Here is a 57671-nt window from a genome sequence, read left to right as displayed (position 1 = left end):
GCTCAAGCAAGCTCGTTACAATATTCCTTCTCCGGAACTGGAGTAAATATTGCTTCTGCTCTATCTCGGTTCGGTCATTCCAGTTATCTCGTCTCTACGTTGCCCAACAATTCTATAGGCGAAGCTGCCACAGCTTACTTGCGTAAGCTTGGCATCCAGACATCATTTCTCAGCAGAGCTGGTAAATACGTGGGCATGTATTTTCTAGAGAATGGGTTCGGCATTCGTCCGAGTAGAGTGACTTATTCGGATAGACTTGGAAGTAGCTTCAACACCTCAGCACCGGACACCTATGATTTCAGCAAGATTGCCCAGGAAATTGATATTGTCCATTTCTGTGGTATTACATTGGCTATGAACGATTCGGTGCGCGATCAGATGAAGGAGTTTGCTAGTGAAGTAAAGAAGAGTAGCGGAACGGTCGTGTTTGATTGCAACTTCCGTCCATCCCTCTGGGGTACGGATGGGTACACCTTAGCAAAGCCGCACTACGAGGAAATGCTAGGTTTTGCCGACATTGTGATGATGAATGAGAAAGATGCGATATTCACCCTCGGAATGGAGACGCAGGAAGTGGAGTCATTGGCGCAACTGAAGGATCTTATACCGAAGGTGGCAGAGAAGTATGGTATTTCCGTGATAGCGGGTACGCACCGCTTAGTTAACCGTGATAATACGCATTCACTCAGAGGTTATATATATAAAGAAGGCGCATTTGAATTTTCTGAAATGCTAACGTTTTCTGTATATGACCGCATTGGAGCGGGGGATGCTTACGCAAGTGGCATCATTCACGGAGAATTGAGCGGGTTTACGACAGAGCGTACGATTGCTTATGCATCAGCGGCAGCCATGCTGGCTCATACAGTAGTTGGTGATACGCCGACTTCGACCGAAGCCGAGGTACTCCAGGCGATGACGGACAAAGCGTTTGATGTAGAAAGGTAGTGACGACGCATGTCCATTACACGCAAAAAAGGGCCTTTATATCTCCAAATAAAGAAGATTATTAAAGATCGGATTTTACAAGGTGTATATCCACTCGGCACGATTATACCTTCAGAACCACAATTAGAGAACGAATTCAATGTTAGTAAGATGACGGTTCGCAATGCGATTCAAAAGCTTGTTCAAGAGGGATATGTGGACAAGCGTAGCGGGATAGGCACAAAGGTCATTAGCAACACATCGTTTACTAAATGGTCAAAAGGAAAGAACTTTACAGAAATTTTGGTCGGCGAAGGCCATAAAATTGAGAAAAGACTTTTGGGATCAGAGATCGTTCGCAATGATGAAGATACGGAGTTATTCGAAATGTTCGGAGAGCAATGTGTACGAGTTGAACGTCTTTATATTTTGGACGGGAAGCCGTACATCCATTATGTGCACTTTCTCACTTCTGACATCCCAAATGTAGAGTTGGAAGGGTTAGATATCCAGTCTTTGTACGATCTCATCGAAGAACACAATATTGAACTCGAGAACTTTCGGGACCGCTTTACTGTTGCGGTTGCATCGGTTGAATCGGAGAACCTGCTCGGAATTCCGGCAGGAACGCCTCTACTAAAGAGGCTCCGTTACTCTTACGATTCCGAAGGAAGAGTCATTGAATACAGCATTGGACATTATAATACGGAATTGCAGCATTACCTTGTCAGCTACGACGTGTAAGTGATAGCAAGGATGATTGATTTATGCGTGCTCCTTTTCATAAGTTTAATGAAACCGTACGACAACAATTTGTTGAAGTGATTAACCAAGCCGTGGTTATGAGGTTACCTTTTACCAATGTATGTACAGCAAGAGCAACAGTATCAGCAGAGCGGCGCATATGATTATGATTAGGATTAAGGGGGTCAATTAGATGCTGTTAGAGGTTATTGCTACCACAGTCGGGGATGCCATTATGGCGGAACGCGGAGGTGCTGATCGGATTGAACTAATTACGGCTATACGTGAAGGTGGCTTGACACCGAGTATTGGCCTAATAGAGTGCGTTAGGGAGGCAGTGTCTATCCCCGTACGGGTTATGGTGCGACCGCATGCTCGTTCATTTTATTATGATAAAGAAGATATCGAAACGATGAGACGTGATATAGAACGGATTGGTGCGGTCGGAGGGCTAGGCATTGTCATAGGGATGCTTCGACCAGATGGAACGGTAGATGAAGAGAATCTAAAGATTCTTTTGGATGCTGCAAACGGTATGGAGGTTACCTTCCACAGAGCATTTGATGAGGTTCGGGATCAATCAGAGGCATTAGATGTTCTTCTACATTATCCTGAGATTACAGATATACTAACATCTGGAGGATTTGATGCTGCACCGGAAGGTGCTGATCAGCTTGCAAAGCTTACAAGTCTAACGGAAGGTAAGTCCATTTCGATTATGGCGGGTGCAGGTTTAACTGGACAAGGCCTAGAATCATTTCTTCAGCAATCGGGTGTAAGCCGTGTGCATTTCGGTTCAGCCGTAAGACAAGGTGGCGACCCGATGAAACCTTTTGATGCGGAGCGTCTGCAATATATCCGTACAATTATTAATCAATGGAAAAGGTAAATTAATCAGTCCTAACCAAGTGAAAAAGCCTTCAATACCAATGTAAACGTGGTAATGAGGCTTCTTTATTGTTGTTTTTCTAATTATTATGGGCTCAGCTCATTAGCTATGTTAATACCGAAATTATTCGGTCAATCTTTAAGTGTATTGAAAAAGAAATACTCCGATAGTTTAGAATTTTTAACGATTAAAGGGCATTTCTATACTCTTTATAACATAGCTAGTACTTCTCAGGATGATTGTATAGAAGAGGAAATAGATGGGAAAGTTATGGATGAGTGTCTGAAATAGGAAAGGAGTGAAACCTAATGGATGTTACGCTGGGGGCCGATGAGGTTATTGAGCGCATCAGGAAGCTTCAATCCAATGGAGAAACAGTAGGTAAGAAACAAGTGAAGCAAAGTGATCCTGAGTTAATGCGGAACGCATTGTTTTATTTCCCGAGTTGGGATCATGCATTAAAGAATGCAGAGACATACTAATTGCACATGAGTGCAAAAGAGAGAGCCGAGCAATCCAGGTATTCACGTCACGCCTGAGATCCTCGGCTCTATTCCTTGTTCGTTTGAGATATCATTATTGTTTCATACGATCTTTGCAAATAGTATGATCAACGCAATCGTTCTTTGAGTTCGAAGCTCATGCAAGGTCTCCCAGAAGAAGAGAGAACAGCGGTGCTTGGCATGGTTTTTGTTTTGAAACCGAAAGCTTTACATCCTTTAGGTAGTTGTGGATCCCAGGTGACATAATAATAGGAACATTTCGTACAATCAATACGCTGTGACTCAGACATGTAGTACCCCTTTAATCGAATAAGATAAATTCATTATACTGACTCTCACAAAGTAAGTGTTAGATAAATTTGAATGCAAAAAAGAACGATTTCCTATAATGAGTTTAATGAATATTTCGTATATTCATTAAACTCATTAATGGAGGTCGTTCATGACACATCATGAATAACAAATTCAAAAAAAGACGTATCTGAAAACAAGTTATTGCCCATGGATGGAATAGAGAATAAATACACTATAAAATACAGCATAAAATACACCGATACCTACGAAGATAAGAAATATTTGACTATCTCGTTTACTTTTAGGGGATACCATACCACATCAGCTCCTTAATTGTTTATAAGACAATTGTGAAAGTTTTGTGTCTTTTGTTAATTATTGAACATTCTGTGACAGAAAACAAATACGCATTTTAGATGAATAGAAAGCGCATTCAATATATGACAAGAGTAGCCGAGGTATTAGCCTATGATCTCGACAGCTTGAGTATGATGTGATTACAATTTTTAGAGAATTAGTTGGCGTGTGATTTCCCTTTGTGTGTGTGCTGTTCATTTATAATAAATCTAAAAAATGATGAAAATGGATAGGGTGAAATGACCCACGCGATTCTCCCTTGCTTAGCATTACTTATAAGCAGGAGGTGAGATGATGAAAAAAGTATTAGTACTGAAGAAAACAAATGCAAGGATTAAAAAAGTTAGAGTCATCGCGAATAGAGCTAAGCCAACACAGAATCTTGGGGATGGTTTTTTCCGGTTCGTATATTCTAGAACGATTGGGCCTAACACGTATTTCACATTTACTTTTAATGGAGGTACTCTGAAGCCTGTGAGTGGTGGATGGTGGATTGAAAGAAATAACTCATTACCTGCCTATGCTACGGCTAACTACTCATTAAATGACAATCAATGGGTCGTAGTCGTCTATAACCCAACTAACATTTCAAGACAAATCGCATTTACGTTTATAGCTAAAACATAGAACTGTCTATTATATCTCATGACACGTAAAGTAGTTTCCTCGTACGGGGGAAGCTACTTTTTTATCTATATAAAATTGTCCAATTTTAAATGTTTGAAACGCCTATAAACAATTGCCTCATCTGGAATACAATAACGTATCAAAATGGAAAAGGTGATGAATATTGGCAACTTTTTTTGCGGCACATGCGATGAAAGAACGTATGTCTCGTGCGATGTTAGCAAGATCTGAAGTACATGGTATTGGTGTTGGTTATCATGATCCCAGAAATCCTAAGAAAGGCGCAGCTGTCATTATCTATACCAATACGCTGTCTCCCACAATGCTCAGACTTTCATCCACTCTGACCATGACGACAAAAGGAAAAGTGGTAACTGTGCCTGTTAGGTTCGTGAAATCAGGAAAGATACAAGCTTATGTTGATTATAAAAAGAGAATACGCCCCATTCCAGCTGGTTATAGTATTGGAACTATTGGTGGTTCTGGTAGCGTAGGTCTGATCGTCACCAATGTACCCAATGCTAGTCAACGTTTTATATTTAGCAATAATCATGTCTTGAATCCCAGTAATTCCAGTGCGATGACAGAAACATTACAGCCTGGGGGGGCCGATAATGGACAATTAGGAAGAGATACTGTCGGTAGATTATATCGATATGTAAAGTTACAGAAAAACAAAAGTAACTGGGTGGATATAGCCTTATCTATCCCACGAACCAACCGTTTGTTAAGTCCCCGATATGCAACGGTTGGTGTTCTCCCCGGGTATGTAACGACATATCGAGTAGGCGAGAGGTTTAAGAAAGTAGGTCGTACAACGGGGTTGGTAAGCGGTGTTGTGGATTCTATAAATACAGATTTTCAAATTGATTATGGTGACAGTCTAGGGACTCTTAACTTTAAGAGTCAGACGGTAGTTAGAGGGAGGAACCCGGTATCCTTGCCAGGAGACTCAGGATCTGTGTGGCTAAGAGAGCGTGATAATTATGCTGCGGCTGTGAACTTTGCAGGTAGTAACGATGGGCGTGTATCTGTAGCCTTCCCGGTCAATTGGGCGATGAAGATATTCAAGACTCGAATAGCACGTCCCGATGGAGCAGGATACGTCAAAAGAGTGAAGAAGGATAAGTCACCACGTTCTTATGCCCGTCAACTTACAGCAAGAGAACTTGCATCATTGAAGGTACTACGGGCTAGAAGCAAGAAACGGAAAAGAACCTAACTCAACAATGGGCTAGGTTCTTTTCCTAACTATAAGCGTATTTGATTTTAGATAGTAAACATGGACAGTGATGAAGCGGGAATCTATACTAAACAGATTGAACAGAAGTTGGTTGTAAAGAAATCAAAGATATTCAAAGGGAGCTTAGAAATGAAAAATCTCCTCGTTACAGGTTATCGGGCACATGAACTGAATATTCATGATCAAAAACACAAAGGCATTCCTTATATAAAGAAAGCCATCATTCGAAAACTGATTCCTCTCATTGAGGAGGGTCTTGAATGGGTAATTACGCCGGGTCAATACGGAGTGGATTTATGGGCATGTGAGGCAGTTATAGAACTTAAACAACAATATCCTCAGTTGAAATTATCCATAATCACTGCATTCTTGAATCAAGAAGAGAAATGGAAGGACACCAAAAAAGATTATTATAATGGAATCTTACATCGTGTAGATTATTATGCTGCGGTGAGTAAGCAACCTTACGACGGAATTTGGCAGTTCACAGCGAGGGATGATTTATTGTTTAGAAAAACAGACGGAATTTTGCTTCTATATGATGAAGACGCAGGTGAAGGAAGTCCAAAATTTTTTAAAGAGAAGGCCTTAAAGAAGCAAGACAATGAGGGATATCAATATATGAATATCAGTTCGGAGGATATTCAAAGCATTGCGGATGAAGAAAACTTAAGTATGGATTATAATTAGTGATTTATTTTGAAAGAAATGACAAATACTATACGTATAGACTCCAATGTGTGTTTCGGTCGTTCAATTTAGATCATATTATGGTATGATGAGGTATTGTTCCCCTCTTTAGGGATCTGAAAGGATGAAGATATGTTAACGATTACGAATCATACTGTGAAATTGATTAAGGACCCGTTCAAGATTTTGACCGGTGAACGCTACGAATTCATTCTCGAGCTTGATGTTCCTGAGGATGATGAACTATATTTTGAGAACGGATTGAATGTAAGAGTGATCTACACGGTAGAAGAGACTCGGACAGGCATCGTGAAATATGAACTCTTAGAAAGAACTTCAGAGAAATATGTTGAGTTCGATTTGGAAGACGATGAGCTTGAATTGGTTGATACTTTTTGCAAAGAGCACTTATCTTAAAAGTCACACTCCGCTAACAATCTCGCTATAGGAGGGAAAGGCATGAATCGGAACGTTCAATCCGTACCATTTGGTTATGAACCGCCGCAGGAGAAGCAAAAGGGCACATTAATTTACTATGATACTTTTGAAGACACGACGGATATTGAATTAGATCTTGCAGTTGATAGTATAGAGCGATATTCATTTGATAAGCTTGTGCTATATCCTCTACATGAGGAAACGGTAAGGCGGATGCGAAAAGAACCGGTAAGTGCTTTTCACAAGCGAGAGAAAAGGTTACACGAATGGAAAAAAGGTCGAGACTACTCGAAAGTAGTGATTGATGGTTGGGAAGGAAAGCGGAAGAAATATACACCTATGGATTCTGCTCTTCGGCTTCTAACAGAGAAATATAAGGCACCATATTTTCTATACATAACACCAGAGACAGCGAATCTATTCGCAACATTTGCGTCCTTTGAGGAATGGATTGTTAAGATTCGACTTCTGTTAACGACGGAGCCCCGTGATATCCATCCGAAACTTGCGGAATATGAACATCGATGGAGTGTTATTGTGTCCTCATAAGGCTCAATATACGATAAAAGTGTGTAGTTGTTAATATGATTGTTAATAACTAGGATAATTATGTGGATAAACCAGGTATATAATGTTAATAAGTAGATATAATTGTTGATAATATATTCCAAATTGTGCATAACTATGTGGGTGAGTCTTTTCTTGAAGTGAATTGAAAAAAGTTGTTCAGAATATTTGTTCTGGACAACTTTTTTTTGTTTCGGAATTATATAGTTGATTTGCGCAGTAACAAATACGATAGAATAGCACAACAGATGGTGAGGGGAATCATCCAGAGGGCTATATCAAAGGCAGAGACATGGTTCAACCAACGAATGAGAGTATCCACCCATTGATACTGATAGAACGAAAATCCGCCTGTACCGAATAATAATGCTACCAATACGACTAAGATTAACATGCCCAATCCACCGTATCGGCGATGCACACTAGATATTGATAAGCCCACGAAATACATAAACATCATGATAATGAAGTAGATGCATAATTGTTCAACTAACGTCCCGTCGTTTAAGTATGGAATGTTAAAGAAATGCAAGAATCCACCCCAATGATTTGTCAGTCGTTCAATTAGCGAAGCTATACACAAAAGGCAAGCCATTATAGCACTTACGAGAGTGATCATTGTCGTAGTACCTAAGAAGTAATTCTTTCTAGTAATACTTAATCCAAGTGCGAAAGGAAAGGTCTGTGACAAGGTGATCGTACCCATAACAAATATATAAATGTAAATCGGTATAACCCCACCAGTATAAATCTGAGTTGAATTGCTTGGAATGAAGCTTACGATTAGATTAATAACGAAGTTGAATAATAAGATGGATAGAGGGATGTAAAACCACGTCACCTTATCTCGGGCATGCATTTTTAATACACTCATCGTTCTATTCATTCGTGGATCGCCACCTTTCCTTCTATCCTACCGTTTGTCATATGAATGATGAGCTGTTGCAAAGAGATAGAGCTCAGTTCTAGCCCAAGAGTATTCGCTTGTTGTTGATCTCTGACACTGAGTCTTGTCATGATGGTAGCCGACATTAACCCACCAAGGGGTTTGCGATCAATGACATTTCTTCCAACTACAAAGGATTCTACAGATGTTGTAGAACCAACAACTGTAAACGCCAATCCGCGAAGTTCGTCGGCATCCTCGTCAATAATCAACTTGCCATTGTCAATAACCATCACGTGTTCTAACATTTGGCTTACCTCATCAATCAGATGGGTGGACAAGATAATGGTTCTTGGGTATTTACCGTAATCCTCTAACAATTGTTCGTAGAACAAGCCTCTAGAAACGGCATCAAGTCCTAAATAGGGTTCGTCAAACATGGTGAGTGGGGCACGACTTGCTAGACCGACAACAATACCGACGGATGACAGCATCCCTCTAGATAATTTCTTTATCTTCTGTGTTAGAGGAAGTCTGAATAGCTCGATTAAGGAGTAGGCATAGTCACGATCCCAATTCGGGAAAAAGGATGAAGAGATTTCAAGTAGATCGATAATACGATAGCTGTCTGGATACTTCTGGCTCTCTTTGATGAAGCAACATTGGCTGAGAACCCGGTTATTCTCATAGGGATGCTCTCCAAAAACCTGTAAATCTCCACTCGAAGCAAATTGTTGTGCTGTGATTAAATGCATAAGGGTTGTTTTACCGGCCCCGTTTCTACCGAGAAGCCCGTATATTTTGTTCGATTCTATGGAGAAGCTGACATCCTGAACTGCAGCTACTTTCCCATAGGTTTTCGTAAGCCCTTTGACTTCAATTACGGTACTCATTATGATTTATCCCCTCTCCGAATCATATCCGTCAATTCCTCTGCTGTAATTCCCAACTTCTCAGCCTCTCGAACCATGGTCACGATATACTGTTCGAAAAATTGTTCTCTACGTTTCTCCATTAATTTCATACGTGATCCGGACGCTACAAACATGCCAATTCCCCGTTTCTTATACAGAATTTCTTGGTCTACTAACAGATTTACACCTTTTGCAGCTGTCGCGGGATTGATGAGATAGAAAGACGCGAATTGATTGGTTGAGGGGACTTGTGATTCTTCAGGTAATTGCCCTTGAATGATGTCATTTTCAATTCGTTCGGCAATCTGCATATAAATAGGTCTGCTGTCATCTATTGAGAATCCCATTGCATCACAACCTCCATTTTGATCACTCCTGATAACAGGTTAGTTACTTATGTAATTAACCATATAAGTAAATAACGCGATTGTCAATAGTTACCTTTTATATAAAACCAGACCAATATAACGGACTAACTGCATCTTCAGTAATGGATAGGGTGACTTATTATTTTATTTTGGTGCTTATATAATGACATAATTCTTCCGATATCTATTAAAGCGTGATAGTTATCATATCTATTATTTATCAAATCACAGCAGAGGGGTAATGTCAGATGAAGAAATTTAGTGAATGGAATCAGAGAATGAAGAATGTATCGTTAAGAATAAAGCTTCCTTTGTATGTTATTATGCTTGTTCTTATTGTACTAGTTGGAACTAGTTCTCTGTTATATTTGGCGGGGTCAAATTTACTTCTTAATAAAAGTAAAGATGAAATGAATGCGAATGCGGATCGTATTGGGGAGAGTTTATTTTCAACGGTTAAATTAGAGAAACAGTCAACATACTTACTATCTATTCATAATTCTTTTAAAGATTTATTGAAAGATAGAGCTGAAAGTAAACTACCTGACAAGGAATTCCTATCTGCTCAAAACGAACTATTTACGAAATCTAATAAAATTCTAACGGAAAGTATAAAAGGAACTCAGGGTATTCAAGCTTTTATGGTGTTGGATAAAGAAGGTATAGTCGTTGCAAGTAATAGTCCGAAGCCGATTGGGATTAACAACTCAGACCGGGAGTACTTTCAGAAAGCGATCAAGGGGGAATCCTTTGTTAGTGATGCACTTATATCTAAGTCGACTAATAGTTTAATCGTTGTGTTTGCGCAACCTATTAAAGATGATGATGGTTCAACATTAGGGATATTAATTAGTAATATAGACGCATCCCTTTTCGTTAGTGAGCTCGAAGGCATTAGTATCAACGAAGAAGGAATTATATATATCTTAAGTCGCGAAGGAACTGTGGTATATCATTCCAAAGATGAAGCAGCTGTAAGTAAGAAAGTGGAAGCGACTGAAATAGTAGCGTTAATGAAAGAAAAGGCAACAGATACCATTCTACGAGATAATATTGAGTACCCAGATAAATATATGCGTTACTCTAAGATTCCGATTGCGGATTGGACTGTTGTCGTCGAGGATAGTTATAAGGATATTGAAAATCCACTGCAACAATTGTTCCGACAGATTACGGTAGTCACTATATTTGCCCTTATACTTGCTTGTATAGTTGGAGTTCTCATATCTAGGATCATTACAAAACCGATCGCGAGACTTACGAACTTATTCAAAAAATTAGCTTCTGGAGATTTAACGGTTTCAGCAGAGGGAAGGTACAACAGTGAGTTCAAGGAGTTAGCTGATAGTTTTAATGTGATGGTGAATATGAATAGACAGCTCATTTCTAACATGAACAGTACCATTGATGTTCTAAATATGAGCACGCAAGAGTTGGAGAGAGCGTCTAAGCAAACTGCGAATTCCATTGAAGAGACAGCTACAACTACGATGGAGATTGCCAAAGCTACGGAATCTCAATCCAATGACACAGAGCAAATCGTAGATAGATTTAATGAAATAGGTGACAAAATTAACAATATCAATACGAGATCGCAGTCTGTTAAAGACAGCGCAGAGGATATTATTGAGGTCTTCGACCGTAATAAAGAGGTTATCGGTCATTTGATTCAGAACAATCAGAAGAATGATGAAGAAGTACGTAAGATTTCTTCCATCACTTCCAAACTTGAAGAAAGTTCAAGGAACATCAATGACATCACAGGAGCGATAAAGAATATCGCAGCACAGACCAATTTACTCGCACTAAATGCTTCGATTGAAGCGGCAAGAGCAGGGGAGTACGGAAGAGGGTTTGCAGTAGTTGCTACAGAAATTCGTAAGCTGGCGGAACAAAGCTCGAAGCAGTCGGGTGAAATTAATGCTATTATTGAACAAACACTTCAGTACGTTGTAGAGAATAACCAGAGTGTGATAGAAATTAGAGATATCTCAACTAAGCAGAATGAATTTGTTAGTCAAACGGAAACGGCATTTGATACGATATGGCACAACGTTATTGAGATTACGGATCAGATAAGACCGATGGCTGATGAAATGAGTGATATTGAGAATAATAAGAACACGGTGTTAGAATCTGCACAAAGTCTATCAGCTTCGGGAGAAGAAGTATCTGCATCCGTTGAAGAAGTAACAGCGACCATCAAGGATCAATCAGCCATGGTAAACAGTTTATCTGACATGGTCGAAACCATTGATAACTTGAGCAAAGAATTGATGGAAGCAGCATCTCGCTTTAAAATAAAGTAATTTCTAAGACAAGTGTAAATGTAAAAAGGTTTACAAAATTATAAGATTTCTTTATAATTAAATTATAAGTTTTAATTATATGTTTGTGTTTATTTATGGAGGAGCCTGTCACCAAGGGCTCCTCCTGTTTATTTTTGGGGAGCCTGAATTTTAGGGCTCCTCTTTTTTTGTTGTAGGCTTCCTTATAAGAACTAATCATTGAGGGCATTTTAGATACAGAGAGGGAGATGGAGTATGGAGTTTGTTTTTTATCTTGTACTTATTTTATTGTTTACGAAAGTGGCGGGAGATCTATCTGTTCGATTAGGTCAGCCTGCTGTATTGGGTAAATTAATCATTGGTGTTGTCTTGGGGCCGGCGGTATTAGGTTGGATTCCAAACGATAGCAGCTTTATTCATTACATGTCGGAAATCGGTGTGTTGTTGCTTATGTTCATAGCGGGCCTAGAAACAGATGTGGATCAGCTTCAACGGGATTGGAAGTCAGCGCTTGCTGTTGCCGTAGGGGGGATATTCCTTCCCTTTGTTGGAGGGTTTGCAGTCGCGCAAATTTTCGGATTCCCCAACAGCTATGCTCTTTTTATGGGAGTGATATTCAGTGCTACTTCCGTAAGTATTTCTGCTCAAGTACTCAAAGACATGAACAAACTGAATTCGCGTGAAGGCACGACCATTCTGGGAGCTGCAGTGGTAGATGATGTTCTTGTCGTTATTTTATTAGCTGTAATGATGAGTTTACTGGGCACAGGTACGGACGTGAACCTCGGTTTGCTTATCGGTAAGAAAGTATTGTTCTTTGTCGTTATTATTGTCGTAGGAGCATTCATTGTACCTAAACTAATGAAGTTGCTCTCCAAACTGAAAGTAACGGAAGCAACCGTTACAGCTGCCTTGGTTATTTGCTTTGGTTTTGCTTATTTCGCAGATATCATGGGTATGGCTGGAATCATTGGTTCCTTTGCAGCAGGTATAGCGATTTCACAAACATCATTTAAACATACTGTGGAACATAAAATAGAACCTATTGCGTATGCCATATTTGTCCCTGTCTTTTTTGTCAGTGTTGGACTTAATGTATCCTTTGTAGGTGTTGGACAACAAATTGGATTTCTAATTCTTCTCTCATTGGTTGCTATTATGACCAAATGGGTAGGTGGAGGACTTGGAGCACGTTTCACTGGTTTTAGTAGACAGTCGTCGATTGCCATCGGAGCGGGAATGATATCAAGAGGTGAAGTAGCTTTAATCATAGCGGCAACAGGTTTGGAAGCCGGTTTACTTCAACCGGAATATTTCACTTCAGTTATTATTATGGTTATTCTCACCACGTTGGTTACACCTCCTTTATTGAAATATATGTTTCGTGAACCGGTAAGCGTAAAGGGAAAGTAAACATCCCATAGCTCTTCAAAATTTCCATAAAGATTCTCCATCTGATAAAGAATGGAGGATCTTTTTTGTTGTTGTTGATTCTTTAAATCCCAACCCTATCATCATGTCAATTTTTACATTCTAATGATGTATTTCACCACAATAGAAACTATAATATTAACGAAGGTAATTTACGATATGGGGGTACGGAGGATGAAGAAGAAGGTAATCAACTATGCGCATCGAGGCGCGTCAGCAGTGTGCCCTGAGAATACGATGGCGGCATTTATTAAGGGTCTTGAACTTGGAGCAACGGGAATCGAAACGGACGTTCAAATGACCAAAGACGGACATTTGGTGCTGATCCATGATGAAACTATCAATCGCACTACAAATGGGTCGGGTTATGTAAAAGACATGACACTTGAACAGCTATCCGTGTTAGATGCGGGCTCTTGGTTCGGAGAGTCTTTCGAGGGTGAACATATTCCCACACTAGAAGATTTACTAAAGCTTCTTCATCAACGTGACACAATATTAAATATTGAATTGAAAAACGGTATATTCATGTACCCAGGTATGGAGGAGAAGGTAATCAACCTTGTGCGGCAATATGAAATGTCCGATAGGGTTGTATTCTCAAGCTTTAATCATTACTCTTTAGCATTTTGCAAAAGTATTGCACCAGAAATTCGGACCGGAATTCTGTATATGGAAGGTTTATATCGTCCGTGGGAATATGCTTCAACATTAGGTGCAGATGCCCTTCATGCCTATCATTATGCTGTGCTGCCTGAGTTTATTGTGGGAGCTACTCAACATGGTAAGGAGTATTGTCCTTTTACTGTCAATGAACCCGAGCGGATGAGATCTCTGATTGAAGCGGGTGTTGCTGGTATCATAACAGACTATCCAGAGCGACTAGCTGAATTATTATCCAATAGAGGAGAGTGACGTGTGAAGAGAACATGGCTGCTGGGTTTTGGGTTCTTTAGTATTAGTATTACATGGGCATTGTATAACGCCTTTGTTCCTTTTTTTCTTGAAAACTATGTACAAAGTGTAGCAGTCGTCGGATTCTTAATGACCATTGATAATTATTTTGCTCTATTTCTACAGCCATGGATAGGCAACAGAAGTGATCATACGACAACCCGATACGGTAGAAGAATACCTTATTTGCTAATAGGAATGCCCTTAGCTGCCATCTTTACGGCTATTATTCCCTTTCACACGGGACTTTTCACCCTCTTGCTATTTATGATACTAATGAATCTTGCTATGAGTTTGTATCGTTCACCAACGGTGGCACTGATGCCAGATACTACTTTAGAGAATAAACGTACGAAAGCTAATGGAATTATCAATTTCATGGGTGGGGTTGGTTCTGTTATTGCGTTTGGTGTGGGGTCCATGTTGTATGACTACCATAAGTCGTTACCTTTTATTGCAGCCGGATTATTGACTCTTATTTGTCTCTTAGTTGTCTCACGTACGATACGGGAATCCAGAGATTCTGTGAACACACCTTCGGTTACACTCGTGCCGGGAAAGAAACCACGTATCTCTTTGAAAGGACAGCTCGACCGTACTACGGTATTTTTACTAGCGGCTATATTCTTCTGGTTCGTCGCCTATCAAGGCGTTGAGACGTTATTTACACTCTACGGCAAAAATTATTTAGGACTAAGTGAGAAAGCCTCGTCTTTTTCCCTGACCTTTTTCTCATTAGCATTTGTAATATTCGCTATACCGAGTGGCTTTTTGGGTAATCGATTTGGTAAAATAAAAATGATAATTACGGGGATATGTGGCCTATTTGTTGTCTTTGCTCTTGTGATCTTGGTGAAAGATTTACTGATACTTCGTCTTCTATTAGTTCTTGGAGGTATGTTCTGGGCATGCATTAATATCAATTCGTATCCTTTCATCATTTCAACTGGAAAAGAAGAGAGTATTGGTACGCGAACGGGGTTGTATTACTTGGTATCCTCTTTAGCTGCTATATCATCTCCACCGTTGCTAGGTATGATGATCGATAGTTTCGGGTACTCCATACTATTCTATTGTGCATCGGCAAGTATGCTGGTGGCGTTAGGATTTATACTTATGGTTAGACATCAAAAAGAATCTTTGAATGTGCCAAACAATGGGCTACCAACAAAGACTTTTTAACTATTTTTAATTATTCACTGTAAAGGAATTGGATTAAGAAGGATTTGAAGTTATACTTAATAACAGGACAATCATTCTTGCATTTTTCTTATATTGACCACGAGAAGGAGAGAATAATTATTATGACGAAGGTTCTTATTTTTGGACACAAAAATCCAGACACAGATACGATCTGCTCTGCTATTGCCTATGCTGAACTAAAGAATGCACTAGGTGTAGATGCAGAACCTGTACGATTGGGTACAATTAGTGGGGAAACACAATATGCATTGAATCATTTCAATGTGAAAGAACCCCGCCTTGTTGAGACGGTATCAAATGAAGTAGAAGAAGTTATTCTAGTAGATCATAATGAACGTCAGCAAAGTGTTAGTGATATTGATCAGGTTCGTGTGATCGAGGTTATCGATCATCATCGTATTGCGAACTTTGAGACGAGTCATCCTTTGTATTACCGCGCAGAGCCAGTGGGTTGTACAGCAACTATTTTAAATAAAATGTACAAGGAAAAGGGAGTAGCTATCCGTAAGGAAATCGCAGGGTTAATGTTATCTGCTATTATTTCAGATTCCCTTCTCTTGAAATCCCCAACTTGTACCGACGAAGATGTGGCTGCAGCGAAGGAATTAGCTGAAATTGCTGGTGTGAACTTAGAAAGTTATGGTCTGGAAATGCTTAAAGCGGGTGCTGATCTTAGTGATAAGACGATCCAACAATTAATCTCACTTGATGCTAAAGAATTTCAAATGGGCAACTACAAAGTGGAGATTGCTCAAGTGAATGCGGTAGATACCAATGATGTATTGGTTCGTCAAGCTGAATTAGAAGCTGCACTATCTAGTGTAGTGTCTGAGAAAGGCTTGGATCTATTCGTATTCGTCGTTACCGATATCCTAAATAACGATTCTGTAGCATTAGCAATCGGAAATGTAACACATGCGGTTGAACAGGCATATGATGTCCAATTGGTTGATAACAAAGCGCTACTTAAAGGTGTAGTATCACGTAAATTGCAAATTGTGCCTGTATTAACAGAGACATTAAATAAACTGTAAGGTTTAGAAGAAAAAGCGTAAGTCATTGCCGATATTCGGCGTGATTACGCTTTTTTTGTGCTGTGAAATGAGTAAAGATCTAAAGAAGTGGGGTTTGGATTGATCCTTATGGAGCATACTGAGTTTGCAAAAGGAAAAATAATCGTTATTATAGAAATAAGTGTTGACGAATGTGAAATTTGTCATTGCAATTTAAAATGATGATCCTAGAGAAATGGGATCGTACATAGGGGGAGCAACAAGATGGAAAGAATCCAAACAGAGGAACAGTACCGTCAATTGACGCAGGGCGATGAATGGACTGTCATTAAATACGATGCAACTTGGTGCCCAGATTGTAAAACGTTAGACAAATTTATGGGCGGAATTATTGATAACAATCCCGATAAAAGGTTCTATGCATTGGATGTTGAACAATTCCCTAATATTTCTGAGGAGAATGATGTTCGTGGAATTCCAAGTCTGCTAGTGTACCGTAATGGAGAAAAGAAAGCGCACCTACATAGTAAATTTGCTAAAACCCCGACTCAGATTACTGAATATTTAGATTCAATCAAGTAAACAACGTAAATAAACAATACCCCTATCCTATGGATAGAGGGTATTTGTGTAATTTTTGTGTTTTGTAAAGATTGATACCTAATATAAGGAGTATTTAAGGGCAAGAATGAATGTATAACGATAGGAGGAATTATTTATGAATGAACAATCAATTACAAGAATGATCGACCATACGTTATTAAAGCCTGATGCGAAGAAGGAAGATATTCAAAAGTTAGCTGAAGAGGCCAAAATTCATGGATTTGCTTCGGTGTGTGTGAACCCGACGTGGGTTGCTGTAGCTCATGCGATATTGAAAGACACTCCTGAAGTCAAAGTGTGTACCGTCATTGGTTTTCCGCTAGGGGCTTCAACACCAGAGGTTAAGGCGTTTGAAACGTCAAATGCGATTGCAAATGGCGCAGGTGAAGTGGATATGGTCATTAATATCGGAGCTTTAAAAAGTCACGATGATGCATTAGTAGCTCGAGATATTGCTGCTGTTGTTCAAGCGGCAAATGGAAAAGCACTGACAAAGGTCATTATTGAGACATGTTTGCTTTCTGATGAAGAGAAAGTACGTGCCTGTGAGTTAGCTGTAAAAGCGGGTGCTGATTTTGTCAAAACATCTACAGGATTTTCTACTGGTGGAGCCACGAAAGAAGATATCGCATTAATGCGTGCTACGGTAGGCCCAGATATCGGTGTTAAGGCTTCAGGTGGAGTGCGGAGTGCTGAAGATGCACAAATCATGATCCTTGCAGGTGCAACCCGAATTGGGACAAGCGGAGGCGTCGCTATTGCGAATGGAGAACAATCTCAAGGAAGTTATTAATAGATCACTCAATCTATCTAGATTGAACTAAAGACGAACCCTCATATTCATGATTCTCTTTAGAAATGATTGAACTTGTGAGCGCTAACTTTAGTTCAATCCATCTATCTAGATAAGTAATGTTAAAGGTGAACTGGTATTCCAATCTCTTAGGGGAAGGATGCCAGTTTTTTTATATAAAGGGTTTAGGGATGTTTATCAAGATTAAGAGGGATTGTTTTGTACTTTTCTGATGTGTTTAGTATGGAATATGCTTTTCAAATCCATTTATTTATGAGAAAATGTGGAAGTGATTAAATGTGTATTATAACATCAAATCTTTCATTGAAAAGGGAGGATTCACCATGTCCGAAGAAAACCGTTTATCGTTAGAAACCTTGGCTGTTCATGCAGGTCAGCAGATTGACCCAACTACGTTATCTCGTGCAGTTCCTTTGTACCAGACGACATCTTATGGATTTCATGATAGTGAGCATGCTGCAAATTTGTTCGCACTTAAGGAGTTCGGTAATATCTATACTCGGATAATGAACCCTACTACGGACGTGTTCGAGCAACGTATTGCTGCTCTAGAAGGCGGCGCAGGTGCTTTGGCAACGGCGTCAGGTCAAGCGGCTATTACATTCTCGATTCTTAATATTGCAGGTGCTGGAGATGAGATTGTTTCTTCATCCAGTCTATATGGTGGTACTTATAACCTGTTCGCTAATACATTGGCGAAACTGGGGATCAAAGTTCATTTCGTAGATTCTAATGATCCAGAGAATTTCCGTGCAGCGATTACGGATAAGACGAAGGCTCTTTATGCGGAAACGGTTGGTAATCCTCAAGGAAATATCCTTGATGTAGAAGCGGTAGCGAATATAGCTCATGAGCATGGTCTTCCTCTTATTGTAGATAATACATTCCCAAGTCCGTACTTGCTCCGCCCGATCGAACATGGCGCTGATGTTGTCGTTCATTCGGCAACGAAGTTTATTGGCGGTCATGGAACATCTATCGGTGGTGTCATTGTTGACGCTGGCAAATTCGATTGGAAAGCTAGTGGTAAATTCCCTGGTCTTACTGAACCAGACCCAAGCTACAATGGCGTAGTCTATACTGATGCTGTGGGTCCAATAGCGTATATTATCAAAGCTCGCGTTCAATTATTAAGAGACATGGGTTCTTCGATATCCCCATTCAACTCTTGGATGCTTGTACAGGGTCTGGAGACGCTTCATTTACGTATGGAGCGCCATAGTGAGAATGCGCTTAAAGTAGCACAATATTTGGAGAATCATGCGGATATAGAGTGGGTAAGTTATTCAGGACTCCCAAGTCATCCTTCGTATGAACTTTCCAAGAAATACTTGCCTAGTGGACAAGGAGCAATCCTAACATTTGGTATTAAGGGTGGTACGGAAGCAGGTCGGAAATTGATCGAGAATGTACAACTATTCTCACATCTGGCGAATGTCGGAGATTCGAAGTCATTGATCATTCACCCTGCTAGCACAACACACCAACAATTGTCGGAACAACAGCAAGTCGCAGCGGGTGTTAAACCGGAAATGATTCGATTATCCGTTGGGACGGAAAATGTTAAGGATATTATCAATGATTTGGAACAAGCCATTCAAGCTAGTCAGAAATAAGTGATAGTATTGTGGCACGTACTCTTAAGATCATTCATTTAATATAGCTAGGATTATTTATACAGTAGGTGCTTTTTCTTTCCGAAAGGAGGGGAGCACCTTTTTTTATGTATAAATAGGTAATGGCTGTATATTTTTTATAATGATTTAATACGCTTTATGTATGTTCGTTATTTCGATGAGGAAAGAGGGTGGACAGCGACAATGAACCGTAAAGAGGGTCACTATTCTTGCAGCAGTGGAACAACAGGATGTTCAAATATCGGCAATATGAAAGCGTTATACTCCTTGAGTGCTCAGGAGCAAGCTGTAGCTGAGAATGAACAGGGTTGGGTGCAAGACGATTATTTGTTCCGAAGTGAAGGGAACCTTTACAGTACACAGGCTGATCATCTACCTGTCAAAGCAAGTTCATTATCGGAATTGCTCTCACTTGTTGAGCTCGTTGAGCTAGGAACGTTATCACGTGAAGAAGCATTAATGTGCATAGATGTTGAGTGTATTCGTAAGATTGAAGGAGATATCGTATATACTCATCGGGGTCATCATGAAATCCTTCAGAAGTTACTCTTATGGAGTGATCAGGTAAGAACTTTGAAGGTAATGACGGGGGGATTAACTCCTGAGGAACTGTGGATAGGAAAGTCCATGGGAGTAGCTAATGTTGGATTAGTACGTTGTGAAGAATTGTTAAAGCTAGAACCCTTAAATAGTATTGTTCCCACTGGATGGATGATGGATGAGGAGATTGCTGTACCCCTGCAACGACGATTATTATGTCTGCTTCAAGAACAGTGGGAATCGTTATTTTATGCGCTTCAGGGTGTGCCTGCGACAATTAGCTTGATACAAGCATCGAATTTCGGAACCTCTTCTTATTCCATGCTTGGAATTCAAGATATTCAGATTGAAGCTTTATTTCGGGCAATGCGAACGTGTGAACAACAGGGAATAGATTGTATGGTGGATATATTAGTCACTCATCCAGCGAGTGCTGAACAATTTGCAGATGGAATTCATTTCGTCGACCAGGTTGCAGAACAGACACTTGGACATATACGCCGTTCTATTAAATATCGAGTGGGAGCCTTAATTCCTTGGAATATCCGATCATCCGTTGCGGCAGATCTTGCCCGCGCTACGAACTTACTGGTGGTGGAATGGGAAGAAAGAAATGTGATGTCCCCGGATGATTCAATGAACATGGGAATCTTTCATCATATTCGGCAGATCCATCCGCGTATTCATATTAGAGCCGTAGGGCATTTAACGAGTGCAGATCTTCCTGCCATCTTTGCATTCGGGATCGATGAAATGAGTTGTGATCCTCGGGAGGCAACGGTTATTCGTATAGCTGCGGCACAATTGGAATTGATGGAGAAAGTGATCGGATTTCATTTATAGCTCTTATAAACAAGGAACCTGAAAGTAAGTGTGTCGTCTGATGACACGTTGGATATCCATCCTTAAGGGCGGGTGTAGCCGTTTCTTCTTGTGTGTATGGAATCTTCCTATTTACTTGGCATCTACAAAGGAATATAATACAATTATAAAGTTTCCTTAGGGAAAAATAATTGTATAAGTACAAGAAATGATTTTCATTCTCATTTGCCTTACATGCTGCTCCGGATACCCGGAGCAGCATGTGTCATTTTTAGGAAGATAATAATGCAATTCATTCTCAAGTGGAAGGTGATTAACAATGGAAAATACTCAAAAAGCTTTATCAAGGATAGGATGGTCTTCCGTCCGAAAACAGGCTAATCAGCCTAACCCTCATAAAAGGGGAAGATTTGATCTACGTAGTATGCTTCGCAATAAGGAGATGCTTGCTGCATTAGGAAGCGGATTGCTTACATTAATAGCATGGTCAGTCGGACATTGGGCGCCTTACCTATCGATTCTGTTGTATATCACAGCCTATACAATAGGGGGATGGGCTACAGCACGAGAAGCTGTATATACGCTGGTTAAAGAACGAGAACTCGATGTTAATCTGCTTATGATTGCCGCAGCTATGGGTGCAGCTACAATCGGTTACTGGAATGAGGGTGCTCTGCTAATTTTTATATTTGCTTTAAGTGGTGCATTAGAGAGTTACACCATGGAACGGAGCAAGAAAGATATCTCTTCGTTAATGGCTCTGAAACCAGAGACTGCTCTGCGGATTGAGAATGGCGAGATGGTAAAGATCAATATTGACCAACTCCAAATAGGAGATCTGTTTCTAGTTAAGCCAGGTGAATTGATCCCAGCTGATGGTCGTGTGGAGCGTGGTTACTCATCGGTTAATCAAGCATCGATAACAGGTGAAGCTATTCCTGTAGATCGAACAACAGGGGATATCGTCTTTGCCGGTACGATTAATGGGGAAGGTGTATTATATGTCGAAGTAACTCAATCGGCTGAATCTACTGTATTTGCCAAAATCATAAGACTTGTCGAGGAAGCGGAAAGTGAATTGCCTCAATCTCAGCGTTTCATTAAACGATTTGAATCGGTCTATGCGCGTATTGTAGTTACGATAACGATAGCAGTCATGCTTCTATTACCTCTTCTCCTTGGATGGACTTGGGGAACGGCGTTCTATAAAGCGATGGTGTTCCTTGTCGTTGCCTCTCCATGCGCATTAGTCTCATCGATTATGCCAGTTATGCTGTCGGCGATCTCGAATCGTGCACGTAAAGGGATTCTCTTTAAAGGTGGTGCTCATGTGGAGAACATGGCGCTGACATCTGTAGTAGCTTTTGACAAGACTGGAACACTTACGTTGGGAACGCCACAGGTGACAGATTTTATTGTAGATGAGCGTTATGAACGTGATGAATTACTTACTATATGTGCCTCTATAGAGCAGTTATCTGAACATCCACTAGCTAAGGCAATTTTGCGAAAAGCAGAGGAAGAGGAACTTCCATTGAAATCTGTTGATCATGCAGAGTCTTTAACGGGTTGGGGAATGACTGCTGAGGTCGAAGGTACCCTATGGAGAATAGGCAAGAGTGATATTCTCGATGGCTCGACAGATGGATCTAAGGCGGTCTGGATGGAACGCAGAAGACGCTTAATTTCACAGGGAAAGACCGTATCCATTATAATGGAGGGGGAAGAAGTGGCGGGGCTTATCGCATTACAGGATACGATCCGACCACAGGCAGTACGTGCTGTGCGGTCGTTACAAGCTTTAGGGATCCGCGTTGCAATGCTTACAGGAGATCATCGAGATACGGCACAGGTCATTGGTGAACAGATTGGTGTCGATTGGATCTATGCAGATCTCCGTCCAGAAGAAAAGGTTGCTCATGTTAAAGAATTAAGGGAGAAGTATGGCCATGTGGTTATGGTAGGTGACGGAGTTAATGATGCTCCTGCACTGGCAACAGCAACAGTTGGTATCGGCATGGGAATGAACGGAAGTGGAACAGCTTTAGAAGTGGCAGATGTGGTTCTCATGAATGACAATATTGAGGAGATTGCTAGTACCATCAAGCTTTCACAACGAGCCCAAAGAGTGATTAAACAAAATATGACCTTCTCAATCAGCATCATTCTAATTCTAATTCTTAGCAACTTCATAGGAGATATTGCTCTTCCATTAGGCGTAATTGGACATGAGGGAAGCACCATATTAGTTATTCTGAATGGGTTACGGCTGCTCAGGTGATCTGTAACAAATATGTTGACATATTGGTGATTTTGAAACATAATAGTTACTAGATAATAATTATTATAATTAACAATTTGAAATATATCTTTATACACTATCATTTTATTAGGGGGAACCTATATGTACAAATCTATTATTGTTGGAACTGGTCCTGCAGGATTAACAGCTGCTATTTATTTGGCTCGTGCCAATATGAAGCCACTCGTTATCGAAGGACCACAACCGGGTGGACAATTAACTACAACGACTGAAATTGAGAATTTCCCAGGATTCCCTGATGGCATTATGGGTCCTGAATTGATGGATAACATGCGTAAACAAGCTGAACGCTTCGGTGCAGAGTTCAGAACGGGATGGGTCAATAGCGTAGAACTAGAAAGCCGCCCATTTAAGTTGAATGTGGAAGGTATCGGAGAATTGGTTACTGAAACGCTAATTCTTTCGACTGGAGCGACAGCTAAATATTTAGGAATTCCTGGTGAGCAGGATAATATCGGACGTGGTGTAAGTACATGTGCTACTTGCGACGGATTCTTTTTCCGAGGTAAAGAGATTGTAGTTATAGGTGGCGGTGATTCCGCGCTTGAGGAAGCTAACTTCCTAACTAGATTCGCTTCAAAAGTAACACTTGTTAACCGCCGTGAAGAATTACGTGCCTCGAAGATTATGCAGGATCGTGTTCGCGCCAACGATAAAGTACAGTGGTCCCTTAATCGTACTCCTATTGAGGTATCTGCTAATGAGAAAGGCGTTAATGGCCTTAAAGTGTTAAACAATCAGACAGGCCAGGAAGAATTGATTGAGGCAAGTGGTGTGTTTGTAGCGATAGGTCACCATCCGAACACTGCATTTCTAGGTGGGAAAATCACAACAGATGCGAATGGATATATTGTTGTGACACCAGGAACATCTGAGACGAATATCCCTGGTGTATTTGCTTGTGGCGATGTTCAGGATACCAAATACAGACAAGCGATTACGGCTGCTGGTAGTGGCTGTATGGCGGCGATGGACTGTGAGAAGTATATTGAAAGCCTTGAATATAGTGAGGTTAAGATTTAATATAGCGAATGAGATTACTAAGAATGCATTAAGAACAGCATAAATAAAGGAGGAATTAACATGGAAAATGTTATCGTGTATACAAGTTCGAATTGCCCTCATTGCCGTCAGGTGAAAGGATATTTGGCTGACAAAGGGATTCAATATGAAGAACGTAATATTGAGACAAATGATGATTTTGCTCAACAAGTATGGGATATGGGACTCAGAGCGGTACCTGTCACTGTCATTGGTGAACACAAGATCGTGGGAATGAATACAACACAGTTCAACAGAGCGTTGAATCCAGAAGCTTAAATCTGTATCATGCGAAAGGCTTCACCTTCCAAGTAAGAGGAGGGCGAAGCCTTTTTGGTGTACAAAAATTAGAATGTTCAGATTCAGACGCCATATGTTACTTATACTTATGGCACAAATAGGTGCAGTGCACAAAGTTAAAGTTAGACGATGATATCACGAGTTGAGAAAGCTTGAATTTTAAGAATACAGACAATCGAGTTCCACTTGTAGTGTCGCGTCAAAAAAATATCAACATGCTGAGCTGGAACACTACATAAGCAAGTACGCCTGCAAGGATGAGCATAAATCCAGATTTCCGCTTGGCCTGGAAGAATCGCAAGATGGCGAGGCTGAACAATGGAGCAATCACGACCAAAAATAATAATACAGTGATGAACATTTGTGCCGAGATATTAGAAGTATCAACGTAGGTCAAGGAACCTCTCTCCATTTCATAAATGATATGACTAAAATCACAATCGTTAATCCTATTATAACGAAATTTTTTCGTAGTGACGCTATAAAAGAAGGCGAAAATGCGAATTAATGTTATATCATTCCTGTAAATCGGAAGTGATCGAGGAATAGGAAACGTTGGGTAAAGCTGTAAAGGGCATTTTCATATATTCTAAGCATATATTTGAATATTGGAGATAGTGAATTCTGGCGTGGAAGGAGAGACTACAACGAATGGCATCTTACATATTGCACTTGCACAATAAGGATGTGTTACAATATTTATGTGAATTAAGTAGAGAAAGGCAGGGTATTCATGACAAAAGGCCGCGATCGACTTGTAAAAGTACTGCTAATCGGAATGCTTATGGCGGTTGCAGTTCCACCGACTGTGGACTTTGAGCAGGTTTATGCTGCATCCAAATCTACTGTAGTGAGATCTGTTAGTGACATTCAAGAACTACTACTGTCAGCTATGAATAACACCCAAGTGAATGTTACTTTTGAATATAAAGGCAAGACTAAATCGCTCAAAACGCAATTGAAACAAGCATTGGACCAAGCGATGGAGAGCGATCCATATATTAATTATACCATTGCAAGTTATGGCTATTCATATCGGGGTAGTCCTAGCGCGGCAGATGTAACGGTCAAACTCAGTTATCGTGAGACTGCCCAAGAAACGGCATATGTAGAGAAGCGAGTAAAGAGTGTACTGAAGGAAATCATTGTTCCAGGTATGAATGATCACGAGAAGGTCAAAGCGATTCATGACTGGATCGTTATCCATTTGCAATATGATAAGACGTTGCAGAAATATACAGCTTATGAGGGGCTCAGTACGGGAAGCGCCGTTTGTCAAGGATATTCCCTTTTGACATACAAAATGCTGAAAGAATCAGGCATACAAAATAAAATCGTAGAGGGTACTGCCACGCCGAAGGGTAGTGGAATAAGTCAGCTTCACGCATGGAATTTGGTTCTTATATCGGGTAGTTGGTATCACTTAGATACAACATGGGATGATCCGGTTCCTGATCAGAAGAATGTTGTGAGTATCGAATATTATCTGCGGAATGATAAACAGATGCGCAAAGACCATACGTGGACTAAGCCGTATCCAAAAGCTACGACATTGTATCGTAACACGCTATCGACACTTGTTCAACAGGGAGGGAATAAAACATCCTTCTTTAAGAAGTTGGTGAAGGACCTTCAATATAACCTTTATGAGAAGAGTGAGATTGTATCTTCGTCTACCCAATTGAAAGCAAAAGCGAAGGCGAGCATTCAGCAAGGTGACAAGTCGATTGTATTTCGTTTTCATGGAAATGAAGCTTCATTGATGGAGGCTCTCCAACAGTTATATACGTTAAATATCAAGGGGATATCCTATAACCATAGCCCTTTCGAAGAGACAGGGGACTTGAAAGTAGTTGTTACTTGGAAATAGATGGAAGTAATAAGTAAACACAAAAAGAGAAGGGCATAGGTTCTGCCTTTCTCTTTTTGTGTCTTAAAAATTGCTGTATCGATTATTTGCTCTTCTTAATCCAAGCTGCGATGTCGTCAATAATAATCGGAGCTACGTTAGAAGGTAGGTTATATTCTTGACCAGTAGAAACACGAATGGGTCCATTCAAAATTACCCGTTCTTAATCATTTGACGAAGAACCGTTTGTAGAATTCCACCGTTATGGTAGTAGTCTACATCTACCGTACTATCGAGGCGGGCTGTAGCTGTGAAGTCAAACTTCGTACCATCTTCGCGAGTTGCAGTGACAGTGACATCTTGGTTAGGTTTAATATCATTATTAACGCCAAGAATATCGAAGGTTTCACGACCATTTAGACCAAGGCTAATCCAACTGGAACCTTCTTGGAATTGCAATGGTAGAACGCCCATGCCCACAAGGTTACTGCGGTGAATACGTTCATAGCTCTCAGCGATGACAGCTTTGACGCCAAGTAGAGTAGTTCCTTTAGCAGCCCAGTCACGTGAGCTTCCTGTTCCATACTCTTTACCAGCGATGACGATCAGATTTTGTTTATGGTCCTGATAATCCATGGAGGCATCATAGATAGACATAACTTCGTCATTCAATAGATTCGTTGTTACGCCGCCTTCTGTTCCTGGAGCGACTTGGTTACGAATACGAATGTTAGCGAATGTTCCTCTCATCATCACTTCATGGTTACCACGACGAGAACCGTATGAGTTGAAATCTTTGCGATCCACGCCATGTTCTTTCAAATAAAGACCGGCAGGACTGGATGGTGAAATATTACCCGCTGGTGAGATGTGATCTGTTGTGACCGAATCACCTAGAAGTGCTAACACGCGAGCGGAGCGAATATCTTGGATATCCGTTAGATCAGTACCAAGATTCTCAAAGAATGGTGGATTCTGAATGTACGTGGAGTTATCATCCCATTCATACAGTTCACCCTCAGGTACAGGAATGTTGTTCCAACGCTCATTCGCTGTAAATACATTCGCGTATTTCTGGCGGAACATCTCTGGAGTAACAGCCATTGCGATAGCTTCCTTAATCTCAGCAGAAGTTGGCCAGATATCTTTCAAATAGACAGGCTCATTATTCTGATCGTAACCAATAGGATCATTTTGTAGGTCAATGTTAACTGTACCTGCAAGAGCATAAGCCACAACCAATGGTGGAGATGCTAGGTAATTCGCTTTAACTTGAGCATGAACACGACCCTCAAAGTTACGGTTACCTGATAATACAGCAGCCACAGTCAGATCGTTATCTGAAATAGCTTGGCTTACTTCATCCGGTAGTGGACCTGAGTTACCGATACATGTTGCACATCCGTATCCCGCAAGATAGAAACCAAGAGCTTCGAGTGATTCAAGTAGTCCTGCTTTCTTCAAGTACTCGGTTACAACGAGTGAACCCGGCGTTAAGCTGCTCTTCACATAACCTGGTTTCTTCAAACCTCGTTCTACAGCTTTCTTAGCCAGTAGACCGGCACCTAACATAACGCTTGGATTAGAAGTGTTCGTACAGCTTGTAATTGCAGCAATAACGACTGCACCCGTTCCAAGTTGGCTAACTGAACCATCTGTATGTTGAATACTTACGGACTGCTCAATTTTACTATCACTTAGGCCATATCCACCTTTATCAACAGGTGTCCGCATGATGTCATTAAAGGAATCCTTCATGTGCGTCAATTCAATACGGTCCTGAGGACGTTTCGGTCCAGCTAAGCTAGGTACGATAGATGCCAAATCTAGTTCAATAATTTCTGTGAACTCAGGATCTACGGTATCTACCGTGCGGAACATATCTTGTGCTTTATAATAAGCTTCAACGAGCTCAACTTGTTCATCAGAACGTCCTGTATTTCTTAGGTATGCCAACGTTTCATCGTCTACGGGGAAGTATCCAATGGTAGCGCCATATTCTGGTGCCATATTAGCAACTGTGGCACGGTCAGCTAGGCTAATGTTAACTAAGCCTGGGCCAAAGAACTCAACGAATTTACCAACAACGCCTTTTTTACGTAAAATTTGAGTTACAGTAAGAGCTAGATCTGTCGCTGTAGCACCTTCGGTTAGGCTACCTGTGAGCTTGAATCCGACAACCTCAGGCATGATGAAATATAGTGGTTGTCCAAGCATTCCTGCTTCCGCTTCAATTCCACCTACGCCCCATCCAACAACGCCGAGGCCATTAATCATCGTTGTGTGGGAATCCGTTCCTACAAGGGAATCAGGATAGACAACAGTCTCACCATCAATCGTCTTCGTTGCAGCTACAGAGGCTAGGTATTCTAGATTGACTTGATGAACAATTCCAGTTGCTGGAGGTACAGCGCGGAAGTTATTGAACGCAGTCTGAGCCCAACGTAGGAAACGATAACGTTCCTCATTGCGTTCAAATTCCACTTCCATATTATATTCTAGTGCGTCCGGTGTTCCGAATGCATCAACCATAACGGAGTGGTCAATGACGAGGTCTACAGGTACAAGTGGGTTAATCTTCTTAGGATCACCGCCAGCTTTCTTCACGGTGTCCCGCATTGCAGCAAGATCGACTACGACAGGTACCCCTGTGAAATCCTGAAGTACAATCCGTGCTGGAATAAACGGAATCTCTTTGTTCTCGTCACGGCCCTTATTCCACTCTGCAAGTTGCTTGATATGTTCTTCAGTAATTGCTCGTCCATCGAATTGGCGAACAGCAGCCTCTAGTAATACTTTAATGGAGTAAGGAAGTGTTGAAATGCTACCTATTCCTTGCTTTTCTAAAGATTGTAGGCTGTAGTAACGATAGTCCTTGCCACCAACCGTAAGATTACTTGCGGTAGAGAAATGATCTTTTCCTGACATACACATGTTCCTCCTTGTTTGTATAAAATACCTCTTGTTTCACTAGATGAAACGCAATTTCATAATTTATATTTGATTTAAGTATACCGTTTACATAGAAGCTAGTAAAGAGGTTTTTGACTCTATTCCGAGTTCTATTCTCAAAAATATAAGAGGAGTGAGTTCCAAGTTTCACTACCTTTCTATTATGTTATTAATGAAATGAGATCGGAATTCCAATAGAGTGCAAAGTGTTTCTGTTCCATGAGAATAAATGGATAGTGTAAGGATTTCGCTCATATATTGAAATATAAATGGGTGTGTACAATTTCTAAGTAAGGGGAGAAATGATCTTATGGAGCAGGAATGGAAGCAAGTCCTTTTTACTTTCGTTAATCAATATAATCAATTTCAGATCGATGAACGGGCTGAGACGAGGTACCAAGTAGTAACGGATCTAAATTATTTAATGGAAAGATCAGAAAGATCGAAAAGGCTTGGCGATTGGTATAAATTCCGAGATGCTAAGCCGTTACGAAGTGAGACAAGGGCTACGCTGTTGCGAACGATGAATGAAACCCCACAAGAAGTGGTCGTGGACATACAACTTCATGCGCATCTTTTTTATTCTAAGGGCGGGATGACTCATCGAGAAGATACGATACAACAGCAACGGCTTAAATTCATAAGGGATGGAGAGGAATGGGTTATTGTTTCGGTAGAACAATTGACTACTGAACGTCATCCCCTCTTACAGAACGTATTATCTTCTAATGGTACTGGAGACATGTATGGTGGAGCCTCAGGACCTTATTTAAATGCAAATATATTGGGAGGCGGAGCAGGACGCCGTTCGACGAAGTATCGTCGAGAAGATGCTGTAGCTTATGCTGATCGCTGGTGGGATTCTGAGAATCCCGAATTCACAGCTTTTGCAGTCAATTGTACGAATTATATCTCGCAATGTCTCTTTGCAGGGGGGGCTCCAATCCACTATACTGGTAACAGAGCTACAGGATGGTGGTACAAAGGATATCTTAGTGGCAAGGAATGGTGGAGTTATAGCTGGGCCGTATCAAATGGCTTAGAACAGATGTTAAGAACGAGTACTTGGGGCTTGAGGGCAGAAGTCGTTGATCGGGCGGAACAACTCATGCTTGGTGATGTGATTGTCTATGATTGGGATGGCAATGGCAATTATGAGCATAGCACCATTGTGACGGCCTATGACGCGGGTGGAATGCCTCTAGTAAATGCTAATACCGTAAGTAGTCGGCACCGCTACTGGGATTATAAAGATTCTTATGCGTGGCAGGAGAATACGAGGTATCAGTTCTTGCATATTCCAGATGTGTTCTAAGTATATAGATTGAACGAAAGTGTGCGCTCACATGTTCAATCATTTCTAAAGGGAATCATGAATATGGGGGTTCGTCATTAGTTCAATCTATATAGATGAGACGAATTAAATTATATATAGAAGAAAGAGGTTAGGCATGAGTAAATCTACAGTAGGTCTTGTATATGGCGGTAAATCGGGAGAACATGAGGTTTCATTACAAACAGCTTTCGCGGTGATGAACGCCTTTGATTACAATAAATATGAGATTGTTCCATTCTATATTACGAAGCAAGGAGATTGGCGCAAAGGGGAGCTACGACAATCTCCTTTTGAGCGAATTGAAGAGCTTAAGCTTGAGAATAATTCAGAGGGAACACAGGCTGCATTAAGTGTATTATTCAGTCGCTTATATGGTGGCGGTGAATCCTCCACTAAAGTAGATCTTATGTTCCCACTCCTTCACGGAACCTTTGGTGAAGATGGTACGATTCAAGGATTATTCGAAATGGCTAATATGCCTTATGTTGGTGCGGGAGTATTGGCTTCAGCTGCAGGGATGGATAAGGTAGTTATGAAGAAGTTATTTGCGCAAGTGGGATTGCCACAATGTGAGTATCGTTATTTCACACGTAGCCAATGGAAGCGCGATAGCTTTGAACTAATCATAGGTGTGGAAGATCATTTAGGATATCCTTGTTTTGTTAAGCCTGCCAATTTAGGATCTAGCGTTGGGATTTCTAAGGCGAAGGATCGTGAAGAGCTTACCAAAGCTGTGGAATTCGCATTCCGTTACGACATCAAGGTTATTGTTGAAGAATTTGTGGATGCTAGAGAAGTTGAGGTTAGTGTTCTAGGGAATGATGAACCTATGGCTTCGGTTCCTGGAGAGATCGTATCGACTAGTGAGTATTATGACTATGCTGCTAAATATACGGATGGTCAATCTCAAATGCTGATTCCAGCACCAGTAGATTCTGAAATGGCCGATCGTATTAGAGAAGCTGCTATTGTGGCTTTTCAAGCAATCGAAGGCAGTGGTATTAGCCGAGCAGACTTTTTCGTTCGTAAATCGGATGACGCTATCTTCATCAACGAATTGAATACGATGCCTGGATTTACACCTTACAGCATGTATCCTCTATTGTGGCGGGAGACAGGATTGAGTTATGCTGCTTTGCTAGATCGAATGATTGAATTAGCATTAGAACGTTACGCCAGCAAGCAGGCACTGGATTACAATAACTAATCTGTAGTCCAGACCCTTTATCTTGAGAATAGAAAAGAGGAATCTGGTATGGGTTTTCAGACGGAATTCAATTCAGTATGTAAGTTTAAGAGTGAGCAAGAACTCTATGAATTATTGGAATATGGACGCGGTAAAATGGTAAAGAAGGGCTTTCGCGTCTATCCGACTGGACAGAAAGTGATTGCTTATACGCCAGAAAATGTAGCAATAGCAATCGTTAAGATTGTCGGATGTATCGCTGAAATTAACTTTCAGGGGGAAGAAGTCACGGAAGTGGAGATGGAATTCATTCGTAAATTGAATCCGGAAGAATCCCGCATTCAGACTGATCTGGCGTATGAGATGTTCTTCAGCGAACAAAAAGCATGATTGTCCGTTTCGGATTTGTAGCTATGTCTATGATTGTGCAGAATTCATCTCCTTCTAAGACGATGACAATGGCGAGTTTTAATAAGATAGCTGATCGAGACGCAGCGCTTCGGAAGCTGGAACGAATTGGTCTTGAGAACTTACACAATACGTTACGGATTCTTAAACACTGTATTGCACACGAGATTAAGGTATATCGATTCTCATCCAAGTTAGTTCCATTAGCAACTCATCCAGACCTTACGGATTGGAATCCTATGGCTGTATTACAAGATTCATTTGCTGAAATAGGAGACTATGTCAACAAACATGGCATGAGGGTTTCATTTCATCCGGATCATTTCACCGTTCTAAGCACGCCTCGTTCAGAGGTATTGATTAACTCTGTTCGTGATCTGCATCATCATGTAACCATGCTTACAGCTATGGGACTTACTGCAACCGCTAAGAATAATATTCATATTGGTGGGGCGTATGGGGACAAGCTCTCCGCGGCAGCACGATTTGAAGAACACTTCTCACAATTGGATGTAGGTGTTAAGGAACGCTTAACGTTGGAGAATGATGATAAGACCTTCAATGCGCTTGAGACGTTGAGGGTATGTCAGAAGACAGGGTTACCTATGGTTATAGACATTCATCATCAATGGGTAAACAATGAAGGAGAGACACCTTGGGAGCTATGGCCAGATATTCTTAAGACTTGGCAGAGTACACTAGCACAAGCAGATGCGTTACCAGGTGTACCACTTGCGCCCAAAATTCATGTATCCAGTCCAAGAAGTACTACGGATATTAGGAGCCATGCTGACGGTATAGAGATTGGTTCTCTGCTTGATTTCTTGCGACATATCTCACGAGATACGGGGCATTTGGATGTTATGATTGAGGCGAAAAATAAAGATGTTGCGTTGTTTGAGTTGATGAAGGATATGGGGCAGTTCGCTTCTGAAGGAGTAACTATTCGGGATGGGGCAAGCATCGAGATACTTCCTTAACATGAATAATAAATTAACACTTGAAACAATAAGTGAAATAGAGTATTTTTAAATATGATTATAAATACAAATATTGGAAATTATGATTACTTTGGGGTTCTTGAAGGGAGATAACGATGGATGAGTAAATTATTAGAAGGAAAAAATGTGGTTGTGATGGGTGTTGCTAATGATCGAAGCATCGCTTGGGGAATTGCTCAGAGCTTAGCAGCCGAAGGGGCGCGGCTTGCATTTACATATGAAAGTGAACGGGTAGAAGGACGTGTACGTAAATTAGCGGATACGATACCGAATTCGCTAGTTCTTCCTTGTGACGTCACAAACGATTCGGATATCGATCAACTTGCTGAGACGCTTAAAGGGGAATTTGGTGTTATTCATGGTATTGCGCATTGTATTGCTTTTGCCAAAGGTGAAGACTTGGCAGGTCAATTCTATGATACTTCTCGTGATGGTTTTGCTCTGGCTCAGGACGTTAGCGTGTATTCGCTCGTGGCTGTAGTACAACGGCTACAACCTCTTATGACAGAGGGAGGTAGTGTTGTGACACTTACTTACATGGGCTCTGTACGTGTGATGCGTAATTACAACGTAATGGGCGTGGCTAAGGCAGCTTTAGAATCTTCCGTTATGTATTTGGCGAATGATCTTGGAGAACGTAATATCCGTGTCAATGCGATTTCAGCAGGTCCTATCCGTACTTTAGCAGCTAAGGGTATTGGAGACTTTAACGCCATTCTGAAGGTTGTTGAGGAGAAAGCACCTCTGCGTCGTGGAACAGATACGGCAGAAGTAGGAGATACAGCGATGTTCTTAATGAGTCATTTATCCCGTGGTATAACGGGTGAGGTTATATATGTTGATAGTGGATTCCACATTACTGGGGTATAGACCTTCAACTAAATCGATGATGATTACGTAAGTGCTTAAGTGTGACAATATCAAAGTTCGTTCTTGATCCAAGCCCAAGATAAGGCGCGGCTAAGGACGAACTTTTTATTTGAATGCTAGAACTGATTTAGAAAAGGGCTATAATGACATCATTTAGGCGAAACTTTGAACAAGGAATGGAGTATACTTGTAAAAAGAAGATATGAATTGCTAGATTTAATATAGAAAGTAGATGATTGCTTTGAACCAAGAGGATAAAGTACCTTATGTCGTGACAAGCAAGGGCTATACTGCAGTTGCTATTAATGCAGCAGCAAAAGTTGGGGAATGGATCAAGAGTAGATTGGGTACGGTGAAAGAGTTGGACATCAAATTTACTCCTCAAGATTTAGTGACAGAAGTAGATAAAGGTGCAGAACAAATGATTCGTAAGCTAATTCTTACTCATTTCCCGGATCATGCCATTCTTGGCGAAGAGGGAGTAGAACCAGGACCGGAAGCCTCTGCTCAAGCGTTGAAGGAGTCTTTAAATGAAGAATACTTATGGATTGTAGATCCTTTAGATGGCACAACGAACTATGTGCATGGTTATCCCTTCTATGCAGTTTCGATTGCTCTTGCTCATAAAGGAGAAGTCATTGTTGGCGTCATTTATGATCCTACCAAGGATGAATTGTTTGTGGCTGAGAAAGGTAAGGGAGCTTATGTACATGGTAAAACCACAAGTGTATCAACAGAAGACACACTCGCAACAAGTCTTCTAGCAACAGGGTTTCCTGCGGATCAGAATTTTGCATTACCCATCAATATGGTAGGTCTTCAGCATATTGCTCCGAAAGTTCGTAATATCCGTTCGAATGGTTCAGCGGCTTTACACATGGCTTATGTAGCAACAGGCAGAATCAGTGGATTTTGGGAAATTGGACTGAATTCATGGGATTTAGCAGCAGGTGTTCTATTGGTTAAGGAGTCTGGAGGAACAGTGACGGATACGCTTGGTCGTCCATATGACTTAAGTGTAAGACATGTTGTGGCTAGTAATGGACATATTCATGATGAGTTGGTTGGATCTCTGAAGGAAGCGGGAGCTACCGGATTGTAGAGTAGAATCATGAATTTGTGAATGAAAACTTTAGTTCAATCTATATAGATAACGATATTTCGAATAGGATAAAGAGCAATTCTCGTAAATTTGGGGAATGCTCTTTTTTGTGTGTGATAGCAATGATAAGATGAATGAACCGAGACCTATTGGATAATAAAGGTGCCGAGTTATACAAAAGGAGTTGAAGAAATGTCTCAATTGAAAAAGTGTATTTCGGCCGCGACCGGAATAGTATTGCTATCTGCCTTATTGATCGGTTCTGTAAGTGCGTCTACAGTTGTACAGGGGCAGGAGGCTCAGGCGAAATCCTATCGGATTGTGGCACTGGGTGACTCTCTTACGGTTGGATATGAACCTAAAATGGATGTGAACAGCAAGCCTTATGGTTTCGTGGAACGATTATATGAACAAGGGCTATTTCATGGAAGAACAACCATATCCAATTATGGCATATTAGGTTTGAAGGGAGCGGGGCTAGAGCATTTCGTTGAAGCAGCGGAGAAGGGGCAACCTATTTCGGCAGATGCAATTCAGGTAGGGCTTCCTGATCCTAGAGCTGGAGAGATTGGAGCTTCCGCAGTTCAACTGAATGCCGATATTGCCTCAGCTGACCTCATTACGATTACGATTGGGGGCAATGATTTCAGACCTATTATTGAAGGTGCGCTAACCCCGGGAAGTGGCGATTTCAATTCTAGCATGGAGAACTTATTCACTTCATATATCACTTCGATGACTTCTATTATTGGTAATTTGCATGAATTGAACTCTGATGCTCTTATTGTAGTTGCAGATCAATACCAACCGATACCAGCCATTGCTAATCAGGCTACATATCCCAAGTTGATTGCAGCTTCCGAAACATTCTCAGGCGTTGTAGATAAAATGGCAGCAGGCTATCAGACTCAAGGGGTCAATGTAAAGGTCGCTCATATAGCCAAAGAATTTGTTGGTGGGGAGGGAACCATGACCCATATCATTGCAGACAGGGATATTCATCCTAATCAATATGGTTATGAGACAATAGCTAAAGTGTTCGCAGGGACGATCTGGGAGGAATATCGTAAGCCAACCACTGTTGATAATACGCTACCTATGACGATTGTCGTGAAAGGACAAGAGTTGAAGACACCGTATCAGCCTGTTCTGCGAAATGGCCAGAATTACGTTGCGATCCAGGATATTGTTAACGCTGTGGGTGCCACTTCTAAATGGGATAGTCGAACTTCCAGCGCTACAATTAGCTATGGCACACAAACGGTCATCATTAAGATAGGTTCCACAAGCGTAATGGTTAATGGTCAATCCGTGACTGTAGATACGCCAGCATTTTTAAACAAGGTAGGCAAAGAGGATAAAACGTATGTTCCTTTGGCTGTATTAGCAACAGGACTAGGATTAGATGTGGAATTTAGTCCTAAATTAAGAACAGCTTTTATTAATCCATAAGGATGAATTTTTAAAAAAACAGTAGATATCAAGGTGAAATTATCCTTGGTCTACTGTTTTTTTATTTGCTGATTCCTTTTTTAGCGGATAATAAGCGCAAGCTTATTTTTTCTGCAGGACTGCTTCAGTACTCACCGTCTGTTTTGCAGTATCCAAAGAGCTACGCTTGTTCCCCAGGAAGTTAGTGCCGAGCACACCTAGAATAATCATAATCGCTCCGATAATATGATAGTACCGTAATTGCTCGTTCAGGAATATTGCACCTGCTGCCATTGAGACAAGTGTAGAGAAATTACTGAACACGCTCATTTTGGAAGCTTCAATTCGCGATAGTGCGAAGCTTGAGAGTAATGTGGTAACCATCGTTGAGAGAATACTGAGATAAAGTAATGCACCAATATAACTGATGTCTGTTAGTGGCTGAAAGAATTCATTCAAAGTTCCATCAAAGCTATGTCTTCCTACAGCTATAATATTAAATATGATGAAGCCAACTCCGAGCGTGATGTAGGTCAGTTCCATCGGTTTAAAAGTACGAGTTAATGGTTTTGCAAGTACACTGTATCCAGCGAACGATAGTGCTGAGAGGAGTAGCAAGGACACACCTTGGAAGTTACCCGAACCTAACAGAGAACCGCCTTTCATGGCGAAGATGAAGATGACACCAGCTACGGAGACGAGTAAAGAAACTTTTTGTAGACCACTGCTCCGTTCTTTTAGGAAGTATGAAGCAAGTAATAATGTGAAGACAGGCACGGACGCCTGAATAATGCCAGCCTCAGATGAGGAGGCATTCATAAGCCCGAAAGCTTGGAAGGCGAAGAATAAGACTGGAGACAACAAAGCAAGTCGTAAAATAGGCCATAGGTCTTTCAGTTTAATTCGTACAGGCAACCAGCCGAAGATTACAGGAATACTGGCAGCAAAGAATGAAAGTGCGAATCGATGCGCAAGCACATCTAAAGGATGGGCTGCTGAGATCGTCATTTTAACAAACAAAAAAGAGAGTCCAATAATGATGGCATATAGAAATGCAGCCAGATAGGCTAGGCCATTCTCACGTGTGGTATTCATTCGTATTCCTCCAGTGTGTTGTATAAGTGAGTAACTAGTGTATTCAATATACAGGAACACTGGAATGCGCTACAATAACAACTATACCTAAGTGTACCGGTACAGAATGGGGGTGGGGGGTAACAATGAAGAAATACTCACAATTGATTCTAGCGCTTGAAGAACGGATTCAAGAGGGCGAATTCTCTCAAGGAAACAAATTGCCTTCGATTAGAAATCTGGCAGAGAGATATGGCTGTAACAAAAGCACTGTTATTCGTGCATATGAGGAGATGGAGAAGCGTCATCTCATATATTCTATCCCCCAGAGTGGATATTATGTAGTACAAAAGCAGAGTGAGTACAAAGTTAGCTCGGTTGAAGATAGTCAAAAAATGATATTGGATTTTGCATCATCTGCACCAGATAAACATGTGTTCCCGTATGTGGATTTTCAACATTGCATTAATAAAGCTATCGATGCTTATCAGGATGATTTGTTCACCTATGGGACACTTAAGGGGCTCCCCTCTCTGATCCAAGTTCTACAGAAACACTTGGACGGATATCAGGTGTTTGCCAAAAGGGATCAAATTGTAGTGACATCGGGTGTTCAGCAAGCGCTAGCTATTCTTGTCTCGATGCCTTTTCCGAGTGGTCGGGACACGATTTTAATTGAACAACCGGGTTATTTTTTGCTCATTGAAATGTTAACAACCATGAAAATCCCGGTAATAGGGATACCTAGAAATGAAGAGGGGATAGATCTGGAGAAGTTGGAGGGGATATTTGCTTCAGGAAAGATAAAGTTTTTCTATACCATGCCTCGTTTTCATAACCCTCTTGGAACATCCTTGACGATGAAGCAGAAGCAGGAAGTCGCAAGACTGGCTCATAAATATGACGTATATATTGTTGAAGATGATTATCTAGCAGATTTAGAGAGCGATTCAAAGGCAGATCCTATTTACGCTTACGCTTCTTCACCTCATGTGATTTATCTCAAAAGTTACTCTAAAATTCTCTTTCCAGGCCTGCGGGTAGGTGTTGCTGTACTACCCCCGTTATTGATCGACACATTCAGCCGATTCAAAGTGATTTTGGACATCGATACTTCAACGTTATCTCAAGCAGCACTTGAAATATATATGAAAAGCGGCATGTTCGAACGCCACCGTGAACGAATTAAGGCGTCATATAATAAAAAAATTGAGCAGCTGAACGAAGCTCTAACTATGAATTCTGATCATGAGTTATTCGCAGCTGCGCCTCAAAATCGGTGTGTCCATACCGTTATGCCCCTTCCTAGAAATCTCCCGTTTGAAACGCTGAGACATGCATTAAAGAAGCGGAACGTTATCGTGGATAGTACCGAATCGTATTATCTACCTGGAGAATATACTGAGAAAATGCTACGATTGAACGTATCTAATGTTCCAAATACCAGTATAGCTACAGGAATTGAAATCATCCGTCAGGAGATCGATCGGTTGAACATCTCACGCTGATCAAGGGGTATTGAATCCCATATATACGAAATAGCAGGTCAAGGATAAACACCTTGGCCTGCCATTTTGGTAACTCAGTCTCTTTTACAAAAGAGAGAGCCTCTTCTCAGAAGATGATACTAAAGAGCCATTTCTCGAAGTGATTCATCAGCCGCTTGAAGAGTCTGATCGATATCTTCGTCTGTATGAGCTGTTGTGAGGAACCAAGCTTCATATTTGGACGGAGCAAGATTAATTCCGCGATTCAACATATGGCGGAAGAATGAAGCAAATGCTTCACCATCGGTGTCCTGCGCTTCTTCATAGTTCGTAACAGGATGATCACAGAAATGGGTAGAGAACGAACCCCGAATTTGATTAATCGTTAGTGGAATTCCATGACGATCTGAGGACGCTTGAAGACCATCTGTAAGTTTCACGGCAAGGCGATTCATCTCTTCATATACACCTTCGCCTTGTAATACTTCCAAACATGCAATACCTGAAAGAATAGAGGCTGGGTTACCAGCCATCGTTCCAGCTTGATAAGCTGGTCCTAAAGGGGCTACTTGTTCCATAACATGCTTTCTACCCCCATAGGCACCAATGGGTAATCCTCCACCAATGATTTTACCTAGAGCTGTAAGGTCAGGTACGATAGCATCATGATTCTGTAAACCAGCAAACGTTTGAGCTGATCCATAATGGAAACGGAAAGCCGTGATCACTTCGTCATAGATAACAAGAGAGCCATTATCATGTGTCATCTTGCATAGACCCTCTAGAAATCCATCTTCGGGCATAACCATTCCAAAGTTACCAACGATAGGTTCGACCATAACTGCTGCAACATCATCACCCCAACGTTCGAGTGCAGCTTTAAGTGCTTCTAAATTATTAAAAGGTACTGTAATGACTTCTTGAGCGATACTTGCTGGGACACCGGCACTATCAGGAATACCTAGTGTTGAAGGGCCTGATCCAGCGGCTACAAGGACTAAATCTGAATGCCCATGGTAACAGCCCGCAAATTTAATAATTTTGCTGCGTTTTGTATATGCTCGAGCAACCCGAATGGTTGTCATGACAGCTTCAGTTCCCGAATTTACAAATCTGACCTTATCCATGGAAGGGATAGCATCTTTTAGCATTTTAGCTAATCGAATTTCCCATTCGGTTGGTGCTCCATACAACACACCATTCTCAGCTGCTTTAGTTATAGCCGCTGTAATATGGGGATGGGCATGTCCTGTAATGATAGGACCGTATGCCGCAAGATAGTCAATATATTGGTTATCATCGGCATCGAAGAAGTGCGCGCCTTTGGCCCGCTTCATAAAGACGGGCGCCCCGCCACCTACCGCTTTGAATGAGCGGGAAGGGCTGTTGACGCCACCAACAATATGTTGCAATGCTTCTTGGTATAAAAGTTCGGATTGAGTACGTTTCATGATCTGTTTAAACTTCCTTTCGCTATTTCGTAGGGAGCAGGAGTACACAAGTATGAATTGACCACTACCGCCGCCTACAAGTAAGATGATACGCATTATTACTCTTTCGCTGGACCGACGTTTCCTTGGTCAACTGTAGGTGTCTTAAATACATTCTGCACATACTCGTGTAATTTATCTAAGTCCTTCACTGTGATAACGGATGCTCCACCGACGTTTTCCTCTCCGAGAAGACTCATTGGAGGAACCTGCTCACTACCTGCCATCGTACTTTGATACCCGATATTAGCGAGTTTCCACATATCATTTGTAGTGAGATTAGTATCAACAAACTCACTAACGCTTTCTAAGATGGAAGGAAGCTTCATAATACTGGTTGTAGACTTCATTTTATCTGCAACTGTTTTTAGAAAGGCTCTTTGCCTCTCGGTTCGAGTGAAGTCAGATAGAGCATCATGTCGAAATCGAACATATTGTAATGCCTTATCGCCATCGAGATGTTGTTGTCCCTTTTTAAGATCAATATCATATTCGTGCTTGTCTGCTTTACTGCTATACTTCATGTCTTTTTCAACATAGAAATCAACACCACCCAAGGCGTCTACAAGTTTAATGAATCCTTGAAAGTCTGTGTATACATAATATTGAACGGGGATTCCCAGAAGATCGCCAATAGCTTTCATAGCTGTATTAGGTCCATGTGTGATAGCTGAATTGATACGGTCCTTCCTGAATTCAGGAATGCTGACATAAGTATCTCTTAGAATGGAGAAAAGATGAATTTTCTTCTGAATGGGATCTAATGTTACTACCATCATACTGTCAGAGCGAGGAATCTCCCCTTTGGTTAAACCACGACCATCTACACCCATGATGACAATACTGACTAGCTCAGTTCCTTCCCATTTGGGAGGTTCAGGTACGGCTGCTTCAACCTGTTCTAAATGACTGAATGGAGATGCGTCACCTTCTTTGTGCAATCCTTCTAGACCATTATAAATAGATGTGAAATAATATACTGCGTAACCAATCACTGCAAGTATGAGTACAGCAAGAACCCACCAGATGGTTCTTTTCGTCTTTCTCGTCATTCAAGCTTCTTCCTTTCACAACTCCGGAAATAGGTACATTTTTCGACATTGAAGGATGAGGATACATTACATTATAATTTTTTTTGCAGATACAATCAATTTAATAAGTAGAATATTGACATATAAAGGAGAAGATTGATCATGGAATCATCACAAATAGGTCAGAGTGCGCCAGCATTCACACTTATGGCTTCAAATGGAGAAATGGTATCACTAAGTGATTATCTTGGTCGTAAGGTTGTACTGTATTTCTATCCAAAGAATATGACCCCAGGCTGTACAACGGAAGCTTGTAATTTCCGAGATGCTAATTCAGATATTGAGAATCTAGGTGCAGTTATTCTCGGGATTAGTCCAGATGAGGTGAAATCGCACGGTAAATTTATTGAGCGTAATGATCTTCCGTTTCTTCTTTTATCAGATGCTGATCACCTGGTAAGTGAAATGTACGGTGTGTGGCAGCTTAAAAAAATGTATGGAAGAGAATACTTAGGTATTGTAAGATCTACGTTTCTTATTGATGAAGCGGGAGTACTAGTGAAAGAATGGCGTAAAATTAAAGTTGCTGGACACGCAGAAGATGTGTTGACGACGTTACAATTAGCAGGACAATAACTTATACAAATGTATGATGGTATATCGACTGACATGCCTATAAGGGTCAGTTGATGTGCTGCTTTATGACGTCCATTTATGAAAACGTTTTGAAAATAGCATATGTAAATTATATCTTATGTTTATATTGACATGATAATATAGTAAGGATTACAATGATTCGTATGCGAACTAATATGGATCATCATACGGAGAAAAGCGTTGAAGATATAGATATTGATTCTAAGGAACAGATTCGGGAATTGTTGCAATCCTTTAATCAAGTGAAATATTCGCTTTTTAATTTGTTACGGAAGAATGCAGATGCTTTGGGTACCACATTTATGCAATATCATGTATTACGAACACTTCATAATCATCCTGATATTAGGTTATCCGAACTGGCTGATTTAATCCTTCTTGGGAATAGTACGACAAGCGGAGTAGTAGATCGTTTGGTGAAGTCAGGTTTAGTGATTCGTAAGCGGCTAGAGAGTGATCGGAGATCAGTCACACTTCGAATAACAGATGAAGGAGATGCATTACAAGATCGAATGGAACGAGCGTATATGCAGTCGTTGTCTCCTCTGAATCAGTTATCTGATAAGGATAGACAAGATTTATTGCGGATTCAGCAGCAGGTGAATGAGATACTACAACAACAAGGAGAGATATCGTAAATTATGAATTTAGATCATATAAAAAGAGGTCCTATTATAGCTGCACTCATGATCGGGGCATTTGTAGCGTTTCTAAATCAAACGTTATTGAATGTTGCTTTACCGAGCATCATGGGTGATTTGAAGATTGATCCTTCTATAGGACAATGGTTAACGACAGGATACATGTTGGTGAACGGTGTTCTGATTCCGATCACCGCGTATCTTATATCTCGATTTACAACGAGACAGTTATTTATTTCAGCGATGGGTTTATTTACGATAGGAACATTAATTTGTGGATTGTCACCTAACTTTGGAATCTTAATGGTAGGTAGAGTAGTTCAAGCAGCTGGCGCAGGTATTATTATGCCTTTGATGACAGTCGTGTTCTTGAATATCTTCCCGATTGAGAAGCGTGGCGCAGCCATGGGTTTGATGGGAATGGCTATGATTTTAGCTCCAGCGATTGGACCGACGCTTTCAGGTTGGGTTGTAGAGAATTATGATTGGCGCGTCCTTTTCTATATTATTCTTCCGTTCTCTGCCATCTCTACTTTAATCGGTGTATTCTTCTTGAAGAATGTTACAAAAGTAACGAAACCTGCATTTGATATGTTATCTGTTGTGTTATCTACCGTTGGATTTGGTGGACTTCTATACGGATTTAGTGATGCGGGTACAGACGGTTGGGGAAGTGCAACGGTTCTTTCTTGCCTAGTGTTGGGTACACTATCATTGATCATTTTCGTATGGCGCCAAATGACTTCGAGAAGTCCGATGCTTGAGTTCAGAATCTTTAAATATAATATGTTCACTTTGACAACAATTATTAATGTGCTGATTACGATTTCCATGTTTGCAGGGATGATATTACTTCCGATCTTCCTTCAAAATATCAGACAGTTTACACCAATGGAATCAGGGTTGATGATGCTTCCAGGTGCGATTGTCATGGGGATTATGTCTCCGATTACCGGAAGAATATTCGATAAGGTAGGAGCGAGATGGTTATCGGTGATTGGTTTGCTAATTACCGTTATTACAACTTTTGAGTTTACCCGTTTATCGGATGCAACGACGTATACTCATATGATCCTTATCTATACAGTACGTATGTTTGGTATGTCCTTGATGATGATGCCTATACAGACGGCAGGGCTTAACCAATTACCACAAAGTATGAATGCTCATGGTACAGCGATGTCGAATACCCTTCGTACCATTGCTGGATCGATTGGAACGGCGGTTCTTGTTACTGTGATGACAACACAAACAAAGAGCCGTGCAGCAGAATTAGCTGTCGCGGGTGGTGTTTCTCCAACAGATAAAGAAGCGATGGCTCATATCGTTGCAGAGTCCACCATTCATGGTATTAATCAAGCATTTGTCATTGCTACAGCTTTAGCAGTTGTTGCTCTAGTATTAGCGTTTTTCATCAAAAAAACGAAACCAGCATTAGAAGTTTCACCGGATGAAGTGAAACAAATGAAGGGTGAGCTTAAGCAAGCTCACTAAATGGTGAAGAGTGAAGCCAGAAATAGCTAAATGAATAGGAACCCGAAAGATGAACACTTTTATTTTTTTGAAAAGGTGCCTATCTTTCGGGTTTTTTTGCGAAAAAAATCCAACATCTTAGAAATATAAGAAGTTGGATTGTTGATCATTTACATTACAGGGGTGAACACACGACTTCATCCACAATCCCATAGGACTTGGCTTCTTCAGCTGATAAGAAGTAGTCTCTTTCCATGTCCATGGTGACCTTCTCTAAGGACTGACCGGTTTTTTCAGCAAATAAACGATTTAGTTGGTCCTTTATTTTCAGAATACGACGTGCGGATATTTCAATGTCTGTCGCTTGGCCTTGTGCTCCACCCAAAGGTTGATGAATCATAATTTCACTGTGTTGTAGTGCAAGACGTTTACCTTTATGACCAGCCAACAGTAGTAGTGAAGCGGCTGAAGCAGCAAGCCCTGTGCAAATGGTTCTGACATTCGGTTTGATAAATTGCATCGTATCATACACTGCAAAAGCAGCAGTAACAGATCCTCCAGGGCTATTAATATACAGAGAAATATCTTTGTCCGGATCATCTGCTGCTAGAAAAAGAAGCTGTGCGACTATGTTGTTAGCCGTAGCATCGTTAATCTCCGATCCTAGAAATACGATGCGATCTTTCAGCAAACGGGAATAAATATCATAAGACCTCTCTCCTTGAGAGGTTTGTTCAACAACATAAGGTATAATACTCATTTTTGGATCCTCCTAAAATTTTTGCGTAGCAAAAATACTTCGTAAGCATTGGTATTAAAGTTTTTCGAAGAAAAACTAACTTCGAAAGCATAAGCTTAATTTTTTACGAAACAAAAATTTATGCAGCCATATTGATTTTCGGTAAGGTTTGAAGCATCATGCAGACTGGTAAACGGGATTCTTTGTGAACATGTTTTTGTGAAGTTGTTTTACCAATTGCAATAATGAGCTCTTCGAGAAATGCGGGGTTCTCATATTTAACCGCTTGAAGTAGCCGACTTTTAAACCAATCCTGGGGAATATTGAGCCAGTGATGACTAAAGTCTCCGGTATGGTCTTGGGATTTCTGGCGAGCACGATACAAGAGTGCTTTAACTGCTGTTTCCTTGATCTGTAATGTATTTGCGATCTCAGACAATGAATATAGGAAAGCTTCCTTCATAACGAACGCTAACAGCTGCTTGGGCGTTAATTTCTCAATTAGCTGATCCAACGCTTCTTGAAGATCCTCTGATTTCTTGTCTTCATGACCACATTCATCCACGGGACCAAGCTGTAACTTAGACTTTTTGCGCACTTCGTCAATCCAAGAATTACGCGCAATGGTACGAAGTAAGGGCATGGTGATATTCGGTTCGCTTTTAGACGCATAGTAGGATAAGGTCTTAGCGAATGTCTCCTGTGTTAAATCGTCGGCGTCCCAACGATTATTGGTGATAGAGAGACAGTGTTGTTGCAATATTGAATATAGATCTTCACATTGTTTCTTTAGTTCAGTTTGTGTTTCCGTTTTTGTGTGGATTAACATGTTAATCACTCCTTCAAGGCCTATGGTTATATAACGTATGAAGAGGGTTGAAAGATACGCCCTCGATTTAATTAAAATTATCACCCGATGATACTTTATGGATATTTCCATAATCAGTATCTACAGAAAATAATAGATCTTGCAGAGAAAAAGAGTGATTTCTTTGTGTTGTTGTGTAGTGGGTGAGAAGAGTTGATAATTTTTGCTTAAAGTAGTGCAAAGGACGGAACGATTTCGAAAAAGCGTAAGCGGTCGCCTATAAGCTTTCCGTAGGAAAGCTACTTCGAAGGCAGATGCTTGGTCTTTCGAATTTCAACCACCGCGCGGTTTCAATCCAGAAATTTGGAGACCTCAGCGATTGAAGGAACGGTCCGTTCTCGGAGCGTCCGCTCACACCATCTATTTTGCTCCTACAGAAAGAGGGTGCCCCTAGCCATTTCATCAATGACTTTTGGGACGCCCTCTTTAGGATATGTAAATTTCATGATGATCGTTTAACTTTTTTCTTGCTTGATTTAGTAAACATAGACAACACTCTTTTACGGAAACGATAGGCTATGAATATAAGTGCGATAATAGTGATTCCCGCAACGATCCATAGAGAATACATTTCTGCCAAGTGGAATACAACTTGCCATTGTGGGCCGAATATTTTGCCGAGACTGATAAAGAGAATAACCCAGAACAGCGCCCCGCTATAGGCATACAAGGCAAACCTACGAAAGGGGAGAGCGTTTATACCAGAGAAGTAACCCGTGAAATGTCGAACACCCGGAATAAAGTAGCCAATGAAAATAAGATTTTGTCCATACTTACCGAACCATTTACGTGTTTTGGTAAGTTTGCGTGGAGATAGAAATATCCATTTGCCAAATCGATTCACGAAGGGGAGACCAGCCTTGAGCCCAATGAAATAAGTAATCGTCATACCAATCGTTGTACCGAGAAAGCCCATAATGATAAGCCATCCGAAATGTAGTGAACCTAAATAAGAAAGATAACCAGCATAGGCCATTGTGGTTTCTCCAGGAAAGGGGAGAGCAATGAACTCCAATAACAGACCTACAAACAATACTAAATAACCGTATTCCTCGAATAGAAGTTGAATCCAACGTAGTACTTCCATTTTGATCACTCTCCAGATATAGCTATCGTAAAAAACAATTCAAACTCTAGTCTTTTTTCGTAACCCCCACCATATAATCTATCAGAAAAGTTGAATTCATAGAAACGGTGGAGGTAAATTTTATGATTAAATCATTTTTTATCATCAATACACAAAAATTTGTACTCGTACTTATGATGTTGTTACTTGCTGTATTGATGTTCCCTGAACAGGGAAAGCACAATGTTAACCAACTATTTGATATTAAGTCTACCCAATCGATATCGACAATCTCAAAGGGCGTATCTACACCTATGCGAGATATGAATCTTCTAAACTATCAAGCGACGAGTTCACCTACATTAGAGTTATTGTCTTCAACAAAATCTCAAGCTGAAACCTTACTCCCACAGAAGACAGTGTATCTTACTTTTGACGATGGACCAAGTAAACTGACAGACGAAGTCCTCGATATATTAAAAGGGTTCAATATACATGCTACCTTCTTCGTATTAGGTGAGCAAGTAAAACGTTTTCCTGAATTAGTGACTAGAGCTGTGGAAGAGGGACATGCTCTAGGTAATCACTCGTATAATCATAATTATGAAGAACTATATAAAGGATTCTCCCCATTCTGGAGTCAGATCAAACAGACTGAGGAAACGATTCGTTCCGTTACGGGCTTACATACTTCCTTAGTAAGGGCTCCGGGAGGAACAGCAGGACATTTTGACGATACTTATTTCACTTTATTGAAAGAAGGTGGGTATCAGGTTGTCGATTGGAATGTAGATAGTGGTGACTCCAAGCGTCGAGGTGTGCCGGCAAGAGATATTATCAAAGATGCGACTACGAATATCAATAACGATCAGGTTGTAGTGCTAATGCATGATGGCAATGGACATGAAGAGACTGTAAAGGCACTTCCCGAGATTATTTCTTATTATAAAGATAAAGGGTACAAATTCGATGTTCTAACTCCGGAGCTACCTAAGCTTGAATCCTTCCAGTTCAAAGTGACTAAGAGTGCGAGAGCCCTACAACGCCCGCAACCTAATGAAGAATGGATTGCTACAAATGTGCTTCCTAATGCTGCGCTTTTCACTCATGGTAAACGATTAGTAATGGAAATAGGTAGGCTGGAGACAGACTTTAAACATGGTGAATATCGTATCTTCGAAGGAAGGATAATGGTTCCTCTACGGACAATGATGGATAAAATGGACGTCAGTGTGAAGTGGGATGTCAAGAATAAGCTAGCTGTTATAGATATGGGATTAAACTCCCTTCAGATTAGTGTAGCTACAGGAGATTGGACCAGCAATAAGAAAGAAACAGCTTCACAGACAAAGAACGTGCCTGTCCAGATGAAAGGGAATACGCTCTGGGTCCCACTTCGTGAAATTCTAAGTGCAACAGGACATGATCCTATTTCGATCAACGTGAACGAGGAAGAATGGAGAATCAGAGCTTTATGAAATCATCTATATAGACTGAACAACTCATAATCATGATTTTCTGTAGAAAGGATTGAACTTTTTGAAAACGCAAACGTTAGTTCAATCGATCTAGCGAATAATTAGTGTCATTCTATGAAAATATAATATCAGATGTCTACTTCTCTTCTTTCATGGAAATAATAGTTGATAGATTTAAACAGAATCAATCCATGAGGAGAAGAGAGGTAATCATGTTGTCTACTCCATCGATGAATCACAAAGAATTAGCACCCGAATTACTAGATAGAATGATCTCACGCGTGAGTACAGTTATGGTTGGCAAAGAATCTGAGATTCGTCTTGTACTGATGTCTATGTTAAGTGGTGGGCATGTCCTTCTTGAAGATGTACCGGGTGTAGGTAAAACGATGCTCGTTCGAGCTATTGCTGCCTGTATGGGAGGATCGTTTGGTCGTATTCAATTCACTTACGATCTTATGCCTTCTGATATTACGGGTATTTCCGTATACCATCCACATACTGGGCATTTTGAATTCAGAGCAGGACCCATTATGTCCAATGTCGTATTGGCGGATGAGATTAATCGTGCCTCTCCACGCACGCAATCAGCGCTGTTGGAAGCGATGGAAGAGCAGAAGGTGACTGTTGATGGTAAGACGTATCCATTACCACGTCCATTTCTTTTGTTGGCGACTCAGAATCCGCTTCAATTCGAAGGTACTTATAAGTTGCCCGAAGCACAACTTGATCGTTTCCTGATACGACTTAGTCTAGGTTATCCAAGCCCAGAGCAGGAAATTGATTTATTATCACGTATGCAAATGAACCACCCATTGGATCGAGTGAGACCTGTAATGATGGCTGAAGAAATGGAAGTTATGCAGCGAGAAGTGAAGAATGTGTTTGTGGATGATTCCATTAAACAATTACTTGTATCTGTTGCTGATGAATCACGACGTCATCCTAGACTAAGGCTTGGCATCAGTCCGCGTGGAACGTTAGCTTGGATGGTAGCCTCGCAAGCGGCAGCTTATATGAATGGAAGAATGTACGTCACACCAGATGATGTTAAAGAAACCGCAGCTGCTGTGCTTTCCCATCGCATTGTAGTTCATGCGCGGAGCCTAATGGAAGGTATCTCTGGTGAAGAACTTGTGCTGGAACTAATGTCTAGAATCAACGTGCCTCCGTATCGAAGCCGGAAAGGGAGCAGATCATGAGGGCCAGGATACGGGAATGGTTGATTGCAGCCGCATGGCTAGGTGCACTCATTTCATTGTATATGTGGAATGGAGGGACCTCTGTATGGTTTCTAATGATGCTTACTGCAATCTTTATGTTAGGTGGCCTTGCTCTGCAATGGTTTGGTGCTCATCATATTGAGATTAAGAGGACAGCTAATCCCCTCCAGCTTACAGCTGGTAAAGAAGTTGAAGTAGAGGTGTATATTGAATTTCGGTCTGTACTTCCCCTTCCTTGGATGAGTATCACGGATTATTTCACAGAAGGAAGCTACAATAAATTGTGGTTTCCTGGGTGGCGTCGTTCATATACCTATAAGTATTATTTACAGAACCTCCCTCGGGGGATCACGACTTATCAAGTCTGCCATGTGGAGTGGGGTGGGCTGTTTCATTGTTTCAAGAATAGTTATTTACTGCCTTGTGAAGAAGACATCATCGTGCTCCCGATACCTGCAACCATCTCCTTAGAACATGGATGGACAAGTCAGGATGTTAGAGAAGGGGAGCAAGTGGAGCAGCAGCAACGACCTACCGGTATCTGGGGGTTAGAGGTTCGCGACTATTACGCGGGTGATCCATTGAGCCGAGTTCATTGGAAAAGCTCGGCTCGGCGGGGGAGATTACAGACTCGCCTCTTAGAGGAATTAGAAGATCATGAGTTATGTATTATTCTGGATCATAATCCGCAGAGCTATACAATAATAGATTCTGAAGTAGGGAGCCTCAAGAACGCTACGCGAGAGTTATTCGAAGGGGCTGTTTCCGCCGCAGCGGGTTTACTTCAGAATGCATTAGATGAGGGTGTACATGTGGAGTTGATGAGCGGAGAGGGTGACCTAAAGACGCCCATTGGTTCTCCCTCGCCCCTTACTACCCTTGCCATCATTGAGCCGAATGGAACAAAGAGAATCTCCGAAGTGATGGAGGATATGGATCAGTTACTGCCAGGAACAAGAGTTGCTGTCATTACAGGTGGGTTACATGGTGAACTTACCAAAGCGGTAGCAAGTCTTCAACGTAAAGGGCTGATGGTGGATATATACTCTGTCTTCTCAAGTAGTTCATTATCTAATAAATCTAATAAAAATGGTGAGGACGTAGAACTACGAACAAGACAAGATGCGATTGCCAACTCTCTTCAATCTATAGGAGCAAGATTGTTCAGATTAAACATAGATTCTTCAAGTGCAAAGAGAGCAATAGATAGCGTCTCAGGTAAGGAGGTGAAGAGTTATGACGGTTCCTATACAGAACGCAGAAATCGCTATGTATAGTCCAATCGGACTTGCTTCTCCTAGAACAGAAGACGCTCTTCCTAAATCTAGACGAGCAGATACACTCCTGTATCGGTGTTTATTGTCCTGCCCTATTATGGGATTGTTTGTGGAATGGTTGTATCCACTCTCTAGCGGATATTTAAGTTTAAGTAGTTCATTAATAGAAGTGTTGTATGGACTAACGGCATTACTGTTACTCGTAGGGATGTTTCGATCAAAGATGTGGATATCCATCCCCTTGCATCTATTTCTAACCATGGGGGCATGGGCATTCTTAACGGGAAGAGATAGAGGGTTAGATTGGTTTGTTGCATATCGGGCGATTATTCAGCATGATATCACAATGGTTATGCAGGAATGGAGCCTTTCGGTAGTTGGACCAGAGACACGTACGCTGATCCTTATGATGGGATGGAGTCTACTTGTGTCAACGGTACAATCTTTGGCTCTTTATCGTGGGAGTATAGGGCTCTTCGCAGCGGCAACTTTAGTCTATTTACTCTGCCTAGAAACGCTACTTGGATTAGACGTATATCCAGATATAGTTCGTACTGCTCTATTGCTTGTTATTCTTCAAGGGGGCATCTCGTTATCTAGACTCCTTGAACGATCTTCATCTTCTTATGGACTAAGTAATCGCCACTATAGTTTTTGGTTTGTGATCGTTTGTGTGATAGGTACAACAGCTGTTGGTATAGCTTGGATGGGTGGCAAAGTAATCTCTGTTAAGCCTGCGCAGCAGATCAGTGTTCAAGCAGCAGTGGAGAAGTTCAAGGATTGGTCGGGATTAGAGCTTAATCAGCAGGACTCTCGGTCAGCGGTCACTGGGTATGGTGCAGGAGCGGAGGAGTTGGGCATACCTCTTCAACTCACGAGTAAGATAGAATTCGTAGCGGAATCACCAGTTTCGTCTTATTGGCGTGGGGAAACCTTTGGGTATTATGATGGTCGACGTTGGGCGGAACCACAGGCTTATTTCAATGCCGTTGATATGAAAGCTAGCTTGCAGAATGATTCATCCGTGAAAGAGGATAGTGAGGTGAAGCTCGCTATTCAGACTATAAAATTTAATCAACCTATGCCTGGTGAAATCCCTCTCTTTAGTGGAGGGGGTGCGAAGCAAGTTACGAATATTTCCACAATGAACGGAGAAAGCTCGGTGTATCTGTTACACGATGAAATAGCGGATACGCTTAAATATCCAGGCACCGTAAGCTCTAGTCCTGTAAAAAGTTATCAAGTTGAAGTTGCTATTCCATCGATAAACGCTGATTTATTGCGTAAGGCTTCAGGTACTGATCCTGAGTCTATTTCAAAACGATATTTGCAGTTGCCTGAACAACTTCCTTTACGTATTAAGGAACTAGGTGTCCAAATGACATCTAATACCATTAATCGCTATGATGCGGTACGGGCAGTGCAGACCTTTTTGCAGAACAACTATAAATATTCTCTTAACACAAGCGTTCCTCCAGCCAATCAGGACTTCGTTGACAACTTTTTATTCCAGACGAAACTGGGATACTGTAACCATTTCTCTACATCTATGGTGGTTCTTCTTCGAACTCAAGGAATTCCATCTCGCTTGGTAAAAGGATACGCACCAGGAACACTAGAAAATGGTAGCACTACGACATATGTTGTCAAATCCAGTAATGCGCATTCTTGGGTAGAGGTGTTTTTTCCTGAAATGGGATGGATTCCTTTTGATCCAACACCAGGGTTCTCGAGCCTTCAAGAGAAATCAGAGTCTGTTCCGGTAGCCACACCAATAGGGGATAATAAGGGCTCTCTTGAGAATTTTATTACCGACCGTATGGATAAGATCGTAGGGACTGTTTCGAAGATACGAATAGCGGCAGGTGAAGCGGGGTATTTTATCCCAGGAATGATATTTGTGACGATACTTATCATAGCTGCGATTACGAGCATTTGGAAAAGTCGTCGGTACTTTCGTCTGTGGAGATTACGTCATATAACAAGGAGCGCCTTTCCTCAAAAGGAACAATTGTTGCAGGCCGCTCTTGTCATATGGGACGAGGTGGATAGGCGTTTTGGCTCGATTCCGAAGGGATTTACCTTAAGAGAATATGTCCATTCACTCACGATTACGGATGAGAATCTACATCAGGAATTAGTTCGATTTGTGGAACAATGGGAAAGCATCGCTTACGATAAAACACTCCTAAATCGTGTCCAAAGTATATCTTTTTTGCAACGATGCGAAGCGCTAGCTCATTCACTGTCATAACTATATAGATTGAACTAAAGACGAAACCCCATATTCATGAACTTCTTTAGAAATGATTGAAATGGAGAGCGCAAACTTTAGTTCAATCTATATAACTAGTTCTAACTTTCTTGACGGTATGATTTACGTTTGCGTATAATTAGCAATAACAATTAAGGGAGGCACGACAACACAATGAGTAAACCTAACGAAATCATCGTAGTCCTTGACTTTGGAGGACAATATAATCAATTGATAGCACGCCGCATTCGCGACTTGGGTGTATATAGCGAATTGTTGCCATACAACACACCAGCCGAGAAAATTAAGGAACTTTCCCCTAAAGGAATTGTGTTCTCTGGAGGACCATCCAGTGTTTATGCAGAAAATGCACCACATGTAGATCCTGCGATTTATGATCTGAACCTTCCAATATTAGGTATTTGCTACGGGATGCAGCTTATGGCGCATCAACTGAACGGAAAAGTAGAGCGTTCTTCTAAACGAGAATACGGTAAGGCTGATTTACAATTTAACAATCAGACTACACTTCTCAAAGGTCTAGAGTTGAATCAGACAGTATGGATGAGCCATGGAGACCACGTGGTGGAGCTTCCGACTGGATTCGTTCTGAATGCAGGTACGGAATCTGCACCGATTGCTGCGATGAGTAATGTTGAGAAGCAACTGTACGCAGTACAGTTCCATCCAGAAGTTCAGCACTCAGTGAACGGTAACGAGATGATTCGTAACTTCCTTTATGAAATCTGCCAATGTGAAGGCAATTGGACGATGGAATCATTTGTTGAGGATAAAGTTCGCGAAATTCGTGAGCTTGTTGGAACAGATAACGTATTGTGTGCACTCAGCGGAGGTGTAGATTCTTCCGTTGTGGCTAGATTGATCCATAGAGCTATTGGTGACCAGTTAACGTGTATGTTCATTGATCATGGACTATTACGTAAGGGTGAAGCTGAGAGCGTAATGGAGACTTTCGTAGGTAAATTCGATATGAAAGTTGTTAAAATCGATGCCCGCGATCGATTTATGTCCAAGCTTGCTGGTGTAGATGATCCTGAACAGAAACGTAAAATTATCGGGAATGAATTCATCTATGTATTTGAAGAAGAATCAGGTCAATTCGATGAGTTTAAATATTTGGCTCAAGGAACGCTTTATACGGACATCGTAGAGAGTGGAACAGCTACAGCTCAAACGATCAAATCACATCATAATGTGGGTGGACTTCCTGAAGACATGAAGTTCAAATTGATTGAACCTTTGAATACATTATTTAAAGATGAAGTTCGTAAAGTCGGTGAAGAATGTGGATTGCCTCCTGAAATCGTATGGCGTCAACCGTTCCCAGGACCGGGTCTTGCGATTCGTGTATTGGGTGAAGTGACGGAAGAGAAGCTAACGATTGTACGGGATTCGGATTATATTCTACGTGAAGAAATCGCGAAAGCGGGATTAGATCGTGAAATTTGGCAGTACTTTACCGCTCTTCCTAATATGAAGAGTGTAGGAGTAATGGGCGATGCTCGTACGTATTCTTACACTGTCGGTATCCGTGCGGTAACTTCCATCGATGGAATGACTGCGGACTGGGCACGTATCCCTTGGGATGTGCTGGAGAAAATCTCCGTTCGTATCGTAAATGAAGTGGATAATGTTAACCGTATCGTCTATGACGTTACCTCTAAGCCACCTGCAACGATTGAGTGGGAGTAATTATAGAATAAGAACAAGACAAAGAAGAGCAACCCGTTATGTTAATGGGATTTGCTCTTTTTTTTGTGAGGAAGGATGATTCGATAATCCTTGTTGGGTTTGGATGAAGATGAATGATCGATTCAAACCGTTTCGGTTCGCTCTCTAGTGAAGGGTACTCCAAAGTGATGAGTAACATGACGGTGTAGAGTTTCTCCTTTTCACGAATGAAAGCGAATATTTTGTCCCAAAAGTACGATGGTTAGTAAATAGGATATCCGTCATATGAGAATAATAGAAAAAAACACATTAAACAATTAATTCACGAACAATGATAAAAAAAGAATGTATAATGTACGGATATATCATTGACAAGGTATGTTTCTTCGACATAAAATGATAAAGCACAACAACACATATTTCGTATAATTCCGAGGATTGGCTTGGAAGTCTCTACGAGGTCACCATAATGACCTGGCTACGATTATAAAAGAAACCCACGTTTGCAATAGCTTTTGGGCTATTAACATACGGGTTGTTCTCTTATTTTTTCGGGCTGGAGTCACTATGACTCCAGCTTTTTGTTGCTGTCAAACATATTTAAGGGGGAAGTATTCTAATGAATCGGTTTTTTAAACTGAAACAGAATGGTACTACAGTACGCACAGAGATTATGGCTGGTTTGACTACATTTATGGCAATGGCTTATATCTTGTCTGTCAATCCGAACACGCTAACGGCTTTTGGCCAAATAGACATGGGATGGTATTCTGTATTTTTGGCTACTGCACTAGCGGCAGGGATTTTTACAATTGCAATGGGCTTGTTTATTAATTTCCCAGTTGCTTTGGCGCCTGGTATGGGTTTGAATGCTTATTTCGCTTCTGTTGTATTGTCTTCAGCATCGACAGATCATCCGTTCACTTGGCAAATGGGCTTAACCGCGGTATTTGTCTCTGGTTTGATCTTTATTCTATTGACGATTACTCATATACGACAAATGTTACTTGAAGCTATTCCAGATAGCTTAAAACATGCAATTACAGTCGGTATTGGTTTGTTCATCACCGTACTAGGTTTGAAGAACAGTGGACTGATGACAATCGGTGTTGAAGCTGGTAAGGATATTCCAGCACATACATTTACAGATGTGCTAGGATTCGAAACAGTGATTCATCTTGGTAGCCTTACGAATACAGATGTTCAATTAGCACTTGTTGGTGTGATTCTAATCGCTATTTTGATGGTGCTTCGTGTTAAAGGTGCAATTTTGTTTGGTATCCTCGGGACAACGCTTGTAGCCATCATGATGGGTGCAGTAAATTTCAGTTCCTTGCAGAGCAATGATATTCATTGGGTTCCTGACTTCACCCAGTTGAACTTTATGTCCTTTGATTGGGAAGGCATTATGCACACAGGTCTTATCTCTGCGATCGTGACGTTTACCTTTGTAGAATTGTTTGATACGTTCGGTACATTGGTTGGTACGGCTCAACGTGCTGGTATTATGAAAGATCCGGTAGAAGGTAAGAAACGTGTAGGTAAAGCAATGTTTGTAGATGCAGTTGCTGTAACAGGTGGAGCTATGCTTGGTACTTCCACAACAACAGCATTTGTTGAAAGTGCAGCAGGAGTAGCTGAAGGCGGGCGTACAGGTCTTACCGCTGTAACAACAGGTGTATGTTTCTTGTTAGCCTTGTTCCTTGCTCCAGTTGTAGCATTGATTCCAGGATCGGCTACTGCGGCGGCGCTGATTATCGTTGGTGTTCTTATGGTACAATCCATTAAAGAAATCGACTTTCAGGATATGGTCGTGGCGATTCCGGCTTTCTTGACTATTACAATGATGCCTTTCACTTACAATATTGCTAACGGGATTTCGTTCGGTATTGTTACTTATGTTATTCTGGCTACTTTCGGTAACCTTGTAGAGAAGAAGAAATATAACATTCACTGGATGATGTGGGTGTTGGCATTTCTGATCATTCTACGTTATGTATTCCTCGGTAGCGCAGGATAAGAAATTACTTTTCGGGAAATTACAAAGATAGCATGGCCATGTGGCCATGCTATCTTTTTGTTCAAATATGTATTGGGGGTATAGAGCTATGAGAATCTTCTATAGAAGATAAAATCGTGTATAAATTTATACTGAATGAGGAGATTCTAATTTCTATAAACATTTTATTAAAAAAGACTTGCATTCATTTTACCGCCGTGATATATTATTAGTCCGGCCAACAAATAAGTGTTTTGTTGAATCGGCAAGCCAATATCGAATGAAACTTAAATCGAAAAAAAGCTTGCGTAAACGAACCGGACATGATATAATATAAAAGTTGTCACCGAGACAGACTGGTAACGACAAAGCGAAATCATTGGTCTTTGAAAACTGAACAACGAGTGAGTAGATTTCACGAAAGTGAAATCAAAACAAATGAGAAATCATTTGATAGAGAAAGAAATTTCTCGTCAGTTTGTTTTAAATGAGCATAATCGCTCTTTTCATAGATTGTTCCAAATCGCTGCAAAGCTGATTTGAAACGATCTACTATATGGAGAGTTTGATCCTGGCTCAGGACGAACGCTGGCGGCATGCCTAATACATGCAAGTCGAGCGGAGTTGTTTTGGAAGCTTGCTTCCAAAACAACTTAGCGGCGGACGGGTGA

The 57671-nt window shown here is 41.0% G+C and carries 51 protein-coding genes, 1 rRNA gene and 1 riboswitch (1 of these 53 running past the window's edge); of the genes, 41 read left to right on the top strand and 11 right to left on the bottom strand.

The features are described from left to right. From PGLA_RS19210 to PGLA_RS19170, 10 genes are all read left to right on the top strand, one after another. Nucleotides 1–948, top strand: partial view of a sugar kinase gene (locus PGLA_RS19210; RefSeq protein WP_068535983.1) — the 3' portion only. Its footprint begins 69 nt before the window's first position; 948 of the gene's 1017 nt are visible here — the last part of the coding sequence; its start codon lies beyond the left edge, outside the window; the stop codon is at nucleotides 946–948. A gap of 9 nt (nucleotides 949–957) precedes the next feature. Then, complete coding sequence (locus tag PGLA_RS19205) at nucleotides 958–1671, top strand: GntR family transcriptional regulator (RefSeq protein WP_068535981.1); 714 nt, start codon at nucleotides 958–960, stop codon at nucleotides 1669–1671. 23 nt (nucleotides 1672–1694) lie between these two features. Continuing rightward, nucleotides 1695–1835, top strand: a complete 141-nt coding sequence (locus PGLA_RS28155; RefSeq protein ID WP_161487958.1) for a hypothetical protein — start codon at nucleotides 1695–1697, stop codon at nucleotides 1833–1835. Between the two features lie 29 nt (nucleotides 1836–1864). Then, on the top strand, nucleotides 1865–2560 hold the full coding sequence (locus PGLA_RS19200; RefSeq protein WP_068535979.1) for a copper homeostasis protein CutC: 696 nt from the start codon (nucleotides 1865–1867) through the stop codon (nucleotides 2558–2560). 308 nt (nucleotides 2561–2868) lie between these two features. Further along, nucleotides 2869–3042, top strand: a complete 174-nt coding sequence (locus tag PGLA_RS28410) for a hypothetical protein (protein WP_169810203.1) — start codon at nucleotides 2869–2871, stop codon at nucleotides 3040–3042. A gap of 963 nt (nucleotides 3043–4005) precedes the next feature. Beyond that, a complete protein-coding gene (locus tag PGLA_RS19190; RefSeq protein WP_068535974.1) occupies nucleotides 4006–4341 on the top strand; it encodes a hypothetical protein in 336 nt (111 codons plus the stop codon). Between the two features lie 160 nt (nucleotides 4342–4501). After that, on the top strand, nucleotides 4502–5563 hold the full coding sequence (locus PGLA_RS19185; protein ID WP_068535972.1) for a chymotrypsin family serine protease: 1062 nt from the start codon (nucleotides 4502–4504) through the stop codon (nucleotides 5561–5563). A gap of 150 nt (nucleotides 5564–5713) precedes the next feature. Then, entirely contained in the window at nucleotides 5714–6274 is a 561-nt protein-coding gene (locus PGLA_RS19180; protein WP_068536023.1) for an SLOG family protein, read from the top strand. A 132-nt stretch (nucleotides 6275–6406) separates the two neighbouring features. Continuing rightward, nucleotides 6407–6691, top strand: coding sequence for a DUF6509 family protein (locus PGLA_RS19175; RefSeq protein ID WP_068535971.1), 285 nt, complete (start codon nucleotides 6407–6409; stop codon nucleotides 6689–6691). Nucleotides 6692–6733: 42 nt separating this feature from the next. Continuing rightward, on the top strand, nucleotides 6734–7261 hold the full coding sequence (locus tag PGLA_RS19170) for a hypothetical protein (RefSeq protein WP_068535969.1): 528 nt from the start codon (nucleotides 6734–6736) through the stop codon (nucleotides 7259–7261). A 217-nt stretch (nucleotides 7262–7478) separates the two neighbouring features. Here the strand turns inward: PGLA_RS19170 and PGLA_RS19165 are convergent, their stop codons facing one another. The 3 genes from PGLA_RS19165 to PGLA_RS19155 are packed head-to-tail and all read right to left on the bottom strand — an operon-like array spanning nucleotide 7479 to nucleotide 9426. After that, a complete protein-coding gene (locus PGLA_RS19165; protein WP_068535967.1) occupies nucleotides 7479–8165 on the bottom strand; it encodes a hypothetical protein in 687 nt (228 codons plus the stop codon). Beyond that, a complete protein-coding gene (locus tag PGLA_RS19160) occupies nucleotides 8162–9058 on the bottom strand; it encodes an ABC transporter ATP-binding protein (protein WP_068535965.1) in 897 nt (298 codons plus the stop codon). Before PGLA_RS19160 ends, PGLA_RS19165 begins: the two co-directional genes overlap by 4 nt. Beyond that, entirely contained in the window at nucleotides 9058–9426 is a 369-nt protein-coding gene (locus PGLA_RS19155) for a GntR family transcriptional regulator (protein WP_068535963.1), read from the bottom strand. Before PGLA_RS19155 ends, PGLA_RS19160 begins: the two co-directional genes overlap by 1 nt. Before the next feature lie 269 nt (nucleotides 9427–9695). On the opposite strand from PGLA_RS19155, the gene PGLA_RS19150 reads away from it, so the two are divergent. The 12 genes from PGLA_RS19150 (at nucleotide 9696) to PGLA_RS19095 (ending at nucleotide 24395) form a co-directional block, all read left to right on the top strand. Then, nucleotides 9696–11756, top strand: a complete 2061-nt coding sequence (locus PGLA_RS19150; protein ID WP_068535961.1) for a methyl-accepting chemotaxis protein — start codon at nucleotides 9696–9698, stop codon at nucleotides 11754–11756. Between the two features lie 234 nt (nucleotides 11757–11990). Beyond that, nucleotides 11991–13148, top strand: coding sequence for a cation:proton antiporter (locus tag PGLA_RS19145; protein ID WP_068535959.1), 1158 nt, complete (start codon nucleotides 11991–11993; stop codon nucleotides 13146–13148). Between the two features lie 192 nt (nucleotides 13149–13340). After that, nucleotides 13341–14081, top strand: coding sequence for a glycerophosphodiester phosphodiesterase (locus tag PGLA_RS19140; RefSeq protein WP_068535957.1), 741 nt, complete (start codon nucleotides 13341–13343; stop codon nucleotides 14079–14081). A gap of 3 nt (nucleotides 14082–14084) precedes the next feature. Then, entirely contained in the window at nucleotides 14085–15302 is a 1218-nt protein-coding gene (locus PGLA_RS19135; RefSeq protein ID WP_068535955.1) for an SLC45 family MFS transporter, read from the top strand. A gap of 122 nt (nucleotides 15303–15424) precedes the next feature. Then, a complete protein-coding gene (locus tag PGLA_RS19130) occupies nucleotides 15425–16357 on the top strand; it encodes a manganese-dependent inorganic pyrophosphatase (protein ID WP_068535953.1) in 933 nt (310 codons plus the stop codon). 243 nt (nucleotides 16358–16600) lie between these two features. Beyond that, nucleotides 16601–16918: a thioredoxin family protein gene (locus tag PGLA_RS19125; RefSeq protein WP_068535951.1), complete on the top strand. Its 318-nt coding sequence runs from the start codon at nucleotides 16601–16603 to the stop codon at nucleotides 16916–16918. Between the two features lie 136 nt (nucleotides 16919–17054). Beyond that, nucleotides 17055–17732 (top strand): deoxyribose-phosphate aldolase, encoded by a 678-nt coding sequence (gene deoC, locus PGLA_RS19120; protein ID WP_068535949.1) that lies wholly within the window; start codon nucleotides 17055–17057, stop codon nucleotides 17730–17732. A 344-nt stretch (nucleotides 17733–18076) separates the two neighbouring features. Next, nucleotides 18077–19369 (top strand): homocysteine synthase, encoded by a 1293-nt coding sequence (locus tag PGLA_RS19115; protein ID WP_068535947.1) that lies wholly within the window; start codon nucleotides 18077–18079, stop codon nucleotides 19367–19369. A 204-nt stretch (nucleotides 19370–19573) separates the two neighbouring features. After that, a complete protein-coding gene (locus tag PGLA_RS19110) occupies nucleotides 19574–20773 on the top strand; it encodes a hypothetical protein (RefSeq protein WP_068535945.1) in 1200 nt (399 codons plus the stop codon). Between the two features lie 298 nt (nucleotides 20774–21071). Beyond that, nucleotides 21072–23033, top strand: a complete 1962-nt coding sequence (locus tag PGLA_RS19105; protein WP_068535943.1) for a heavy metal translocating P-type ATPase — start codon at nucleotides 21072–21074, stop codon at nucleotides 23031–23033. 123 nt (nucleotides 23034–23156) lie between these two features. Next, complete coding sequence (gene trxB / locus PGLA_RS19100) at nucleotides 23157–24098, top strand: thioredoxin-disulfide reductase (RefSeq protein ID WP_068535941.1); 942 nt, start codon at nucleotides 23157–23159, stop codon at nucleotides 24096–24098. A gap of 60 nt (nucleotides 24099–24158) precedes the next feature. After that, entirely contained in the window at nucleotides 24159–24395 is a 237-nt protein-coding gene (locus PGLA_RS19095) for a glutaredoxin family protein (RefSeq protein ID WP_068535939.1), read from the top strand. Between the two features lie 220 nt (nucleotides 24396–24615). Here the strand turns inward: PGLA_RS19095 and PGLA_RS19090 are convergent, their stop codons facing one another. Beyond that, nucleotides 24616–24813, bottom strand: coding sequence for a hypothetical protein (locus tag PGLA_RS19090; RefSeq protein ID WP_068535937.1), 198 nt, complete (start codon nucleotides 24811–24813; stop codon nucleotides 24616–24618). 336 nt (nucleotides 24814–25149) lie between these two features. Between PGLA_RS19090 and PGLA_RS19085 the strand changes: the two genes are divergently transcribed. Further along, nucleotides 25150–26286: a transglutaminase domain-containing protein gene (locus PGLA_RS19085; RefSeq protein WP_068535936.1), complete on the top strand. Its 1137-nt coding sequence runs from the start codon at nucleotides 25150–25152 to the stop codon at nucleotides 26284–26286. Nucleotides 26287–26478: 192 nt separating this feature from the next. Here PGLA_RS19085 and acnA read toward each other — a convergent pair whose 3' ends face one another. Beyond that, nucleotides 26479–29193: an aconitate hydratase AcnA gene (gene acnA, locus PGLA_RS19080; RefSeq protein WP_068535934.1), complete on the bottom strand. Its 2715-nt coding sequence runs from the start codon at nucleotides 29191–29193 to the stop codon at nucleotides 26479–26481. Nucleotides 29194–29527: 334 nt separating this feature from the next. Here acnA and PGLA_RS19075 point away from each other — a divergent pair, with 334 nt between their 5' ends. The 7 genes from PGLA_RS19075 (at nucleotide 29528) to PGLA_RS19045 (ending at nucleotide 36572) form a co-directional block, all read left to right on the top strand. Next, the gene (locus tag PGLA_RS19075) at nucleotides 29528–30532 is read left to right on the top strand and encodes an amidase domain-containing protein (protein ID WP_068535932.1); all 1005 of its coding nucleotides are present in this window, start codon (nucleotides 29528–29530) and stop codon (nucleotides 30530–30532) included. A 136-nt stretch (nucleotides 30533–30668) separates the two neighbouring features. Further along, complete coding sequence (locus PGLA_RS19070; RefSeq protein WP_068535929.1) at nucleotides 30669–31760, top strand: D-alanine--D-alanine ligase; 1092 nt, start codon at nucleotides 30669–30671, stop codon at nucleotides 31758–31760. A gap of 48 nt (nucleotides 31761–31808) precedes the next feature. Continuing rightward, a complete protein-coding gene (locus PGLA_RS19065) occupies nucleotides 31809–32129 on the top strand; it encodes a hypothetical protein (RefSeq protein ID WP_068535927.1) in 321 nt (106 codons plus the stop codon). Continuing rightward, nucleotides 32126–33127: a UV DNA damage repair endonuclease UvsE gene (gene uvsE, locus PGLA_RS19060; RefSeq protein ID WP_068535925.1), complete on the top strand. Its 1002-nt coding sequence runs from the start codon at nucleotides 32126–32128 to the stop codon at nucleotides 33125–33127. The genes PGLA_RS19065 and uvsE overlap by 4 nt, the downstream gene beginning before the upstream one ends. A gap of 120 nt (nucleotides 33128–33247) precedes the next feature. Continuing rightward, nucleotides 33248–34018 carry an enoyl-ACP reductase FabI gene (gene fabI / locus PGLA_RS19055; RefSeq protein WP_068535923.1) on the top strand — a complete coding sequence of 257 codons (771 nt, stop codon included), beginning with the start codon at nucleotides 33248–33250 and terminating at the stop codon, nucleotides 34016–34018. 232 nt (nucleotides 34019–34250) lie between these two features. Next, nucleotides 34251–35120, top strand: a complete 870-nt coding sequence (locus PGLA_RS19050; protein WP_068535921.1) for an inositol monophosphatase family protein — start codon at nucleotides 34251–34253, stop codon at nucleotides 35118–35120. A gap of 192 nt (nucleotides 35121–35312) precedes the next feature. Beyond that, nucleotides 35313–36572 (top strand): stalk domain-containing protein, encoded by a 1260-nt coding sequence (locus PGLA_RS19045; RefSeq protein WP_068535919.1) that lies wholly within the window; start codon nucleotides 35313–35315, stop codon nucleotides 36570–36572. 102 nt (nucleotides 36573–36674) lie between these two features. On the opposite strand, the gene PGLA_RS19040 is transcribed toward PGLA_RS19045, so the two are convergent. Further along, entirely contained in the window at nucleotides 36675–37646 is a 972-nt protein-coding gene (locus PGLA_RS19040) for a DMT family transporter (protein WP_068535917.1), read from the bottom strand. Between the two features lie 125 nt (nucleotides 37647–37771). On the opposite strand from PGLA_RS19040, the gene PGLA_RS19035 reads away from it, so the two are divergent. Further along, on the top strand, nucleotides 37772–39133 hold the full coding sequence (locus tag PGLA_RS19035) for an aminotransferase-like domain-containing protein (protein WP_068535915.1): 1362 nt from the start codon (nucleotides 37772–37774) through the stop codon (nucleotides 39131–39133). 119 nt (nucleotides 39134–39252) lie between these two features. Here the strand turns inward: PGLA_RS19035 and PGLA_RS19030 are convergent, their stop codons facing one another. Together PGLA_RS19030 and PGLA_RS19025 are read right to left on the bottom strand one after the other, a co-directional pair. Then, complete coding sequence (locus PGLA_RS19030) at nucleotides 39253–40563, bottom strand: glutamate-1-semialdehyde 2,1-aminomutase (RefSeq protein WP_068536021.1); 1311 nt, start codon at nucleotides 40561–40563, stop codon at nucleotides 39253–39255. A 98-nt stretch (nucleotides 40564–40661) separates the two neighbouring features. Continuing rightward, nucleotides 40662–41654, bottom strand: a complete 993-nt coding sequence (locus PGLA_RS19025; protein WP_084411278.1) for an LCP family protein — start codon at nucleotides 41652–41654, stop codon at nucleotides 40662–40664. A 141-nt stretch (nucleotides 41655–41795) separates the two neighbouring features. Between PGLA_RS19025 and bcp the strand changes: the two genes are divergently transcribed. The 3 genes from bcp to PGLA_RS19010 all read left to right on the top strand — a co-directional run bounded on the left by bcp (nucleotide 41796) and on the right by PGLA_RS19010 (nucleotide 44425). Further along, a complete protein-coding gene (gene bcp, locus PGLA_RS19020; RefSeq protein ID WP_068535913.1) occupies nucleotides 41796–42269 on the top strand; it encodes a thioredoxin-dependent thiol peroxidase in 474 nt (157 codons plus the stop codon). Between the two features lie 164 nt (nucleotides 42270–42433). Next, nucleotides 42434–42928: a MarR family winged helix-turn-helix transcriptional regulator gene (locus PGLA_RS19015; RefSeq protein WP_161487957.1), complete on the top strand. Its 495-nt coding sequence runs from the start codon at nucleotides 42434–42436 to the stop codon at nucleotides 42926–42928. 3 nt (nucleotides 42929–42931) lie between these two features. After that, nucleotides 42932–44425 carry a DHA2 family efflux MFS transporter permease subunit gene (locus PGLA_RS19010; RefSeq protein WP_068535911.1) on the top strand — a complete coding sequence of 498 codons (1494 nt, stop codon included), beginning with the start codon at nucleotides 42932–42934 and terminating at the stop codon, nucleotides 44423–44425. A gap of 154 nt (nucleotides 44426–44579) precedes the next feature. On the opposite strand, the gene clpP is transcribed toward PGLA_RS19010, so the two are convergent. The 3 genes from clpP to PGLA_RS18995 form a co-directional block, all read right to left on the bottom strand. Further along, the gene (gene clpP, locus PGLA_RS19005; protein ID WP_068535909.1) at nucleotides 44580–45164 is read right to left on the bottom strand and encodes an ATP-dependent Clp endopeptidase proteolytic subunit ClpP; all 585 of its coding nucleotides are present in this window, start codon (nucleotides 45162–45164) and stop codon (nucleotides 44580–44582) included. Between the two features lie 118 nt (nucleotides 45165–45282). Next, nucleotides 45283–45972 carry a sigma-70 family RNA polymerase sigma factor gene (locus PGLA_RS19000; RefSeq protein WP_068535907.1) on the bottom strand — a complete coding sequence of 230 codons (690 nt, stop codon included), beginning with the start codon at nucleotides 45970–45972 and terminating at the stop codon, nucleotides 45283–45285. Nucleotides 45973–46453: 481 nt separating this feature from the next. After that, the gene (locus PGLA_RS18995; protein WP_068535905.1) at nucleotides 46454–47098 is read right to left on the bottom strand and encodes a DedA family protein; all 645 of its coding nucleotides are present in this window, start codon (nucleotides 47096–47098) and stop codon (nucleotides 46454–46456) included. 122 nt (nucleotides 47099–47220) lie between these two features. Between PGLA_RS18995 and PGLA_RS18990 the strand changes: the two genes are divergently transcribed. The 7 genes from PGLA_RS18990 to PGLA_RS18960 all read left to right on the top strand — a co-directional run. After that, a complete protein-coding gene (locus PGLA_RS18990; protein ID WP_245700155.1) occupies nucleotides 47221–48555 on the top strand; it encodes a polysaccharide deacetylase family protein in 1335 nt (444 codons plus the stop codon). Between the two features lie 212 nt (nucleotides 48556–48767). Further along, complete coding sequence (locus PGLA_RS18985) at nucleotides 48768–49757, top strand: AAA family ATPase (protein ID WP_245700153.1); 990 nt, start codon at nucleotides 48768–48770, stop codon at nucleotides 49755–49757. Then, complete coding sequence (locus PGLA_RS18980) at nucleotides 49754–51055, top strand: DUF58 domain-containing protein (protein ID WP_068535903.1); 1302 nt, start codon at nucleotides 49754–49756, stop codon at nucleotides 51053–51055. The genes PGLA_RS18985 and PGLA_RS18980 overlap by 4 nt, the downstream gene beginning before the upstream one ends. Beyond that, nucleotides 51015–53309 (top strand): transglutaminase-like domain-containing protein, encoded by a 2295-nt coding sequence (locus tag PGLA_RS18975; RefSeq protein WP_068535901.1) that lies wholly within the window; start codon nucleotides 51015–51017, stop codon nucleotides 53307–53309. The genes PGLA_RS18980 and PGLA_RS18975 overlap by 41 nt, the downstream gene beginning before the upstream one ends. A 174-nt stretch (nucleotides 53310–53483) precedes the next feature. Next, entirely contained in the window at nucleotides 53484–55022 is a 1539-nt protein-coding gene (guaA, locus tag PGLA_RS18970) for a glutamine-hydrolyzing GMP synthase (protein ID WP_068535899.1), read from the top strand. Nucleotides 55023–55402: 380 nt separating this feature from the next. Next, nucleotides 55403–55502: riboswitch (purine riboswitch) on the top strand. 118 nt (nucleotides 55503–55620) lie between these two features. Beyond that, nucleotides 55621–57021 carry an NCS2 family permease gene (locus tag PGLA_RS18965; protein ID WP_068535897.1) on the top strand — a complete coding sequence of 467 codons (1401 nt, stop codon included), beginning with the start codon at nucleotides 55621–55623 and terminating at the stop codon, nucleotides 57019–57021. A gap of 532 nt (nucleotides 57022–57553) precedes the next feature. Then, nucleotides 57554–57671, top strand: a 16S ribosomal RNA gene (locus PGLA_RS18960); the annotation flags it as partial.

This window comes from Paenibacillus glacialis (assembly GCF_001637205.1).
Classification (GTDB): domain Bacteria; phylum Bacillota; class Bacilli; order Paenibacillales; family Paenibacillaceae; genus Paenibacillus_AQ; species Paenibacillus_AQ glacialis.
The sequence above is the reverse complement of the archived record's forward strand: the minus strand, read 5'-3'. Positions and strand labels throughout refer to the sequence as shown.

What these genes read in the sequence shown, in the direction of transcription:
- PGLA_RS18995 (WP_068535905.1), bottom strand. Translation starts at nt 47,098, where the DNA reads ATGGAAGTACTACGTTGGATTCAACTTCTATTCGAGGAATACGGTTAT.
- fabI (WP_068535923.1), top strand. Translation starts at nt 33,248, where the DNA reads ATGAGTAAATTATTAGAAGGAAAAAATGTGGTTGTGATGGGTGTTGCT.
- PGLA_RS19150 (WP_068535961.1), top strand. Translation starts at nt 9,696, where the DNA reads ATGAAGAAATTTAGTGAATGGAATCAGAGAATGAAGAATGTATCGTTA.
- PGLA_RS19190 (WP_068535974.1), top strand. Translation starts at nt 4,006, where the DNA reads ATGATGAAAAAAGTATTAGTACTGAAGAAAACAAATGCAAGGATTAAA.
- PGLA_RS19110 (WP_068535945.1), top strand. Translation starts at nt 19,574, where the DNA reads ATGAACCGTAAAGAGGGTCACTATTCTTGCAGCAGTGGAACAACAGGA.
- PGLA_RS18985 (WP_245700153.1), top strand. Translation starts at nt 48,768, where the DNA reads ATGTTGTCTACTCCATCGATGAATCACAAAGAATTAGCACCCGAATTA.
- PGLA_RS28155 (WP_161487958.1), top strand. Translation starts at nt 1,695, where the DNA reads ATGCGTGCTCCTTTTCATAAGTTTAATGAAACCGTACGACAACAATTT.
- PGLA_RS19050 (WP_068535921.1), top strand. Translation starts at nt 34,251, where the DNA reads ATGATTGCTTTGAACCAAGAGGATAAAGTACCTTATGTCGTGACAAGC.
- PGLA_RS19095 (WP_068535939.1), top strand. Translation starts at nt 24,159, where the DNA reads ATGGAAAATGTTATCGTGTATACAAGTTCGAATTGCCCTCATTGCCGT.
- PGLA_RS19065 (WP_068535927.1), top strand. Translation starts at nt 31,809, where the DNA reads ATGGGTTTTCAGACGGAATTCAATTCAGTATGTAAGTTTAAGAGTGAG.
- PGLA_RS19115 (WP_068535947.1), top strand. Translation starts at nt 18,077, where the DNA reads ATGTCCGAAGAAAACCGTTTATCGTTAGAAACCTTGGCTGTTCATGCA.
- PGLA_RS19130 (WP_068535953.1), top strand. Translation starts at nt 15,425, where the DNA reads ATGACGAAGGTTCTTATTTTTGGACACAAAAATCCAGACACAGATACG.
- uvsE (WP_068535925.1), top strand. Translation starts at nt 32,126, where the DNA reads ATGATTGTCCGTTTCGGATTTGTAGCTATGTCTATGATTGTGCAGAAT.
- PGLA_RS19140 (WP_068535957.1), top strand. Translation starts at nt 13,341, where the DNA reads ATGAAGAAGAAGGTAATCAACTATGCGCATCGAGGCGCGTCAGCAGTG.
- clpP (WP_068535909.1), bottom strand. Translation starts at nt 45,164, where the DNA reads ATGAGTATTATACCTTATGTTGTTGAACAAACCTCTCAAGGAGAGAGG.
- guaA (WP_068535899.1), top strand. Translation starts at nt 53,484, where the DNA reads ATGAGTAAACCTAACGAAATCATCGTAGTCCTTGACTTTGGAGGACAA.
- PGLA_RS18975 (WP_068535901.1), top strand. Translation starts at nt 51,015, where the DNA reads ATGACGGTTCCTATACAGAACGCAGAAATCGCTATGTATAGTCCAATC.
- PGLA_RS19015 (WP_161487957.1), top strand. Translation starts at nt 42,434, where the DNA reads ATGCGAACTAATATGGATCATCATACGGAGAAAAGCGTTGAAGATATA.
- PGLA_RS19035 (WP_068535915.1), top strand. Translation starts at nt 37,772, where the DNA reads ATGAAGAAATACTCACAATTGATTCTAGCGCTTGAAGAACGGATTCAA.
- PGLA_RS18980 (WP_068535903.1), top strand. Translation starts at nt 49,754, where the DNA reads ATGAGGGCCAGGATACGGGAATGGTTGATTGCAGCCGCATGGCTAGGT.
- PGLA_RS19155 (WP_068535963.1), bottom strand. Translation starts at nt 9,426, where the DNA reads ATGGGATTCTCAATAGATGACAGCAGACCTATTTATATGCAGATTGCC.
- trxB (WP_068535941.1), top strand. Translation starts at nt 23,157, where the DNA reads ATGTACAAATCTATTATTGTTGGAACTGGTCCTGCAGGATTAACAGCT.
- PGLA_RS19145 (WP_068535959.1), top strand. Translation starts at nt 11,991, where the DNA reads ATGGAGTTTGTTTTTTATCTTGTACTTATTTTATTGTTTACGAAAGTG.
- PGLA_RS19010 (WP_068535911.1), top strand. Translation starts at nt 42,932, where the DNA reads ATGAATTTAGATCATATAAAAAGAGGTCCTATTATAGCTGCACTCATG.
- PGLA_RS19175 (WP_068535971.1), top strand. Translation starts at nt 6,407, where the DNA reads ATGTTAACGATTACGAATCATACTGTGAAATTGATTAAGGACCCGTTC.
- PGLA_RS19205 (WP_068535981.1), top strand. Translation starts at nt 958, where the DNA reads ATGTCCATTACACGCAAAAAAGGGCCTTTATATCTCCAAATAAAGAAG.
- PGLA_RS19075 (WP_068535932.1), top strand. Translation starts at nt 29,528, where the DNA reads ATGGAGCAGGAATGGAAGCAAGTCCTTTTTACTTTCGTTAATCAATAT.
- bcp (WP_068535913.1), top strand. Translation starts at nt 41,796, where the DNA reads ATGGAATCATCACAAATAGGTCAGAGTGCGCCAGCATTCACACTTATG.
- PGLA_RS19000 (WP_068535907.1), bottom strand. Translation starts at nt 45,972, where the DNA reads ATGTTAATCCACACAAAAACGGAAACACAAACTGAACTAAAGAAACAA.
- PGLA_RS19180 (WP_068536023.1), top strand. Translation starts at nt 5,714, where the DNA reads ATGAAAAATCTCCTCGTTACAGGTTATCGGGCACATGAACTGAATATT.
- deoC (WP_068535949.1), top strand. Translation starts at nt 17,055, where the DNA reads ATGAATGAACAATCAATTACAAGAATGATCGACCATACGTTATTAAAG.
- PGLA_RS19070 (WP_068535929.1), top strand. Translation starts at nt 30,669, where the DNA reads ATGAGTAAATCTACAGTAGGTCTTGTATATGGCGGTAAATCGGGAGAA.
- PGLA_RS18990 (WP_245700155.1), top strand. Translation starts at nt 47,221, where the DNA reads ATGATTAAATCATTTTTTATCATCAATACACAAAAATTTGTACTCGTA.
- PGLA_RS19200 (WP_068535979.1), top strand. Translation starts at nt 1,865, where the DNA reads ATGCTGTTAGAGGTTATTGCTACCACAGTCGGGGATGCCATTATGGCG.
- PGLA_RS19165 (WP_068535967.1), bottom strand. Translation starts at nt 8,165, where the DNA reads ATGAATAGAACGATGAGTGTATTAAAAATGCATGCCCGAGATAAGGTG.
- PGLA_RS19025 (WP_084411278.1), bottom strand. Translation starts at nt 41,654, where the DNA reads ATGACGAGAAAGACGAAAAGAACCATCTGGTGGGTTCTTGCTGTACTC.
- PGLA_RS28410 (WP_169810203.1), top strand. Translation starts at nt 2,869, where the DNA reads ATGGATGTTACGCTGGGGGCCGATGAGGTTATTGAGCGCATCAGGAAG.
- PGLA_RS19045 (WP_068535919.1), top strand. Translation starts at nt 35,313, where the DNA reads ATGTCTCAATTGAAAAAGTGTATTTCGGCCGCGACCGGAATAGTATTG.
- PGLA_RS19170 (WP_068535969.1), top strand. Translation starts at nt 6,734, where the DNA reads ATGAATCGGAACGTTCAATCCGTACCATTTGGTTATGAACCGCCGCAG.
- acnA (WP_068535934.1), bottom strand. Translation starts at nt 29,193, where the DNA reads ATGTCAGGAAAAGATCATTTCTCTACCGCAAGTAATCTTACGGTTGGT.
- PGLA_RS19030 (WP_068536021.1), bottom strand. Translation starts at nt 40,563, where the DNA reads ATGAAACGTACTCAATCCGAACTTTTATACCAAGAAGCATTGCAACAT.
- PGLA_RS18965 (WP_068535897.1), top strand. Translation starts at nt 55,621, where the DNA reads ATGAATCGGTTTTTTAAACTGAAACAGAATGGTACTACAGTACGCACA.
- PGLA_RS19040 (WP_068535917.1), bottom strand. Translation starts at nt 37,646, where the DNA reads ATGAATACCACACGTGAGAATGGCCTAGCCTATCTGGCTGCATTTCTA.
- PGLA_RS19125 (WP_068535951.1), top strand. Translation starts at nt 16,601, where the DNA reads ATGGAAAGAATCCAAACAGAGGAACAGTACCGTCAATTGACGCAGGGC.
- PGLA_RS19160 (WP_068535965.1), bottom strand. Translation starts at nt 9,058, where the DNA reads ATGAGTACCGTAATTGAAGTCAAAGGGCTTACGAAAACCTATGGGAAA.
- PGLA_RS19105 (WP_068535943.1), top strand. Translation starts at nt 21,072, where the DNA reads ATGGAAAATACTCAAAAAGCTTTATCAAGGATAGGATGGTCTTCCGTC.
- PGLA_RS19085 (WP_068535936.1), top strand. Translation starts at nt 25,150, where the DNA reads ATGACAAAAGGCCGCGATCGACTTGTAAAAGTACTGCTAATCGGAATG.